Source organism: Novosphingobium sp. EMRT-2, from assembly GCF_005145025.1.
Taxonomy (GTDB): domain Bacteria; phylum Pseudomonadota; class Alphaproteobacteria; order Sphingomonadales; family Sphingomonadaceae; genus Novosphingobium.
Genome location: NZ_CP039697.1, coordinates 288,357 through 344,700, shown reverse-complemented (window position 1 = coordinate 344,700; position 56,344 = coordinate 288,357). Strand labels below are relative to the sequence as shown.

Genomic DNA, 56,344 nt, shown 5'->3' with positions numbered 1-56,344 from the left:
TGATGCGGTAGCTGGCTATTCGGCACGGCACGGGGATAGCCCGCAAGCGGCGGAGCCCCCCATCATGGCGGCACAGACCACGGTCCGGCCATGCCCGGACAGAACGAGGGAGCGCCATGTCGAAGACCGTCGAAATCAAGCGCAGCGGAGCCACTGCCAAGGACGATCCGAACTGCTTCAACCGCCTTCACTGGGCGCTGGAGCCCGTCGCCCGCGCCAATCCGGGGGACTATGTCGTCTATGAGACGCGTGACGCGTTCGACAGCCAGTTCGATTTCGACACCACGCCTGAACAGGTCGCCGCCTGCGATCTCAACCGTGTCCATCCGATGACCGGCCCGGTCCATATCGAGGGCGCGGAACGGGGCGATGCGCTGGCGGTCACGATCGTCGACATCGCGCCGTCGGACTATGGCTATACCGCGATCGTGCCGGGCTTCGGCTATCTGCGCGATGTCATCTCCGGCCCGTTCATCGCGAACTGGAAGCTGGACAGGCTCTGCGCCGTTTCCGAGCAGATCCCCGGCGTGCGCATTCCGATGTGCGCCTTCCCCGGTTCGATCGGTGTGCTGCCCGGCAAGCCCGAAGTCGCCGCCGCGCTGGAGCGTGAAGGCGCGCTGGCGGCGGCGGGCGGCTTCGTGCTGATGCCCGATCCGGGCCGCGCCGTGCCGGAAAAGCTGTTCGGCGAAGGCGCGCCCTATGCCGCCGAAGGCCTGCGCACCGTGGCCCCGCGCGAGAACGGCGGCAACATGGACATCAAGGCGATGCAGGTCGGCACCACGATCCTGTTCCCGGTTCTCGTCGACGGGGCGGGCCTGTGGACCGGCGACATCCACTTCGCGCAGGGCGATGGCGAGGTCTGCGGCACGGCCGTGGAAATGGCCGCGCGCGTGACGCTGAAATGCGAAGTCATCAAGGGTGGCGGCAAGGACATCGTGTTCCCGCACGTCACCGGCGGCAGCCAGCTTCGCAACACCGAACCCGGCCGCTTCCACGCCATCGTCGGGATGCCGGTCAAGAAGGCGGGCGAAGTGCCGCCGCACCTCGCCTATCTCGACAGCCCGAAGGTTGCCGCGCTGACCAACCTGTCCGAAGACCTCTCGCTCGCCGCGCGCGACGCGCTGCTGCGGATGATCGACTGGATCGCGACCAACAAGGGATACACCCGCGAACAGGCCTATGCGATCTGCGCCGCCGCCGTGGACCTGCGCATCGGCCAGCTTGTCGACGTTCCCAACGTCATCGTTTCGGCGGTCCTGCCGCTCGACATCTTCGTCGAGTGAGGCGGGACACGCGCATCCATTGGAGAGAATGGCCATGAACATCCAACATCGCTGGCTGGAAAAGTACCCCGAACTCGGCTCCGGTCCGATCCCGACCGAGCCTTACATCTCCCCCGCCTGGTACGAGCAGGAGAAGGAAAAGATTTTCAGCAAGGTCTGGCTCTGCGTCGGCCGCGCCAGCGAAATTCCCAAGGCCGGGGACTACAAGGTCAAGCGGATCGAGGCTGCCGGTACGTCGGCGATCATCATCCGGGGCAAGGACGGCGTGGTTCGCGCGTTTCACAACATGTGCGCGCATCGCGGCAATACGGTGGTGACCGAGATCGGCGAGGAAACCTACGGCAAGAGCAAGGCCGCCGTCGTTACCTGCCGTTTTCACGGCTGGGTCTATGGCGCGGACGGCGCGCTCAAGAGCGTGCCGAGCGAGGAACGGTTCTATTCGTGCTTCGACAAGGCGCACAACGGCCTCACCGAAATCGCGTTGGGGGTGTGGGAGGGGTTCCTCTTCATCAACGTCGCCCCGCAGCCCGAACAGACGCTGGAAGAATACCTGGGCGACTATGCCGAGCACTTCCGCGGCTATCCATTCGACGAGATGGACTTCGGCTTCACCTATCGCACTGAGCTGGCGTGCAACTGGAAGGTGGCGCACGATGCCTTTGCCGAAGCCTATCACGTCGATACGATCCACGCCGGCTCGTTCCCGAACGTGTTTTCCACCGGCCTGCAGAACGTGAAGCTGATGGGGCCGCACCGGACTTGCGCGGTGTGCCTGACGCTGGACGCCAAGCCGACGCCGGTTTCCGCCGTGGCCAACGCGATATCCGGTGCGAGCCTTGTTTCGCGCCGCGGCGAATCGATGCTGCCGAAGACGATCAATCCCGATCATCGCGGCGATTTCGCCTTCGAGCTGAGCGTCATTTTCCCGAACACGCTGCTGCATGTGTCGGAAGGGATATGGTTTACCCACCAGTTCTGGCCGACCGCGCACAACCGCACCGTGTGGGAAGGCCGCTATTACGTGCGTGCGCCCAGGACCAACGCGGAACGCTGGGCGATCGAGCATGCGATGACGCTCCAGCGCAACGCCTGGCTCGAAGACACCGCCACCATGGAAGATACCCAGCGGGCGATGGAGTCGCGGGCGAAGACGCAGCAGCACCTGCAGGACGATGAAATCCTCATCCGCCACAGCGCCGCCGTCGTCGACCAGTACGTCAACGCCTGAACAGGACGCAGATCATGACCCAGCTTTCGCTGCCCGCGGATTTCGCGGACCTTTCCCCCTGGCTCGAATGGGCATTGCCGACGGCCGACGAACGCCAGACGCGCCGCCGCACCGCGACGCCGCAGGCGCTCAAGGCGTTCTACGATGCGACCCTACCGCGTCTTGAAGCGATCCTTGCCGAAGTGGACAAGTATCCGCTCGGCGGCCTGCCCGAAGCGCTGCAGCCGCTCTACAACATCGCGCTGTCGCTGGCCGAAGTCGCGCCGCACCTGGAACTTTACGGCGGCGCGGTCGGCGTGCCCTATGCCTTCGAGGAAACGCGCTTCGTGGCGGTGCATGGCGCGCAGCCGACCTGGCAGGGCCTGCAGCCGATGGCACATCCCTGACATGGCGGAGCCCACGTCCGGCGAATACAGGCTGGCACGGCTGGAGGCGCGTGCGGAGATCGGGGATCTCGTGGCGCGTTACGCGTTGGGGGCGGACCGCAAGAACGATCCCGCGATTCTCGGTCCGCTCTTCGCCGCTAACGCGGTGTGGTCGGCCGAAGGGTTCGCCGATCTCGTCGGCCGCGATGCGATCGCGGCGGGCCTGGCCGGTCTTGCGGCCGACAGGGTGCTGTGGTCGATCCACTACATGGTCTCGCCGCTGATCGAACTTGCGGCGGACCTGCGTTCCGGGCGTTGCCACTGGTACTTGTGGGAGCTGTGCACGATGGCTCCCGCAGCCGGTGATCAGGGGCACGCCAGCCCGACCGACACCTGGTTTGGCGGCTGGTACGACAGCGATGTGGTGCTTACGCCTGAAGGATGGCGCTTTTCCAAAGTGAGGCTCGATGTCCGCCTTCAGGGCGAGGCCGTGCCTTCATGGCAATTCAAGAAACCGGTGAACTTGTGACGATCAAACTCTGCGCAACCCGTGACATACCCGCCGGCGAAGTCATCCGCGTCGATCTCGACGACGGACGCGCGCTGGCCGTCTACAACCTCGATGGCGAATTCTTCGCGACGGACGATCTGTGCACGCACGGCGATGCCTCGCTGGCCGAAGGCGAAGTGGACGGCGGCAAGATCCTCTGCCCGTTCCACATGGGCAGTTTCGACATCCGCACCGGGGAAGCGATCGGCGCGCCCTGTTCGATCGCGGTCAGAACCTATTGCGTCTCGGTGTCCGGCGACGACGTGGTGATCGACGCCTGACGGCGGCGCATTGCGCGAAAGGCAATCCACCCTTGCGACAGGGGAGCCCCCGGCTTCCCTGTCGTCTTTTGCCGATCGGGCCGGAGAGGAATTTTTGCAGAAGCCATCTGTTCAAATGAATGAGTTTCTCCTATATCATGCATATGAAAGGAGAAGGCATGGCGACCCGGTTTGACAGCCCGCCGCGCGGCGATGCGGAAATCCTGACCTCCGCGCTGGGGCGGATCGCCGATTTCTGGAATTTCAGCAACACCAAGCTGGGCACGGTGCTCGGTGTGTCGGCCGCCACGGTCTCGCGCCTGCGCAGCGGTCGGTCGGTGCTCGATCCGGCTTCCAAGTCCTATGAGGCGGGCCAGTTTCTGCTGCGGTTGTTCCGCAGCCTCGATGCGCTGCTCGGCAGCGACGATGCTGCCGCGCGGCGCTGGCTGGAAACCGCCAACCTCGATCTCAATGCCCGTCCGCTCGACCTGATCGACAGTTTCCGGGGCCTGATTTCCGTGTGCGATTATGTGGACGCCTACCGCGCTCGCGTCTGAAGCCCGGCCATGGCGGGGTGATGCCTGGCGGGTGGTGGAAGCCCAGCACCGCATCTCCACCAACCGTCTGGCCGACGGACTGGCGGACCAGGCGCGGCTCGAAATGCTGGCGGACGCGGTCAAGCCCGATCTGCCGCCGGAAACGCGCGGGCTGCACTACCTGCTTGCTTCGCCCTTCCGTTATGGCCATCGCAACGAAAGCCGCTTCCGCCGCGCGAACGAACGCCCCGGCATCTTCTACGCGGCCGAGCGCGAGGCCACGGCCATCGCTGAAACGGCTTATTGGCGCTTGCGTTTCTTCCAGCGGTCCCCCGGGTTTGTACCGCCTTCGACCACGAGCGAACACACCAGTTTCACCGCCGCGCTGGCGACGGCTTCGGCGCTCGACCTGACACTTCCGCCTTTCGACAACGAAGCGGCGCGCTGGATCGATCCGTTGGACTACACGGCCTGCCAGGATCTTGCCGCGCAGGCGCGCGAAGCCCGGATCGCGCTGATCCGCACCCGCTCCGCGCGCGATCCCGGTGGCGGGTGCAATCTGGTGCTGTTCGATCCGGCGGCCTTCGCGCGCCAGCAACCGGTGATCCGCCGGACATGGCACTTGCGCCATGAAGGCGGCCGGCTGCTCGCGCTGGCGGCCTTTCCGGCGGAGGAGCGCTTTGTCTTCACTGCCGCCCAGTTTGGGCTTGGCTGAGATGTGCTTTCGCGATCAGCGGCCGGACATGCGCTTCAGCGTCATCGACGGCCGCTCGCCGAACCGTTCGAGGTAATCGCGGGCGAATTTCGACAGGTGGGTGAAACCACAGGCCAGCGCGACTTCTGTGACAGAAACGCCGGTATCGGCGCCCTCGCGCAATTGCCGCCGTGCCAGATCGAGCCGGTGGTTCTTGAGATAGAGCATCGGCGTGGTGTTGCGGAAGCGCCGGAAGCCCGCATGGAGCGACCGCGCGCTGACACCGGAAACGACGATCATTTCTTCCAGCGTGATCGGCGCTTGCGCGTGTTCGTGGATGAACTCCTCGACCCGGCGCACGTAATAGGGGGCGGGGCACGAAGCCGGCGCGTCGAACAGGTCGGAATGGTTATGGGGCACGGCGGCCAGCAACAGCCGCTGGAGTGTCTCCTCCACCGCGCCGCTTGCGCGCGCATGGTTGAACCCGCTCAACCCGGTTTCGATGCCGGAATCGAGATTGTCGCACACGGTGCGAACAAGCTGCGCGAACGCGGCGGCCGCGCCTTCGAGCCGAACCGGTTGCGGCGAGAAATGAAGGTCACCCGGCCGAAACCCCAGTTCCTGCGCCAGAATGGCCTCCAGCCCGCTCTTGTCCATCTTGACGGTGAAGTGCTTGTAGCCGTCTCCGAACATCTGCCGGACCTTGGCGTCGGGGCCAAGCACGCACATCTGGCCGGGGTGCAGCTCAAAGGTCGCGTTGTCCTGCGTGATCTGCGCGACGCCGCGCAGCGAGAACTGGACAAGATAGAGCACGTCGGTCGGCGGGATGTTCACCACCACCCGGCCATAGGGGTTGCCGTAGTCGGTGGCGTTGAACGTGACCGACTTGAGCGAGGCCTGATGGTGCCGGAATGCAAGGGGCGGGTTGCCGCCTTCCACCCGCAGGTCGTGCGGGCAGAACATGCGGCTCATGTGATCATGGACCTCGTTGATATCGCGTGTCGCTAGGCGCGTCAGGCTGGGCAGCGGAAGATCGCTGCCATCCCAAGAGCGGACAGAAGTCATGGCTGGGATCATTATCGTTGGACCTCCGCTTGAGCTGGTCGATTCCGCTCCCGATTCACGCTGCTTCGAAGACGTTGTCGATGATCCTCTCGGGCGGCGCAAAGCCCTTTCTACTATGGGACAGGCCAAGGTCGATCAAAGTTTCGCACGCCTTGAATGCGACGAGGCCGGGATTGAGCACCGGCACGGGCAGGTGCGCGGCGAGATAGGCGTGCGACTGGTGCATGGTGGTCGATCCCAGCACCAGCACGTCCGCCCCGTCCTCCTCGATCGCGCGGCGCGCGGCGTCCATCAGCAGCGGGAAGACGCTGTCCTCCTTGCCCGCCAGCAGTTCGGCGGTATCGGGGCGCACGCCGATCGAGCGGATCGCGGCGAGGCGGTGGTGCAGTCCCTGTTCGGTCAGGACCTTGTCATAGAGCCAGCGCCAGTTATCCCACATCGACAGGATCGCGAATTTCTTGCCGAGCTGGCAGGCGAGATGATAGGTCGCCTGTGCCGTGCCGACCACGGGGATGGTCAACCGCGACCGCAGCGCTGCCACGCCGGAATCGCTCATCGAATTGATGCAGACCGCGCTGAAGCCCTCCTCCTCCGCGCGGCATCCCGCCTCCAGGCAGAAGGCATCGGCGATCGTGCCTTCATAGAGGGAATCGAGCGTCGCCCCGCCGCGCGCCGCGCAGGCGAACTCGATGGCGATGTCCGGCCGGACCAGCCCGGCGGGGATCTGGCCGGCGAATGCGGCAAGGGCTTGCTGCGGCACCGGCACGGGAACGATCATCTTGATGCGATGGGTCATGAACGGTTCTCCGGGTATCGCCTTGCGCCAGCGCTCCCTGCGGCGCCGGGTGGCAAAATTTCCCTGATTCCGGTGGAAGCGTGATCCCTGAGGTTTGCCGCGTCCAATACTGAATCTGCGCCACTTCATACCTAACAGGTATTATATCCCATCGAAGTGACGGGTTCGCACGGCCTGTCCGTTGCCGGCGCGGATCGTGTCGAAATTCCGCACTCAGCGGTCACCGGCTGCAGGGGCGGGATAGCGTTTCGGCGCGGCGTTCCCGCAGTCTCCTCATGCCGTGGCGCGACAGGGAGGGCTGTGTGGAACGCGAATTGCCTGAAGGGTTTGAAGATCTGCTGCCGTTCCTGGACTGGGCAAGACCCACCGAGGGGGAACGCAACGACAAGCGCTGGTCGTCCTCGCTCGAAGAGAGCCAGGTGTTCTACGATACCATGCTGGAGCGCAGCCCCGCCGCCTTTGAATATTTCGGACAGCGGCCCCTGTCGGAAATCGACGGGGCGGATCGCACTCTTCTCGACATGTGCCTAGCCCTCGCGGAATGTTCCGCCACGATCGAGATGTATGGCGATCCTGCGCCCAAATACGTCTTCCCGATCTCCCGTTTCGTCCCCACGCATGATGCCTGGCCGCTGGCCGGCAAGGGAGCCGCCGCATGAGCACCGCACCGTGCCGTTTCATGGATCGCTATCCCGAAGAGGGCCGCGGCCCGATCCCGGTCGAGCGCTATACCTCCCAGGAATACTTTGATCTGGAGCGCGAGCGGGTGTTCCGCCGCAAGTGGCTCAACGTCGGGCGCGTGGAACAGGCGCCCAATCCGGGCGATTATTTCGTCGCCGACCTCAAGATCCTCGACACTTCGCTGCTGGTGATCCGCGGCAAGGACGGAGAATATCGCGCGTTCCACAATATGTGTTCGCACCGTGGCGCACCGGTAGCGTGGGATGCGGAAGGGTCATGCCGCGGCTATCTGGCCTGCCGCTTCCACGGCTGGGTCTATGACACCACCGGCAAGCTGGTGCAGATCACCGATGCCGAGAACTTCCCCGGCGTAAATCCGGCGGAAAATGGCCTCACGCCCGTTCATTGCGCCATCTGGAAGGGTTTCATCTTCGTCAATCTGGCGGACCGGCCCGAACAGACGCTGCTCGAATACCTGGGACCGGTGGCGGACGAGATCGGCCGGTTCGACTTTAACGGCTATACGCCCGCATTTTCGTACCGCATCGACGAGCAGGTGAACTGGAAGACCTTGCAGGAAGCCCAGCTCGAAGGCTGGCACTTGCCCTACCTGCACGAAAAGACGCTGGCCCGCGCGGTCAAGATCGATGGCAACCAGTATCGCCACACCGCGATCGAACTGCATGGTTTGCACGGCGTGTTGGGTTCGCCGCCGCCCGATTCCTTCACGCCTCCGCCTACCGCGCTGCTTGCCAGCCGTTTCGGCACGGGGACGGTGCAGGCCTTCGGGACCAAGGTCGAAAACGCGGGCGAAGGCTATCGCTTCCGGGGCTCGTTCGATTTCTGGCACATCTTCCCGAACTTCTTCGTCGGGCTGCTCAATGGCCTGTTCTTCACGTTCAACATCTGGCCCGTCGCGGTCGACCGCAGCGTATGGGAGATCAAGGGATACTATCCGCCGGTGCGCACCGCCGGGGAACTCTTCGCCCGCGAATACTCCAAGATCGGCCTGCGCGATCCGATGATGGAAGACTGCTTCACGCACGAGCTAATCTGCGCGCAGCTCAAGTCTGGCGCCAAGAACCACATCTTCTTCCAGGATGAGGAGATGCTGGCCCGGCACCTCAGCAATGGCGTCGATCGTTGCGTGCGGGGCCTGGCCTGAAGGGCCAGTGTCCTAACCGGATTGCAGCGCAATAACGGGTTTACCGCTCCGATCGCGCCTTTGAAGACTGCGGAAGGCGTCCTTTGATGCGGCGAAATCGTGTTTGCAGACGGGCGGAGAGGCAAGTTCGCCGCGTGCGATCCGGTCCAGAAGGGTCTTGACCCGTTCGGCAAAGCGGTCCGGCTCGCTTTCGGCAAAATCGCGGATGTCCACGCCCAGCAGATCGGCATTCTTCAGCAGGGCCAGATTGACGGGCAACGCGGGAATCCCGCCAGCGGCAAAGCCGATGACGAGATGGCGTCCGCGCTTGGCCAGACTGCGGAAGGCCGGTTCGGTCAGCGGTCCACCCAAGGGATCGACTACCACGTCCGGCGCCTTGCCTTTCAGCACCGCCCGCAATTCATCCCGCCAGCCCGGCGCGGATAGATCGACCGTCGCCATCGCACCCCTTGCCATGGCGGCGTCCCGTCGATGGCCAGCAGAAACGCCGGCGACCGGGATCGCTCCGTTCGCCCGGGCGATTTGCATGGCCGCGCCGCCCACGCCGCCGTTCGCGCCGAGAACGAAAACCGTCTCGCCGGGCTGCAGGCGGCCGCGCACGTTCAGGGCGTAATCGGCTGTGGCGTAATCGAGCACTACTGCGGCGGCGGTCTCGAGGGGTACGCGATCGGGCACCGCAACAAGGGCGCCGGTCGGGACCGTGCAGTATTCGGCAAGGCCGCCACCCATCCGCCAGGCGACGACGCGCTGGCCCGCCGACCACCCGGTCACCCCTTCGCCGACGGCATCGATCGTACCGGCGATCTCGCCGCCGGGAACATAGGGCAGCGGCGGCTTCCACTGGTACTGGCCGGCTATCAGCAGTCCGTCGACGAAGCCCAGACCCACCGCGTTGACGCGCAGACGCACTTCCCCGCTTGCCGGCTGCGGCACGGGCGCTTCATCCAGCACGAGCGCATCGATACCATCGAGACGGTGGACAGCGACGCGCTTCATGCGGGCGCATCCCAAGTGCCCTTAAGCGACGTCAGGCCACGAAACAGGAAGTTTTCGCGTCAGTGGGCATTCGCGCTATCCACGCGCATGTGCGGCAACGTGCGCGCGAGGTGTTCGAAAGCGACCCGCGCCTCGATCCGGGCCAGTTCGGCGCCGACGCAGAAGTGGATGCCGCCGCCGAAGGTCAGGTGACCAGCATCCCCGCGCGCGATGTCGAAGGCATCGGGATCGGCGAACTTGCGCGGATCACGGTTGGCTGCGCCGATCAAGGTCAGCACCCGTTGCCCGGCGCGGACCGGGTGGTCGCCGATCGTGGTGTCGGCCAGCGCGGTGCGGTAGGTGGCGATGAGCGAGCTTTGGTGGCGCAGCGCTTCCTCGCACGCGCCCGATGCCATGCCGGCGGGGTCAGCAACCAGCCTGGCCCACTGTTCCGGATGGGCGTGCAGGGCGTGAAGGCCATTGCCGATGATGTTGGCGGTGGTTTCGAAGCCCGCCCCGAACAGGCCAATGGTAACAGTGATCGCCTCGTGCACCGAAAGCCCGTCCGGCTCCTGCCCGGTGCGGGCCAGCGCGGTCAACAGGTCATCGCGCGGGTTGGCAAGGCGGTCGGCGAATTGCGCCTCGAAGAAGGCTTCGAGTTCCAGGATGCGGCGGTTGGCGAGCGCCAGTTCGGCGGGACTCAGGATGCGCGCCTCGAACACCGTGAAGGCTTCCGGGATGGCCGCGATCAGATCGGCCATTTCGGGCGCTTCGTAATCGATACCCATCAGGTCGCAGATGACCATGACCGGGAACTTGTAGGCGAATTCGGTAATCAGGTCGGCGTGGCCGCGCGCCTGGAAACCATCCGTCAGCTCCCGCGCGATTTCACGGATGCGTGGCTCCATCGCGCGAACCCGCTTGGCGGTCAGCGAACCCACCACCAGATTGCGGATGCGCGTGTGCTGGGGCGGGTCCTGCATGATGAAGACTTCGGACAACCAGCGGTAGGCGGGATTGGCCAGCACGTCGAAGTCCGGTCCGTAGAACAGGCGCAAGTTTGCCGCGAAATCGCCGGTGCCGAAATCCTTGCGGTTCATCAGCACATCGCGCACGTGTTCGTGCCGGGAGACCACCCAGTAGCCATATTTGGACCAGTGAAACGGATCGCGTTCGCGCAAGGCGGTGAAAGTGGGCCAGGGATCGGGGATCAGCGCCGGGTCCGAAGTATCAAGCGGAGGGATGGCCGCTGCGGTATCGATGTCCATGCTGTTCTCTCTCCCCTTCCAACCCGGTTGTTTGACCCCGTCGCGCCTCAGGCGGCCTGTTCGGCCTTGTCCGTGGGCGTTCCGGTGAATCTCAGGTCTTCTGCCTTCGCCTCGCGCGTCATCCGCCAGAAGGCATCGTTGCGCCATGGCGTGATGGCGATCACCCGCCCGCGCGAATTGCGATACCAGTTGGTTGCACCGGGATGGGTCCACACCAGCTTTTCGTGCGCGGCGTCGATCCGGGCCTTGTAGTCGCCATAGACGTCCTCGCGCACCTCGACCGCGTCCGCGCCCGATCGGACCAGCGCCTCGATCACGCGCGTGGCGTAGTGCGCCTGGTTTTCGATGTTGCGGATCATGCTGCCGCCGTGGCCCGAACCGACGTTGGGGCCAAGGAGGATGAAGAAGTTGGGAAAGCCCGGAACCAGCGTGCCGAGATAGGCAGCGGCGTTGTCGCCCTCCCAGAAATCGCGCAGCACGCGCCCTTCTCGCCCGATCACGTCATAGGAGCCGAGCACGTTGGCCGCCTGGAAGCCCGTGGCCAGGATCAGCACGTCCGCCTCGAACGCCTCGCCATCCTGCGCGATCAGCGTGGAGCCGCGCACTTCCGCAAGGCGCTGGGGAACAAGCCGCACGTGCGGCTTGCGCAGCGTGCGATACCACCCATTGTCGAGCAGCATCCGCTTGGCGAACGGGGGATAGTCGGGAAGCACCAGCGGGAGAAGGTCCTGCCGTTCGCCCAGTTCCTCGCGCACGTAGCGGGTAAAGAACTCGCGGTGGCCGTCGTTGATCGCGTTGACGGCGCGCGCCGGTTCGGCCCAGTCGGGATCGCGGAACAGCGTGCCGTGCACGCGGTCGTTGAACGTCCACGACAGGCGTTGTTCCACCCACGCGCGGTACAGCGGCACCACCTGCATCAGATAGCGCACGCCGGTCGGCACGGGCTTGCGGAACTGCGGGAAAGGCGCGGCCCATTGTTTGGAGCGCGCGAACAGGGTTAGCTCGGCAACCTCGTCGGCAATCGCCGGCACCACCTGCATCGCCGAGGCGCCATTGCCGACGACAGCCACGCGCTTGCCCTTCAGGTCGATATCCTGCGGCCAGTCGCTGGTGTGCACGATCCGGCCCGCAAAGCCCGAAAGGCCCTTGATGTCGGGCACGACCGGCATGTTGAGAATGCCAACCGCGCTCATCACGATATCGGCGTGGTGGATTTCCTGCTGGCCGTCCCCGGTGCGGACGGTGACCTGCCACTGGTTCCGGTCCGCCAGCCATTCGGCCCGCTCCACCGTGGTGCCGAAGCGGACGCGATCATAGAGGCCCGTCTCGCGCGCGGTTTCGAGCAGGTAGTTCTCGATCTCGTCGCGCAGGGGGAAGAAGGCCGACCAGTCGTTGGGGCGGAACGAGAAGGTGTAGGTCAGGTTCGGCGTATCGACGCCGCAGCCGGGATAGCGGTTTTCCCACCAGGTGCCGCCAAATTCCGTATTCTTTTCGAAGATCGTGTGCGCGATGCCCATTTCGCGCAGGCGCACCGCGGCGACCATGCCCGAAATGCCCGCGCCGATGATGATCGCCGTGAGCGGCTTTGCCGGGCGTGCAGGTTCCGGCGCGGGATCGAGGTGCATCGTCGCGGCGACGATGTCGCCATATTCGGGCGGCACGGCCTCGGTCATGGCGACCGCCAGCATCGCGGCGAGATCGGCATTGGCGGGCCTTGGTAGCGCGGGTTCCTGCCCCTCGATCCATGCATCGATCGCTTGCCACGCGGCTTCGCGAATCTCGTTCTGGATGTCCTCGGGCAGACCGCCGCTATCGTTGTCGTCCAGCCCCTTCCCCCGGCGCGGCGCATAGGGCGGTTCGAGATAGCGCCGGTCGCCGGTCAGCTGGACCAGCACCATGAGCAGGGCGGGGATATTGGCCTCATCCACGCCCTGCCGCAGCAGCGCGCGGTCGATCGCGTCGGCGGCAAAGGGGCGGTCGGTGATCTTCGGAGCGGTCATGGCAATCCTCGTTGGCCGCGCGTTCGGGCAAGCTTCATACCTTAAATAAGAAATATCTACTCATGAGTATCAGGAGTCAATCGCGGACGCGTACTAGCCCGCGAAGCTCTCCCGCCGCACGCGCATTCCGGCCTTTTCCCGATCCCAGGTGTCGCCGGTGATGCCCTGCGCGCGCAGATCCCCTTTCAGCACCTTGGCCGAAGGCGTCTTGGGCAGCTCGTCCAGCACGCGGATGTAACGGGGCACCATGAAATAGGGCATCCGTTCGATCAGGAAGCGGGCGAGTTCGGGAACGTCGATCGTCTGCCCCGGCACCGGCGCAACGATGACCATGACCTCGTCCTCGGAGAATTCGCTGGGCACGGCGATCGCCGCCGCCTCGCGCACGGCGGGGTGGGCGCAGACTTCCACTTCGACCTCGAACGAGGAGATGTTCTCGCCGCGCCGACGGATCGCGTCCTTCACGCGGTCGACGAAGTAGAAGTAGCCGTCCTCGTCGCGGCGGAAGGCGTCGCCCGTGTGGAACCAGCCGTTGGCCCATGCCTTGGCGGTGGCTTCCGGGTTGCGGTTGTATCCGCTGTTCATGCCCCACGGACGGTCCGTGCGCACCAGCATCTCGCCGATTTCGCCCACCGGCACTTCGCAATCGTTGGCGTCGACCAGCCGCACTTCCACGCCCGGTCGCGCGCGGCCGCAGGTGCCGCGCTTCACCGGGTTGGCCTCGGACACGATCGGAGAGGAAATCTCGGTCATGTTGAAGATGGTGTAGATGTCGATGCCGAAGCGCTCGGTGAAGGCGGGCGCATCGTCGGTAAGTGGGACCATGAAGGCCTTGCGCACGGTGTGGTTGCGATCCTCGGGTGAGGGCGGGCGCTTCATCAGGAACGTGGCCATCACGCCCAGCAGGAAGACGACCGTGGCCCGCGTGCGTGCGGCGATTTCCCAGAAGCGGTCGGTCGAAAAGCTTTCGACCATGGCCACAGAGGCGCCGCGCGCCAGCATCACGAACGGCGGCCCCATGCCGCCGATATGGAATATCGGCGCCACGCACATGTAGCGGTCGTCCTCACCCACCATCGGCCAGGATTCGGGGCCGGCGTTGGAGAACATGTGCAGGTACGATGACAGCACGCCCTTCGATGGCCCTGTGGTGCCCGAGGTATAGATGATCGACTGGATGTCCCAGGGCTGGATCGGCCGTTCGAGCGCGGACACGGCATCGCCATCAAGATCATCGAAGCGCGTCACGTCCAGCCCGACGTCGGGCGCTTCGCCCTGCGTCGTCAGCACCAGCTGGCGCAGGGCGGCGCGGTCGATTTCGCCAAGCCGGCCCACGAGATCGGGATGGGCGATGATCAGATCCGCCCCGGAATTCGCGACGACGTGGGCGAGCAGGTTGCCGCGGTAGGCGGTGTTGAACGGCACGAACACCGCACCAAGGTAGTTGATCGCATAGAACGCCAGCAGCGCATCACGCCCGTTGGGCAGCCAGACCGCCACGAAATCGCCTTGCCGCACGCCCAGCCTTTCCAGGCCGGCGGCTTTTGCGATGGTGCGGCGGCGCACTTCGGCAAAGGTCCATTCCTCGCCGTCTTCCCAGACGACGTGGACCTTGTCCGCGCGTTCGCTGGCCCAGCGGTCGACGAGATAGCGCAGCACGCATTCGTCGCGGTTGGGGATGCGCGGGTCGGTGAAATCGCGCGCGGTCTTCGGGTTGGTATCGGTCATCGGTCCTCTCCGCGCCCGGCTGGCGGGCGTCTGAGGACAGCGGTCAATCGAGGCCGATCAGCCGCAGGCAGGCCTTCATGGCCTGATCCGCCACTGCATCGCCAGACCGACTGCTGCCCGGGCGGTAGCAATAGGTAATCCAGCTGAGCAGCCCGCCGATCCAGATCGACATCGCCGGCGCGTCGGGCACGGTGATGTACCCGTCGCGCACGCAATCCTCGATCATCTTGCCGATGCGCAGGTCGAATTCGTGGCGCAGGCGCAGGATGCGCTGTGCGTCCGTCCGGTCAAGGTTCATCATCTCGCGCTGGTACACAACGAGATATTCGTTGCGGTCGATGATGATCTTCGCCACTTCGCGCAGCGAGGCCTTGAGCAGGTCTATCGACGTCCGTTCCGTTTCCGCGATCCTGTCCAGGGCGGCGAGCGATTCGGTAACCCCGAGTTCGCAGATGGCGCACAGGATCGCGGCCTTGCCCTTGAAGTAGGTGTAGAGAAACGGCTTGGTCGCGCTCAGCCGGTCAGCGAGCATTTCCAGCGTTGCCGCCTCGTATCCCTTTTCGAAGAACAGCGCGGCGGCCTCTTCGAGAATACGGGCCTGCTTGAACGCGACCACACCGGTTCTGATCTCGCGCCCGGTGGGCGCGGCGGTGCTGCGTTGGCGCGGCTTGGCGGCAGTGCTGGACTTGGTCATGCGGCCTTTCTCAGAATTTCCAGGATATCGGCGGGCGAACGCACCGGCCGCGGATTGGTTCTCCCCCATATATCAAGCATGGTATATTCCGCTACCTGCTGGAAACGGTCTTCGCCCACGCCCACTTCCGCCAGGGTGCGCGGCATCCCCAGGCTGCGGATAAACGCATCCAGCGCTTCGGACGCCGTGCCATGGGTGTTGCCCAGGCACTGCAGGATGCGGCCCTGCCGGCTGGCATCGTGCTCGGCGTTCCAGGCCAGCACATAGGGCGACATCACGCAGGACGTGTAGCCGTGGGGAACGTCGCACGTCCCACCCAGAATATGGCCGATGGCATGGCTGGCTCCCATGGGCACGCCACCGATGATCGAGATCATCGATTGCCACGCGCCGATCTGGCATTTCAGCCGCGCTTCCATGTCCTGCGGGTTCGCCTTGGCGCGGCTCAGCCCCTCGACCAGCAGGCGCAGCGCACTATCGGCCAGCCCGTCGGCGAAATCGTTGGAAAGATGCGAGGCCAGCGTTTCGACCGCGTGGTCGACCGCGCGCACGCCGGTGGAGAGCCACAGCCATTCGGGGGTATAGACGGTCAGGGCCGGGTCAAGCACGACCATCACCGGCGCCATGTTGCGATGTTCGTAGCCCTGCTTGTGCTGGATCGCCTCGTCCGTGGCGCCGGAGAGCGCATTGAATTCGCCGCCGGACAGTGTCGTTGGCACGCAGATGACGCGCACGTCGGGACCGACGGTCAGGGGATTGATGACATTGCCACCATCGTCGACATAGACGTGCAGCGGCTCGAACGCTTCGACGCTGCGCACATCGTGCTTGAGCAGCAGCGCGATGATCTTGGCGCTGTCCGTGACGGAACCGCCGCCGACCGAAACGATCAGGTCCGCGCCGTCCGCCCGCGCCGCATCGGCGGCGCGCAACACGTCCGAACGCGGAGCATGCGGCGCGATGCCGCTGAACGTGGCGGCATGGCGATCGCCAAGCGCACGCTCGATCGCGGCAATCTCTTCCGTCTTCGTGCGCAGGGTCTCGGACGCCAGAATGAAGACGCGACGCGCGCCCATTTTCTCCGCCTGGTCGCGGATCGCCTCGCGGGCGGGGGTGCCCATCGTGATCCGTTCGGTTTCGGTAAACGTCATTTCACTGGCTCTGACGCTGCCCACGGCTTTCTCCTTTCTGCGCGCCTGTCCGCCCTTTGGCCGGCGCTTGCGCATAGAGTGCCACGGGAAGGCATTACCCGCTAGTATATTTTTCGACCTATGATAAGGATTGTGCAAAGATAGTGGCCTGACAAGGCGTAGGGCGTCCTTGCCGTGGCGCAACAGGGGAAGAAGAGCAGATGGATAATGCCGGCACCGTGCCCTTGAAAGACAACGCCGAGGGGACGGAGCGCAACGGTGTGTCACATGCCGGACCGCCACGGGGGCCGCTTGCCGGAATTCGCGTGCTGGAATTTGCCGGGCTGGGGCCGACGCCGTTCAGTGCGATGCTGCTTGCCGATTTCGGGGCGGACGTGTTGCGCGTGGAGCGGATCGGCCACGTGTCGGCCGCCGGCGGGGACGAGCGCCACAACTACCTCAACCGCAGCCGCCATACCATCGGGCTCGATCTCAAGAGCGCGCAAGGCCTGGCGCTGGCGCGCGACCTTGCTTCCCGGGCGGACGTGCTGATCGAAGGCTTCCGGCCCGGCGCGATGGAACGGCTCGGGCTCGGCCCTGACGCGCTCTGCGCGCTCAACCCGCGCCTGATCTATGCACGCATGACGGGGTGGGGGCAGACCGGACCGCTGGCGCACACGGCCGGGCACGATATCAACTATCTGGCGCTGACCGGCGGCCTTGAACTGATCGGGCCGCCGGATCGCCCCCCGCCGCCGCCGCTCAATTTCGCGGCGAACTTCGGCGGCGGCGGCATGGTGCTTGTCGCGGGCATCCTCGCCGCGCTGGTCGAGCGGTCGACCAGCGGCAAGGGGCAGGTGATCGATGCGGCGATGATCGATGGCGCGTCGCTGTTGATGACCCAGGTCTTCGCCTGGACCCGCATGGGCATCTGGCGTGAAGGGCGCGGTGGCAATCTGCTTGATGGAAGCGCCTATTTCTACCGTTGCTACGAGACTGCCGATGGACGCCACATGGCGGTCGGCGCGCTGGAGCCGCAGTTCCACGCCTTGTTCGTGCAGGCGCTCGGGCTCGATCCGGCCGAGTTCGCCGATCACCTGAATCCCGCCCACTGGGAAGCGCGCGCCGCGCGTATCGCGGCGATTTTTCGCACGCGCACGCAAGCGGAATGGACGCGCGTTTTCGAAGGCATCGATGCCTGCGTCACGCCCGTGCTTTCGCCGCAGGAAGCACTGACCCATCCGGCGAACCTTGCCCGCGGCGTGCATGTTGGCCCGCCCGATGCACGCCAGCCCGCGCCCGCCCCGCGCCTTTCGCGCACGCCGGGCGCCATGCGGTCCATGCCGGCGCTGGCGGGAGAAGGCGGAGTTGCGGCGCTCGAGCAGTGGAACTTCGACAACCACGCAATCCGCGCATTGACGGAAGCAGGCGTTCTCTCTGCTGTCTAAAGCGGGTTCAGGACGGGGCGGAAGCCGCTGCCTTCGCGCAGCACACGCGCCATGTGGCTGCCGCCGAAGTGCGCCGGAATCAGCAGCGCCTCACGCGATGCGGCAAGGTCCAGCACCTTGCGCCGCGTTTCGCGCGCCTGTTCCGGTTCCTCGCAGAAAATGCTGTTCCATTCGGGACGGTAGATCTGTGCGGGGTGATGGACCACATCGCCCACGAACATCGCGGTGTCTCCACCGCTGGCAACTTCCAGCATCATGCTGCCGGGCGTGTGCCCGGGGCAGGAGCGCAGGACGAGGCCTTGGTCCACCTCGAAGCCATCGTCGGCCCATTCGGCGCGCCCGGCCTCGATGATCGGGCGCACGCTGTCATCGAACATGCCGGCGTTGACCGCCGCGCCGATCCCGGCCGGGCCGGCGGCCTCGTCCTGCGGGTCCCAGTACGCGCGGTCGGCGAGTGGCAGGACATAGCGCGCGTTGCGGAAGGTCGGCTCCCAGCGCCCTTCGACCAGCCGGGTGTTCCAGCCGACATGGTCGACATGAATGTGCGAGCAGACCACCACGTCGATGTCCTCGGGCTGGAAACCGGCTGCCGCCAGATTGCCGAGGAAATCAGTTTGCAGGTTGCCGAAGATGGGCAGGTTCGGCCGGTCCTTGTCGTTGCCGGCGCCGGTATCGAACAGGATGCGCTGCCGGCCCGTATCGAGCACCCAGCTTTGCAGAAAGGCAAAGAGCTTGCCGCTTGCCGGATCGTAGTATTCCGGCGCGAACTCTTCGGCATGGGGCTCCCATCCATCGGATGTGAACCCCGCGAACAGGTCTGCCGGAGGCGAGAACGTACCTTGCCACTCCTCGATGCGATGAACCTTCACGGTTCCGATATCAAAGCGGTCCATCTCGCCTCCGGTCCGATTTCCGTCAGAAATTGAAAGCGGCGGTCACTCCGTAGGTGCGGGGCGGCATGACCGAACCGACGCGGACGTAGGCGAAGGTCGCCGCCGTGATGATGTTGTTCGAGATGACGAACTTGTTGGTCAGGTTCTTCACCCACGCGCCGATCGAATAGCGATCGTTCGGCGAATGCCAGGTCAGGCCCGCGTTCGCCATGGCATAGGCGCCCTGTTCGGCGTCGCGGTTGTTGAATTCGGTGAAGTACACTTTCGACTGCCACTTGATGTCGCCGTTCACCGCCAGACGGCTGTCGTTGCCAAGCGGAATGTCCCAGTTGAACCCGCCGCCGAACGTAAAGCGCGGCGCGTTCGGCAGGCGCTTGCCGCTCAGGTCGACAAGGCCCGGATCGGTTGGGCACGGCGCGTAGGAAATGCCGGGACGCGCGGGGAAGCCAGCCCCGTAATAGGCGTTGCAGAACTTGGTGAACTGGGCGTTGAGGTAGGACGCCGAAAGGTTGATCCGGAAATTGCGCGTAACCCGGCCTTCCAGCTCCAGCTCGCCGCCATAGTTGCGCGCGGTCGCCGCGTTGATCGTCTGCACGATCGAGTTGGCGTTGACGAAGCTGACCTGAAGATCCTTGTAATCGTAATAGAACACCGCGCCGCTCAGCAGCAGGCGGTTGTCCGCCAGCTTCTGCTTGAAGCCCGCTTCGTAGCTCCACACCGTTTCCGGGTTGATCGCCGCATCGGTGCTGCCGATGTTGATCACGCCCGACTTGAAGCCCTTGGTGACGCTGGCGTAGAGCAGCGAGGTGTCGCTCGGCTTGAATTCGAGCAGCACCTTGGGCGTCACGGACGACCAGCCCTTGGCCTTGTCGGTCGGAATGTTCACGCCCAGAGCGTCGAAGCGGAAATAGCCCACGCCGTTGCGGTGTTCGTAGTTGTAGCGCGCGCCGGCGGTCAGCTTCAGCGTGGGGCTGATGTCGACCGCGCCCTGCAGATAGACGCCCACGGCATCGATCTTGACGGTGCCGTTCTGTTCATAGGCGCCGTTGTCGAAGGTGTTGGCCGGAAGGCCGAACAGCACGCCCAGATTGACGGTCGGCACCAGCACTTGCCCGGTGAGCTTTTCGTGGAAATACATCGCGCCACCAAGCAGCGAGAAGCCGTTGCCCTGGTAATTCACCGTCACTTCCTGGCTGAAGGCGCGGCTCTTTTCGACGTAGTTATTCTGCCCGGCAAGATTGACGTCCGAGACGTCAAGATCGTCCCGCTGGAAGCGATCGAACGTGCGATAGGCGGTAATGGACTTTACCGTCGTCGCGCCCAGATCCCAGTCCAGCGTGCCGGTGATGCCATAGCCCTTGCGCTTGTTGATCGCTTCCTCGTCGGAATAGATATTACGCAGGTTGGGCTTCTGATTGCGGGCCGCGTAATAGTCGAAAATCGATTTCCCGCCGATCAGGTTGTGGAATACCGCGGCTTCGGGAATGACCGACGGCCCGAAGTAGTGGAACGCGTAATTGTTGTCGTCTTCGTGGAAATGATCGCCGACGATGGTTGCCTTGAAGTTATACGCGAGTTTGGCAACGATAGTGCCGCGCAGCGAATAGGCATCGCGATCGTCCACCGGCTTTCCGGTGAACAGATTGACGCCGTAGCCATCACGCTTTTCATACTTGCCGGCCAGGCGCACGAGCAGTTTGTCGCCCGAAAGCGGACCACCCACGGCGGCTTCGATCACCTTCGAGTCATAGTTGCCGTAGGTTGCGCGCAGGTAGCCGTCGAGCTTTTCGGTTGGCATCGCCGTCACGAGATTGATCGCGCCCGCGGTCGCGCCCCGGCCGTAGAGGATCGATTGCGGTCCGCGCAGAACCTCGATCTGGCCCAGGTCGAAAAACCCGCTCAACTGCTGTGCCGGGCGGGCGAGGATCGCGCCGTTCTGCAGGAAGGCGACGGCGCCTTCGCCGCCGACGTCGAAGTTGTTGAGGCCCACGCCGCGAATGAAGGTGCGGTTGACGCCGAACTGGTCGCCGATCGAGACGTTCGGCACGACAACCTGAAGGTCGCCGATGTTCTGCACGCCGCCGGGGCCAATGTCGGCCGCGGTAATGGCGCTGACTGCCGCCGCCACTCTGCCCAGGGTGGTATTCTGCTTGGTTGCGGTTACGATGATTTCCGCGGCGGACGGCGTGGCCGGCGAACCATCCTCGGCGGCCTGAGCCACGGCGGCTGCCGGAAACAGCAGCGCGATGCCCAGCGGTGCATGGCAAATTGCTCGCAACCCAAGCTTCATCGGAACTCCCCCAAATTGCCTCGCCGTTCTTACGGCGCTTTGTAGCTACCCGTGGGTATATATTGCATTCTCTTGGTAATCAAGAGTGCTCGAGGTGGTTTGAAACGCGTGGCTCGAGGCCGCTGCACCAGGTCATCGGAAAGCGAGCCGGCGGCGCCGGAACCGAGGGATTCCAGCGAGATGCGCCGTGTTTCCATCACTCCGGGCGCCTGGTGCCATGCGCGTAAGGGGAGGCTAGTCGCCGTGCATTCCGTGCACATCGCGGCTGATCGCGATCAGTTCCGCCAGTTCGGCGGACACGTCGCCCATGCGATGAATCATCATGATTGGCGACCGTGCGGTGCTGTCGGCGATGGGCAGATAGGCCACATCGTCGCGCCGGAAGCGCTGCACCGATTCCGGAACGATGGTGAAGCCGGCGTGGGCGGCAACCAGGCCGATCGCGGTCTGGAGTTCGCGTACTTCCTGCACGCCGCTTGGTTGCAGGCCGGCATCATGAAAAATGCTAAAGACCTGGTCCGCATAACTCGGGCGGGCCGGGCGCGGATAAGCGATCAAGGTATCGCCGATCAGGTCCGCCAGATGGACCGGGCGTTGCGCCAGAGCGAGGGGGTGGTCGGCCGCAACTGCCGCCAGCAGCGTCTCTTCGGACAGTACGATCCGGCGGATGGCCGGGTCCTCGAATCGCAGCCGGCCAAAGCCGGCGTCGATGCGCCCTTCCTTCAGCGCCGCGATCTGCTCGGTCGTGGTGCATTCGAGGACGGAGACCTCGACGTTGGTGGCGCGATCGCGGAACAGGCGGATCACTTCGGGCAGCGGGCCGAACAGGATGGAACCGACGAAACCGATCACGAACCGCCGCTGCCCGTGCCCGGTGAAGCGGCGCATCATGTCGCGCAGCTGGTCGACGCCCGCCAGCAGCGGCACGGCATGTTCGTAAAGCAGCCGTCCGGCCTCGGTCAGCCGCACGGGCCGGGAATCACGGTTGAACAGGTCGGCGCCGATTTCCTCCTCCAGCTGCCGGATCTGCCGGCTCAGCGGCGGCTGCGCCACGTTGAGCACTTCCGCCGCGCGCGTGAAGTTCTGTTCGTTGGCCACGGCAACGAAATAGCGAAGGTGCCTCAGTTCCATATCATATCCAAAAGGTATCGCTTCGGACCGAGACGATCTTTCACGAACGCGGGTGGAGTCAATACAAGAGCCGCAATATATATGGCGGTTGGGAAGGGAATCGGCCTTTGGCGACTATAGACGCAATCGATACCTGGATCGTCGATGTCCCGACGATCCGCCCCCACGTGCTGTCGATGACCTCGATCAGCCGCCAGTCGATGGTGCTCGTGCGCGTGCTCTGTTCCGATGGCGTGTCCGGGCTCGGCGAAGGGACGACGATCGGCGGGCTTGCCTATGGCGACGAAAGCCCGGAAAGCATCAAGCTCACCATCGATACCTATTTCGCGCCGCTGTTGGTCGGCGCGGATTCCGCGATGCCGGCCGCACTGATGACGCGGCTGCGGCAGAACGTCGTGGGCAACCACTTCGCCAAGAACGCGGTGGAGACGGCGCTGCTCGATTGCGTTGCGCGGCGTGCCGGCGTGCCGCTCTCTGATCTGTTGGGTGGTCGGCAGCACGATCGCCTGCCGGTATTGTGGACGCTGGCCAGCGGCGATACCGCGAAGGATATCGCCGAAGCCGAAGCGATGATCGCGGCGCGGCGGCACAACGTGTTCAAGCTCAAGATCGGCAAGCGCCCCCTGGCCGATGACGTCGCCCATGCCGGCGCGATCAAGCGGGCGCTGGGCGCCAGCGCCTCGGTGCGGGTGGACGTGAACCAGGCGTGGGACGAACAGACCGCACGCAAGGGCGCGCGGATGCTGGCGGATGCGGGGATCGATCTGATCGAACAGCCGTTGCCGCGGGCCGACCGGGCCGGCATGGCGCGCCTTGCCGCCAGCGCTCCCCTGGCGATCATGGCGGACGAGGCCTTGCGCGGCACGCACGACGCTTTCGATCTTGCCGCGATCCGCGCCGGCGATGCCTTCTCGATCAAGGCGGCGCAGGCCGGCGGGCTGATCGCGGCGGCAAAGGTCGCGGCGATCGCGGAGGCGGCGCATATCGGCCTCTACGGCGGCACGATGCTGGAAGGCAGCGTGGGCACGGCGGCGGCGGCGCACCTCTGTTCGACGTTCGCCACGCTGGCATGGGGCACCGAATTGTTCGGGCCGCTGCTGCAGACCGAGGAAATCCTCGCCACGCCGCTCGAATACGCCGATTTCGCGCTGACCGTGCCCACGGGGCCGGGGCTCGGGATCGAGCTTGACGAGGACAAGGTCAGCCGCTTCCGCCGCGATGCGCCGCAACGCACCGTGGTCATGCTCAACCAGGCCGCGAGGTAATCATGCTCTTTCAGGTAGAAATGCTCGTCAAGGTGCCGGCGCATCTCGATCCGGCCGAATTCGACCGACTCAAGGCCGAGGAAAAGGCGCGGGCCGAAGACCTGCAACGGGCTGGCACGTGGCGGCACCTGTGGCGGCACGTCGGCGCCTACGCCAACACCAGCATCTTCGACGTGGCCAGCAACGAGGAGCTTCATGCCATCCTCACCGGCCTGCCGCTGTTCCCGTTCATGGACATCACGGTGACGGCGCTGTGCCGCCACCCTTCGTCCATTCACAGTGACGACCGCTGAGGTCGCGCAAGCTCAAGGAGAGGTTTCATGGCATCACAACTCGTGCAGGAATCCGGCGTGCAGAGCTACCTCGACCGCATTGCCGGCGTGGACCAGGCCGGCGGTGACGCGCGCACCAAGGCGATCGTGCGGCGCATCGTGTCAGACCTGTTCACCACCATCGACGATTTCGACGTGACCGCCGAGGAATTCTGGCATGCGCTGCACTTCCTGCAGGAAGCCGCCCCGGAATTCGGGCTGATTGCGCCGGGTCTCGGCTTCGATCACTTCCTCGACATCCGCATGGACCGGGCCGACAAGGCCGCCGGCATCGCGGGCGGCACGCCGCGCACGATCGAGGGGCCGCTCTACGTGCCTGGCGCGCCGCTGGCCAAGAGCTTCGCGCGGCTGGACGATGGCACCGACACGGGCGAGACGCTGATCATGCATGGGCGCGTGTTCGATCTCGATGGCAAGCCGGTGGCCGGCGCGATCGTCGACGTGTGGCACGCCAATACCAAGGGCGGCTATTCGGTGTTCGACCCTTCGCAGACCGCATACAACAACCGCCGCCGCATCGAGACCGGGACCGACGGCAGCTACAAGTTCCGCAGCATCGTGCCGTCGGGCTATTCGGTGCCGCCGCAGGGCGGCACGGATCGCCTCCTGTCGGCGATCGGTCGCCACGGCAACCGTCCGGCGCATATCCACTTCTTCGTGTCCGCGCCCGGCTATCGCCATCTGACCACGCAGATCAACATCAACGGCGACCCCTATCTGCACGACGATTTCGCTTTCGCCACGCACGACGATCTCATCCCGGAGATCGTGCGTCGCGAGGAACCGGAAGCGATTCACGCCGAGAACCTCAACGGCCCGTTCAGCGAAATCGCGTTCGATTTCGTGCTGCACGCGGCGACCGACACCGCGGAAACTGAACTGATGGCGCGCCATCGCGCTCCTGCGGTTCCCGCATGATCGAATCGGGAAGGGCGATGGCGGGTGATGGCTGCGCCATCGCCTGGCGCATGGACGGCCCTAAAGACGGGCCGGAGCTAGGGGCTGCCGATGCGCCGGTCGTCATCCTGTCCAACTCGCTCGGCACCGCGCTGGAGATGTGGGCGCCGCAGGTGGCGGCACTGTCCGCCAGCTTCCGGGTGCTGCGCTATGACACGCGCGGCCATGGGCATTCCAGCGTACCGGCCGGCGCTTACGGGCTGGACCGGCTGGGCCGCGACGTGCTCGACCTGATGGATGCGCTGGGCATCGCGCGCGCGCACTTCTGCGGGCTGTCGCTCGGCGGGATGACCGGCCAGTGGCTCGGCGTTCATGCGCCCGATCGGTTCGACCGGCTCGTGCTGGCCAACACCGCCGCTTACATGGGGCCGCCTTCGGGGTGGCAGGCACGCATTGCCAGCGTGCTGGAGAACGGCATGGCGGTGATGACCTCGGCCCTTCTCGAACGCTGGTTCACGCCTGAGTTCCGCGCCGCCGCGCCTGACAGCATCGCGCCGGTGCGCGAGGGGCTGCTGGCGACATCGCCCGCGGGCTACGCTGGATGCTGCGCCGCGATCCGCGACATGGACATGCGCCCGGTGATCGGCCTGATCGACCTGCCGACGCTGGTGATCGCCGGCGCGAGCGACCCGGCCACGCCTCCCGCCGATGGCGAAGTCCTTGCCGCCCGCATCGCCGGATCGCAATTGGTCACGCTCGATGCCGCGCACCTGTCGAACATCGAACAATCTGCGGCGTTCAACGCCGCGCTGCTCGATTTCCTCAGTTGAGGTTGCGCAGCGTTTCCGAAGGCAGCTCGCCGAACATCTTGCGATACTGCGCGGAAAAGCGGCCGAACTGGTAAAAGCCCCATTTGCAGGCGACGGACGTGACCGATGTGCCCGGCTCTGCCTGGCGCAGATCGTCCCGCGCGCGCTCCAGCCGCACCGCTTTGAGGAAAGCCATTGGCGAGGTGCCGCGAAAGCGGCGGAAGCCGTCGAACAGCGCGCGGGCGCTGACGCCGCTAACATCGACCAACTGGTCCAGCGTCACCGGCTCGGCGGCGTGTGCGATAATGAACTGCTCCACGCGGCGGACGTGGTGCGGCGCGATCTTGCACGGTTGCGGGCGCAGATGCTCCGAATAGTTGTTGGGGTGGCTTTCCAGCAGTTTCAGGATCAGCAGCGTTTCGAGGCTTCCAAGCACCGCGCGGCTTTCGCTTCCCGATGCGGCGGAAAGTTCCATGCTGAGCAGCGACGCATAGTGCCACCAGTGCGCGTTGCCGGCATTGACCGGCATCTCCTGCGCGAATTCGAGTTCGCGGCTGAGCGGACGGCCGATCATCATCGTGGCGTGGTGATCGAGCGCCCGGTTGCTGATCTGGACCACGCGCTGCGTGCAGTCGGCGGACCAGTGCATCCGTTTGAGATCGCGCGTGTTGACGACCGAAGCGATCGCCGGAGTGCTCAGGACGGTCCCCCGGCGCGTGCCGACCTCGGCCGCCCCCGCGAGCGGCTGCATCAGCAGCAGCATATCCTCGTCCTCGATCCCCTCGATCGATACTTCCGCGCCATAGGTCATCGCGCCGATGCCGATGTCGTTCAGGCGCTTGTGGTTGAGCCAGGCGTCGAGCCGTTCGCCGCGTCGCGCCACCGAGAGGTGGTGCGGGCAATAGGTCCGCGCGATGTGCTCGCGCACTTCGCTGAGGCTGTTGGATGCAAAGACGGCAAAGCCCGGCAATGTCTCGCAGGCATTGCCGCCCGTCATCATGGCAATCTGGCCGCCAAGGCCTGGCATGGAACCGCTGCCCACTGTTCCCCCCGTGATTTTGCTCCCTGTTTTGACAGTCAGGATCATACGGGCACCCTGGAGAGTCAATGGGCAGGGATGGGGCGCGAACCCCTGAATCCTGCGCCCGGAGGCTGCTTTCCGCGTTGACATGTCACCGATAGGCCAGGCGCGGCACGGACCGGCGATTATGCTGTCATGAGCCGGGCGATCGGATCGTCGCGCTGTTCCGGCCCCAGCGCCAGATAACCGCCATCCACGGCCACTTCCGCGCCGTTCATGAAGCGCGCCGCGTCCGAGCAGAGGAAGACGACCACGTCCGCCACTTCCGCCGCGTCGGCGATCCGGCCGGGCATGTGGAACACCCCGCCTACTGCATCGGCTTTCGCCCGATCGTCCGCGCTCATGGCAAGGATGGCGTTGGACCACGTCCAGGCCGGCGTCACCGCATTGACGCGCACGCCACGGCGCGCGAAATCCAGCGCCTGGCTGCGCGTAAGCTGCGCCACGGCGGCCTTGATCGCCGGATAGACGAAGCGCCCCTTTTGCGCGCGATGGCCACTGACGCTGGAAAAGTTGACGATCGCGCCGCCGTGGGCGGCAAGGTGTTCCTGCGCCCGTTGCGCGAACATCGCGCCACCGACCAGGCCGATGTCGAGCGCCTTGAGCCAGGTCTCGCGCTTCGTCGCCAGCCCGTCGTCGAGGTAGGAGGTCGTCACGTTGACGAGGAAGTCCAGCCGCCCGAACCGGGCGATCGCGCTGGCGATACAGGCGTCGATCGCCGTATCGGACGTGACGTCGGTTTCGACGAACAGGGCCTCGGAACCGAGATCGGCTTCGGCGCGCTCGCCGCCTGTGCGGTCGATATCCGCGATGACCGCCCGCACACCTTGCGCGAGGAAGGCGCGGGCGACCGCCACCCCGATCAGGGTGGCGCCCCCGGCGATGATGGCGGTGCGGCCCGCCAGTTCTTCGTACCGCGCCATGGTCAGAACGACCACTTGAGGCCGGCCGACCATTCGCGCGGCCGTGCGTAAAGCTTTTCGTAGAGCCCGAACGATGCGCCATAGACCCCGGTCTGAAGGTACTGCTTGTCGGTCAGGTTGGTCACGCCCGCGAAGACCGAAACCTTTTCGCCGGGGAAAGTGTAGGTCACGTTGGCGTTGAACAGGCTGTAGCTCGGCTGGTAGAGTTCGGGCGAATTGAGCGCGTCCATGTAGGCGCCCGAACGGTACGACCAGTCGATCCGCGCACGGACGTTGCCGCCGTTTGCGAGTTCCACGCTCTTGGAGACGGCGCCGCTCAGGCTCCAGTTGGAAACGCGTTCGAACTTTGACGCCAGCGTGATTTCGGCGGCGGCGGGATCGATCGCGGTGAACCGGGGGTGCAGATAGCCAAGGCTGCCTTCCAGGAACCAGCCGGCCCCAGCGTCGAGGCGGCCCTCCAGTTCCAGCCCCTTGATTTCGGCCGAAGCCGCGTTCTTGGTGACCGGCGCGATGCCGGTGAAGACCTGCACCTGCAATTCATCGTACTTGGTCAGGAACAGCGCGCCGTTCAGCGTCAGGCGGCGGTTGAACAGCTTCGACTTGAAGCCGATTTCATAGGCTGTGGCCTTTTCTGCGCCGAACTGGGGAATGTTCGCCTGCGGCGGGAACACGCGCTGGACGAAGCCGCCGCTCTTGAACCCTTTGGAGAACGAGGCATAGGCCAGCACGTTGTCCGCCACATGGAACGCGATATTGGCGCTGGGCGTTACCGCATCCTCGTTGCGATAGGCGGTGACATAGGGCAGCACGCGCGTCTGCGGGGTGTTCGGGCTGGCCGCGATCAGCGCGCCGCCGGTCTTGTCCACCAGGATTTCCTGATCGGGAAGGAACGACTTCTTGTCCTTGGTGTAGCGCAAACCGAACGTCAGATCGATCAGCGGGATCGGTGTCCAGGTCGCCTGCCCAAACGCGGCATAGCTTTTCGTGGCGAACTTGCCGCCCGACCGGAAGGTCACCGGCGTAAAGTCCAGATTATTGATATTGTTGCCGTTCTCGTTGAAGTAATAGAGGCCTACCACGTATTTCAGCTTGTCGTCCGCGGTATTGCCCAGCACCTGCAGTTCCTGGCTGAACTGGTGCTGCTTGAGGATGTCCGCCAGGTGCAGGATCGTGAACGGCGAATGATCGCCGTCGCGGGCATAGTCGCCGCTGACGTGACGATAGGCGGTGATCGACTTCAGTTGCACCGGGCCGAGATCCCAATCGATCACGGCCTGCGCGCCCCACAGGTCGTTTCTCGCATATTGCGGGCCGGTGCCGGCATCGGCGCCGTCGCCCACGATGAAGCGGTTGCTGAAGCAGGCCGCGGCATTGCCTTGTGGGCTGTAGGGCGCGAACGCGAAGCACGGCTGCCCGCCCAGCAGCGTGGCGAAATAGTTGTGCAGCAGCGTGAAGTTGTCGGTGGGCGCATCGAACGGCGGATTCAGCACATAGGCGCCCGCCGTGGCGGGGCTGCCGGGTGGCAGCATCGGCAGGTTCTGCGGGTTGAAGATAGCGGACTTGTACGTGACGCCCGAAAGCACGAAGGCCGGGCCGTTGGTGCGATCGCGCGTGCCTTCCACCGCAAGATTGACCTCGAAGGTGCTGCTTGGCTTCCAGCGCAGGTCGAACCGGCCGGTCAGCGTGCCGACATCGCCCAGCTCGCGGCCATCGACGAGGTGCCTGACGTAGCCATCGCGGTTGAAGGTGGCGACGGTGACCTTGGAGAACAGCGTGTCCGAAAGCGGGATGTTGGCGCTCGCCTTCACGTCGATGCGGCTGAAGCGGCCGGTCGTGACTTGCAGGTTGCCCGATGGCGTTTCATCCGGCTTTTTCGTGGTGATGCTGATCGCTCCGCCGATGGTATTGCGGCCGAACAGCGTGCCTTGCGGCCCGCGCAGGATCTCGACACGTTCGACGTCGACCAGATCGAGCAGTGCACCGACCGAACGGGCGACATAGACGCCATCGACATAGACGCCCACGCCGGGTTCGGTGGTAGGCAGGAATTCCTTCTGCCCGATCCCGCGAATGTAGATCGCCGCCGACGATCCCGCACCGCCGAAGCTGGGGTTGTTCTGCAAGGTCATGTTCGGGGTGAAGCTGGCCAGGCCATCTATCTTCTGCACGCCGCGCGCCTCGATCGCCGCGCCCGAGAAGGCGGAGATGGCCAGCGGGACCGATTGCGCGCTTTCCTCGCGCTTGCGGGCCGTGACGACGATATCGCCGGCTAGCGGATCGGTCGATGACGCGCTTTCGGTGGCGGGTGCGGTCATCTGCGCCATGGCGATGCCGGGCAGGGCAACGGACGCGGAAAGCGATACGAGCAATCCCGCAAGGCGCGGGCCATTGGACAGAGCAGTCATTTTTCCCCCCAGAGATCATGGAAGATCGCTTGATCCGTTCGGTCGACGGAGTGGGGTGCATCTCGTCACGGGTTGGGGCGGGGGAATATTCAGGGGCCGCACGCAATGTGCGCCTAGTGCGACTTTGCATGCGTTTGCCGCTGGCGGCGCAGGCGCGCCGTGCAAATGCTGCCGCCCGCGCACAATCCACGCACTGGGCGCATAGGCCGCCCGCGCCTCGAAACCCTACCCGATGTCCTGTCGCATAGGGGATAGACAGGATGGCAGGAACAATCGCGATCGTGGGTGCGGGCATTGCCGGGCTATGCACCGCCAAGACGCTGGCCGCGCTTGGGTTCGAGGTGACGGTGTTCGAAAAGGAGCCGGATCTTGGCGGGGTGTGGTCGTCCTCGCGCCGCTATCCGGGCCTGACCACGCAGAACCCGCGCGAGACTTACGCCTTTTCCGACTGGCCGATGCCTGATGACTATCCGGAATGGCCGTCCGGCGCGCAGATGCAGGCCTATCTGGCGAGCTATGCCGATCATTTCGGAGTAACGCCGCGCATCCGCTTTTCACACACGGTCCTGGCGACGTGCGAACGCGCGGATGCGCCGGGCTGGACCCTGAAACTCGCCGGCCCCGGCGGCGAGACGGAACAGGCGTTCGACTGGCTGATCCTGTGCAACGGCATCTTTTCGATCCCTGCGGTGCCGCCGTTTCCGGGTACGGACGCGTTCGAGGCGGCCGGGGGGCGGGTGCTGCATACCAGCCAGTTCACCGATCCCGCGCAGGCCAGCGGCCGCCACGTGCTGGTGGTGGGCTACGGCAAGTCTTCGTGCGATGTCGCCAACGCCATCGCCCCGCGCAGCGCCAGCACCACGATGGTGGTGCGCCATCTGATCTGGAAGATACCCAAGCGCATCGGCAATGTCCTCAATTTCAAGCACCTGTTCCTAAATCGGCTGGGCGAGGGGCTTTTTCCGTGGATGGAGCTCAAGGGGTTCGAGGCGTTCCTGCACGGCTCCGGCCTGCTCGGGGCCGGAAAATTCATCCGCAATGCCTTGCTGGCCACGGTGCAGGGCGTGATCGGCCGCCAGCTTGGCCTCAAGCGGATCGGGCTGGACCCCGGAACGCCGCTGGAAACCATCGCGCGCAGCACGGTCAGCCTCGTCAGCGATGGCTTCTACGACAAGGTGGCCAGAGGCCAGCTCGGGTTCGAGCGCGATGCCGAGATCGTCCTTTTGGCGCCCGGCCGCGCGATGCTCTCCAACGGCCGCGACCTGCCCGCCGATCTGGTGATCTGCGGCACGGGCTGGCATCAGCGCGTCGATTTCCTGCCCGATGCGACGCGCGCCAGGGTGACCGACCGTCAGGGCAATTTCCGCCTGTACCGCTCGATGGTGCCCCTGGGCGTGCCGCGCCTGTTGTTCAACGGCTACAATTCGTCGTTCTTCTGCCAGCTCAACGCCGAAATGGGCGCGATCTGGATCGCCGCGCTGCTGACCGGCCGGCTCACCCTGCCCGATGATGCGGCGCAGGGTGCCGATATCGACCGCCGGCTGGCGTGGATGGATGCGCGCACCGGCGGACGCCATTGCAAGGGCACCAATATCGTGCCGTTCTCGATCCACCATGTCGACGAACTGCTGGTCGATCTTGGTCTGGAACTGCCACGCTCCGTCCGCCTTGCCCAATGGGTGCGGACGGTTCGCGCGTCCGACTTCGCGAGTGTCGGGCGGCGTTTCCGGGCAGGCGCCTAGGCCTGCCCGCGAGGCGCTCGTCCGGCCTGGCGCGTCCTATCCGCCGGTCGCGGGGGAGGATACCGGCACATCGGCACGACGATTCGTGTGGGCCACTCCCTTTTCATTATAGCGCTGAATATAAAGCATATTATGATACTTGAATATTCAAGTATCTAGGGTAAGCTCTTCGTCATAACGGGGAGAAACCGACGGACATGGCGGACGCCATCATCATTCAGGCGATGTCGCTTGGCGGCGACGGACTGCGGGTCGCGGTCAAGGATTCGCTTGACATCGCCGGCTATCCCACGCGGGGCGGCAGCGCCGCGCTGGCGGATGCCCCAGCCGCCGCGCGCCATGCCGATGTGGTGCAGGCCGTGCTCGATGCCGGTTGCCGGATCATCGGCAAGGCCAACATGCACGAGCTGGCCTATGGCGTGACCGGCGTAAACGGCTGGACCGGGACGCCCGCCAATCCTTTGTATCCCGGCCACGTCCCTGGCGGTTCCTCCAGCGGTTCGGCCGCGGCGGTCGCGGCCGGGCTGTGCGATTTCGCGCTGGGCACCGACACCGGCGGATCGATCCGCACGCCGGCCGCCTGCTGCGGCGTGTTCGGCCTCAAGCCCACGTTCGGACGGGTCAGCCGGCAGGGCGCGCACCCGGCGGTCTCCTCGCTTGATTGCGTCGGGCCGTTTGCCGGCAGCGTGGCGATGCTGGAGCGGGCGATGGCGATCATCGATCCCACGTTCCAGCCTGAGAAAACGCCGTCGGCCATCCGGCTGGGGCGCGTCTCCTGCGCCGCCGATCCGGCGGTCGCGCATGCTTTCGACGCGGCGATGGCCGGCACCGGCGCGCCCATTTCCGAGGTTGTGCTGCCGGGCATGGATGACGCGTTCGCCGCCAACATCGCCATCATTGGCGCGGAAACTTGGGCGGCGTTCGGTTCGCTTACGGTATCGCCAGACATGGGTGAGGACGTGCGCCAGCGCCTGCTCAACGCCAGCAAGGTGACGGCTGACGATCTGGCGAGGGCGGAGGACGTGCGCGCGCGGTTCCGGGCCGAAGTCGATGCCGCGCTGGAAGGTGTCGACGCGCTGGTGCTCCCGACCATGCCGGTATTCGTGCCGACGCTCGACGAAGCCGCCGACGCGGCCGCGATGCTCAAGCTGACCGCGCTGGTGCGGCAGTTCAACCTGTCCGGCCATCCCGCGCTGTCGATCCCCGTGGCGACGCTGGCCGGCCTTCCGATCGGCGTCCAGCTGGTTGGCCGCATCGGCGGGGATGCCGCGCTGTGTGCCGTGGCCCGCGCGCTGGCGCCGTCGCTGGACATTCCAACCTATCTGCAACGAGAGGAGCAGCCCTGATGAACGTGGCACTCGATGTCCGCAAGGACGTAAACGCGCTGGACCGCCTCTTGCTCGCGGTGCGCGAACAGCGCGAGACGTTTTCCGAAAACCAGCAGGTCAGCGCGGACGTGGTCCGCCTGATGCGCGAGGCCGGCCTCTATCGCGCCATGGTGGCAAAGCGCTTCGGCGGCGACGAGATGTCGCCCGCGAGCTTCCTGCGCCTGATCGAAACGATCAGCCAGGTCGATGGCTCGTCGGGCTGGGTCGCGAGCTTCGGCTTTTCGGCGGTCTATCTGTCGGCGCTGCCGCTGCCGACGCTCGAAAAGATGTATGCCAACGGGCCGGACGTGATCTTTGCCGGCGGTATCTATCCGCCGCAGCGCGCCGTGCCAGTCGATGGCGGGCTGGAAGTCTCCGGCCGCTGGTCGTGGGGCAGCGGCTCGACCGGGGCGGACCTGATCGGCGTGGGCATCAAGGTCGAAAACGGCGCGAACAGCGGCCCTTATGCGGGGCTTCCGCTGATCGCGGTGATGCCGGCGGACAAGGTCACGATCGAGCGCAACTGGGACGTCAACGGCCTCAAGGGCACCGGCAGCCATGACATGGTGGTCGACAAGGTGGTCGTGCCGGAGGAATGGACGTTCGTGCGCGGCGGCGCTTCGAGCCTCGATACGCCGCTCTACCGCTATCCCTCGATGCCGCTGGCGGCGCAGGTGCTGTCCGTGGTTGCGCTCGGCACCGCGCGCGGCGCGCTCGATTGCCTGATCGAGATGGCGGGCGGGCGCACCTCGATCACCGGGGCGCCCACGTTGGCGGACCGGGCCTATCTGCAGACCGACGTGGCCAAGGCCGAAGCCGCGCTGCGCTCCGCGCGGGCGTTCTTCTACGAGATCACCGAGGAAGCCTACGATACGCTGGTCGCCGGCGACGATCTCAGCATCGAAACACGCGCCCTGCTCCGCCTTGCCTCGACGCAGGCGGCGCGGGTGGGCGCCGACGTGGCGCAGGCGGTCTATCGCCTGAGCGGCACTACCGGCATCGCCACGAACCACCCCATCGCCCGCCACCTGCAGGACGCGATGGTCGTGCCCCAGCACGCGTTCCTCTCGGACGGCACCTGGCAGAATGCCGGCCGCGTGCTGCTGGGCCTCGACGCCCCCGCCGGTTTCCCGTGAGCACCTCCATTCCAGACCTTCAGCAAGGATCCCCGAAATGACCGATACCAAGCCCTCGCTTCGCGTCCTGTTCTGCGGCGCCGTGCTCCAGAACTTCTTCGATCTTCCCGCCGCCGAGATCGGCAAGGTCTGGCAGGCGACCGGCGAGATGCTGAAGGGCATCCGCGATCTGCCGGGCGTGACCGTGCTCGGCACGATCGACGACGATCAGACCATGGTCGGCACATCGCCCAACGGCTGGCCGTGGACGTTCTACATCCTCGCCGAAGTGCCCGATCGCGAGACGGTCGTCGCCGCCTGCAACCTGTTCCGCACGATCGAGGTCGGGGAACATCGCCTGTGGCGCTACATGCGCGTTGAAGCGCGGATCGGGCGCGAGCTGGTGATCCCGGCGTGACCTTTCGATCGATCCTTTGTTTCAGCCCGCAAGGAGGTCTGCATGACTGATCCAGCGAACACATTGGTGCGCGAAGACCGCGTGCACACCAGCCTCTATACCGATCCCGCGCTGTTCGATGCCGAGATGGACCGGATTTTCAAGAACAGCTGGGTCTGGGTGGCACACGCCAGCGAACTGCCCGGCCCAAATACGTTCAAGACCGCGCACGTCGGGGTGGAGCCGGTGATTGTCACGCGCGACAAGGCGGGCGAAGTCCACGTGCTGCTCAACCGCTGCCGCCACCGCGCGGCCAGCGTGTGCGAGAAGAAGAAGGGCAAGGCCTCGGTCTTCGTCTGTCCTTACCATGGCTGGAGCTATGCCCCCGACGGCGCCTTGCGCATGGTGCCGCACGTCAAGGGCTATCCCGCCGATTTCGACAAGGACGAGTTTCCGCTGCTGTCGCTGCGCACCGAAAGCTACAACGGCATGATCTACGCGACGTTCCGCGACGATATCATGCCGCTGGAAGAATGGCTCGGCCCGGCGCGCAAGTGGATCGACCTGTTCATGAAGCAGGGCGCGGGCTTCGGCGTGAAGGCGCTGGGCGAACATAAGTTCCGCTTCCCCGGCAACTGGAAGATCCAGCTCGAGAACACGACGGACGCCTATCACTTCCCGATCGTCCACAAGACCTTCCTCGACAGCCTGGACGAGGAAACCGAGGACGTGTTCGACGTGCTGGGGCAGGGCGGCTGGGTCGAGGACCTGGGCAATGGCCACTCGGTCATGGTCATGATCCCCGATCTCATCGATCTGGAAGACAACCTCGACGCGCCGATTCCCGAGCGCTTCGCCGCGCTGGCCGATGAATTGCGCGCCGACGGGCATGAAGAGGCGCTGGTGCGCAAGGTCGTGCGGGCCGTGGGTGGCACCGGATTCAACCTCAACATGTTCCCCAACATCGCCTGTTCGATGGCGTTCTTCCGCGTGTTGCGGCCGGTCAGCGTGGACGAGACCGAGATCCAGCACATCGCCATCGGCATGGACGGCGGCCCCGCGCCCGCCAACCGGATGCGCCTGCGGCTGCACGAGCATTTCCAGGGTCCGATGGGCTTCGGCACGCCCGACGATGCCGAAGGCTGGGAGCGCGTCCAGCGCGGCGCGCAGGCCGGGCAGGATGTGTGGATCATGGTCAATCGCGGCGTGGCCGCGCCCGATGGCGTGGCCGAGCCGGGCCATAACGCGGGCGACGTGTCTTCCGAAACGGGAATGCGCGCGGCCTACCGCATGTGGAAGAGGATGATGGAAGCATGAGCACTTCGGCAACCACCGCCACACTCACGGCGACTGCCGCGATCGGCCTTGACGAGGCCGCCGCCTTCATCTGGGCGGAAGGCGAACTGCTCGACCGGCTGGCCTACAAGGATTGGCTGCCGTTGTGGGCGTGCGGGCATTACGTGATCCCGATCGATCGCGACGCCAGCGATCCGGTCGATGCGCTGAACATCGCCTATGACGACGCGACGATGCGCGAGGCGCGGGTCAAGCGGCTGCTCTCGGGCTTCTCGATGTCGTCGGCCCCGCCGGCGCGGACGGTGCGTTCCGCCTCGCGCTTTGTGGTGGAAGACAGCGCGCCCGGCGCCCTGACCGTGCGCTGCGCGCAGATTCTTGTCGAATACAAGTATGGCCGCACCCGCACGCTGGCGGCGGACGTAACCTACCGGCTCGTCCGCACCGATGCGGGCCTCCGGATGGCGGGCAAGTCCATCCTCCTGCTCAATTCCGACGAGGATCTGTTTGGCATAGGATACCTGCTGTGAAGCGCGATACCGTACTGGTCACGGGCGGGGCGAGCGGCCTTGGCGCGGCGATCGCCCGGGAGTTCCACGCCGCCGGCTACAATGTCGGCATTGGCGATATCGACGCGGACGGCGCGGTGGCGCTGGCGCGCGATCTCGATGCCAGCGGCGAGACCGCGACGGGTATCGCGCTCGACGTGCGCGATCAGACCGCGTTCGAGGCGGCGCACGGCCTGCTCGCCGCGCGCTGGGGCAGCGTGGAAGCGCTGGTGAACAACGCCGCGCTGACCGTGGCCCGGCCCGTGCTCGACATCACGCCCGACGAATTCGATGCCGTGCTCGCGGTCAATCTGCGCGGCACCTTTGTCGGCAGCCAGGTGTTCGCGCGCGCGTTCAAGGCGGCGGGCTATGGCCGCATCGTCAATCTCGCCTCGCTGGCCGGGCAGAACGGCGGCACCGCCACCGGCGCGCATTATGCGGTGTCGAAAGGCGGGATCATCACGATGACCAAGGTGTTCGCGCGCGATCTCGCGCCGTTCGGGATCACGGTCAACGCGATCGCGCCCGGGCCGCTCGATACGCCCATGGTGCATCGCACGGTGCCGGCGGATCGCATGGCGCAGTTCCTGACCAACGTGCCCGTCGGCCAGATCGGCGATCCCGCTTTCATCGCGTCGATGGCGGTTCGCCTCTGCGCGCGCGATGCCACCTTCATCACCGGCGCCACCATCGACATCAACGGCGGCCTTTACATGCGGTGAGGATAGGCCGCCGGGGATTTCGTTCCGTGACGGTGCGAACGCCAACCTGCGGGTGACTCCGGTCCCCGGCATGGTTAACACACATGCCATGGTTACGACGGGGTTCCGATCTGCTGCGGCGCTGGCGCTGATCGCGCTTTCCTGCGCCGGCCCGTGTCTTGCCCAGACCATGCCGCAGACCCCATCGCTGCCCCCGCCGCCTTCCAGCGCTATCGTGGTTACCGCGCCGCCACCCGCGCCCGGCACGTATTGGCTGGACGAAGGGCCGTGGAGCGATCCGGTTCGCATCGTCGTCGGCCTGCGGCGGCAGACGCTGACGGTCTATGCCGGTGACCGGGTAATCGGCATGGCGTCCGTGTCCACGGGCAGGAAGGGACACAGCACGCCCGAAGGCGTGTACGCGATTCTGCAGAAGCAGAAATGGCACCGCTCCAACCTCTACAGCAACGCGCCCATGCCGTTCATGCAGCGGTTGACCTGGACCGGCATCGCCCTGCATGCCGGTCACAATCCGGGCCGGCCCGCCAGCCACGGGTGCATCCGCATGCCCTATGGTTTCGCCCGCGAACTGTACGACCTGACCCGGATCGGTTCGCAGGTGCGCGTCACGATGGACGATCTGGCGCCGGCACTGGCGGTCGATCCGGCCGCGTTCGATTTCGGCGTGGACGGCGAGGTCACCTTCCGCTTTGTCTCAGACACCGATGCCCCGCGCGCTCCGATGGAACGGATGGCCCCGGTCCTGGCCGTCGATCCCGGCATCTACAACCTCTATTGAGGCGGTCGTTGCAATCCGGCGCGCCGGGCGGCAAACGCGCGAGCATGACAGAGAGTTCGCCTGCTTCGCGCCCCGCGCATTTCGACCCGCGCGGCTGGCCGTTTTTCTGGATGACCCAGGCGGTGGGCCGCTACCTGCGCAAGCTGGAACAGCACCTGAAGCGCGAAGGGCTGGATGTCGCGCGCTGGCGCGTGCTGATGTCGGTCGGGAACCGCCAGCTTGGCGTGAGCGAGATCGCCGACCTCGCCATCGTGAAGCTGCCGACGATGCTCAAGCTGATCCAGCGCATGGAAGCGGATGGCCTGGTGCAATGCGCGCCGCGCGCGTCAGATGCGCGCTATACCGATGTTTCGCTGACGCCGGCGGGGCAGGAAGCGTGCGATCGGGCGTGGACCGTCGCCAACGCCATCTATCAGACCGTGTTTCACGACATTCCCGCTGAAGACGAGGCCCATCTCAACGATGTGTTGAAGCGGGTGTTCGAGCGGCTGGGATAGCCGGCCCAAACCCGGTCGCCCGATAAGAACTTGCCCGGAGCGGATTAAGCAGGCTTGATCCTCGCAGAGCTTGAGGGGGTATGGCGATGGGCGACGGCGAAGCGCGGCGGCTGGGGATGGATTTGCCCATCGCGCGCCGGGATTTCATGCAGGGCATGGCCGTGGCGACGGCGGTGGGTGCCATGCCGGCTGCCGCCTCCGGGCAGACGCTTGCGGTTGGCCTCGCGCCGGACGCAACATCCTATCCGCCTTTGCGCACCGGCCTGCGCGGACAGTATCCGGGCTCGTTCGAGGTCGCGCACCTGGCGCGCGATGGCGGTTTCACCGGCCCCATCGCGGCGGACGATACCGGCGAGCATTACGATCTGGTGGTGGTGGGCGGGGGCATATCGGGCCTTTCCGCCGCGTGGTTCTATCGCAAGGCGCTCGGGCCGGACGTGCGCGTGCTCGTGCTGGACAACCACGACGACTTCGGCGGCCATGCCAAGCGCAACGAGTTCCGGCACGAAGGACGCACGATCCTGGCCTATGGCGGCACGATGAGCATCGAGACGCCGTTTCCCTACAGCCATTCGTCCAAGGCGCTGCTGGGGGACCTCGGCGTGGTGCCATCGACGTATGTGCGCTACGACCGCTCGGCGCAGGTCTATGCCGGGCTGGGGCAGGGGGCGTTCTTCGACAAGGAGCATTTCGGCGCGGATCGTACCGTTGCAGGCATGAACCGCCGCCCGTGGCCGGAGTTCTTCGCCGCCGCGCCGCTGACGGCGGCGGTGCGCGCGGACCTGACCCGGCTCTATACCGACAAGGTCGATTACCTGCCCGCCCTCGCGCCCGAGGCGAAAGTCGCCGCACTCCAGCGCATGAGCTATGCCGATTTTCTGCTGAAGCACGCGCGGCTGCTGCCCGAAAGCCTGCCGTGGTTCGCCGGGATGGCTTTCCGCAACAACATGCGCGTCGATACCTGTCCCGCCTATACCGCCGCGCGCGGCGGCCGGTCGCCCGGTTTCGCGGGGATGGCGCTGCCGCATCCGATCGAGGCGGAGGCAGAGCATTTCCACTTTCCCGATGGCAACGCCTCGATCGCGCGCCTGCTGGTCAACCGCCTGGTTCCCGGTGTGTTCGGCCCCGCCGCGCTCGATCAGGAGACGATCGTGCGCGCGCCGGCCGACTATGCGGCGCTCGACCGGCCGGACAACAAGACGCGCGTGCGGCTGGGCAGCACGGCGATCCGCGTCGAGCATCTCGGCACGCCCACCGTGCTGACCGAGAAGGCGGTGCGGGTGGTCTATATGCAGGATGGCAAGCCCCGGTCGGTCACCGGCGCGAACGTGATCCTGGCCTGCTTCAACAACATCATCCCGCATATCGCGCCCGAATTGCCGGAGGAGCAGAAAGCGGCGCTGCGTTATCCGTCCAAGGTGCCAATGCAGTACACGAACGTCCTGCTGCGCGACTGGAAGGCGTGGAAGGCGCTGGGGGTGCGCTCGATCAGCGCGCCCAACGGCTATCACACCTCCGCCTCGCTCGACACGGCGATGGCGATCGGCGGCTATGCCAGCGCGACGGACCCGTCCGAACCGGTGGTGGTGCACATGGTGCGCAACCCCAACCAGCCGGGCCTGCCGCGCAAGGACCAGAACCGTGCCGGTCGCGCCGATATGCTGGCGACGCCGTTCGCGACGATCGAGCGGGAAATCCGCGCGCAGCTCCAGCGGATGCTGGGCGCGGGCGGGTTCGATGCCCGGCGCGACATCCTGGCGATCACGGTCAACCGCTGGCCGCATGGCTATGCCTACACCTACGACACGCTGGGCGATCCGGACATGCCCGATGCGCAGCGCCCGCATGTCATCGGTCGTCGCCCGCTGGGGCGCATCGCCATTGCCAATGCCGACGCCGGCGCGGCGGCGTTCACCAATGTCGCGATCGACGAGGCCGAGCGCGCGGTGCAGGAATGCCTGGTCAGTCGGGGGCTGACCTAGGCCGTACCCCGCAGGATGGTGACAAAGGCGGAAACCAGCGCGCTGCGGCTGCGGTTGCGCAGCAGGTGGATGGCGTCGCGCGTCTGTTCGCCCGCCGGCAGCGCCAGCGTGGCCAGTGTGCCGTCGGCGCAGGCGCGGGCGGCCAGCGATCGCGGCACGACGGTGATGGCCAGGCCGCTGCGCGCCATCTCGAGGCAGGCGACGGTGGAATCCAGTTCGTAATCGGGGAACAGCCCTGCGGCGAAGCGCGCGCGGAGGGCACGCGGGAAGTTGCTGCCCGGTGCGGGGCGGGGCAAGGCCCAGCGCCACGCCGCCGTATCGGGCCGTCCTTCAGTGGCCAGCAGGGGGTGATCCGCCCGGCAGACCACCACCAGGGGCTCGGACGGCAGGGGAATGCACAGCACCTCGTCGGCATGGCCCGATGTCGCGAACTTGGCGCGATCGCACACCACCAGATCGAGGCGCCGGTCCACCAGCGTTTCCAGCAGTTGCTCCGATGGCCCCCCGGTTACGGTGACGCGCACCGCCGGGTGATCGCGCGCGAAACGGATGATCGCATCGGTCAGCAGGGGTTGCAGGGGATAGGGGCCGGCGCCGATGCGTACGGTGCCGGTGGTCGGCTGCTTCAGGCCGCGCGCTTCCTGTTCGAGATTGGCGGCGGCGGCGATCACGTCGCGCGCGGAGCGGATCAGGCGTTCGGCGGCTCCGGTCGGCCGGACATAGTGCGTCGTGCGGTCGAACAGCGGGGCATCAAGCTCGCCTTCCAGCTTCTGGATCGATCGCGTCAGCGCCGACTGGGTCAGGCCAAGCTCGTCCGCCGCACGGGCGAAATTGCCGATGCGGTAGAGCGTTTCGAAATGGCGTAGCCGGCGCAGGTTCATCGATGGTCACCATATCATTCCTGTTTTGCATTACCAAGGCAGCAGACATTCGCATAGCGTACAGCGCATGAACGGCACCTCCCTTGACTCGCGGACGCGGCGCGCCACTTTCGAGCGGCTGGAAGCGGGCGTGTTCGATCTTGCGGTGATCGGCGGCGGCATCACCGGCGCGGGTATCGCCCGCGACGCGGCGATGCGCGGCCTTTCGGTGGCGCTGGTGGAAGCGCGCGATTACGCCAGCGGCACCAGCAGCCGCAGCTCCAAGATGATCCATGGCGGCTTGCGCTATCTGGCGCAGGGCGATGTGGCGCTGGTCAAGGAGGCGGCGTCGGAGCGGCAGATCCTGCGCCGCATCGCGCCGCATCTCGCACGACTGACGCCGTTCCTGATCCCCACCGTGTCGATGGCGATGGCGGCCAAGCTGCGCGCCGGGCTGTGGACGTTCGAAAAGCTGGGCGGCGTGCCCGAAGCCGAACGGCACGAGGCGATCGGCCTTGCGGAACTGCGCCGGCGCGAGCCGCTGATGCGCACCGACGGTCTCAATGGCGCGATCCTCTATCCCGAATTCCTGACCGATGACGCGCGGCTGGTGCTTGCCAATATCCGCGCCGCGCAGGCCGCAGGCGCGGTGGTCCTCAACTATGCGGCGGCGGCAGAGCTGACCGGCGACGGCGTCGTCGCGCGCTCCACGCTGGATGGCGAGGCGCTGGGCGCACGGGTCCGTGCGAAGCTGGTCGTGAACGCGGCGGGGGCATGGGTCGATCGCGTGCGGGCGCTGGAAGCGGGGGAGGGCGATACCCGCCTTTCGCTCAGCCGGGGCATCCATCTGGTGCTGCCCCGCGCGCGGGTTCCGGTCAACGCCACGCTGATCCTGCGCGCGCCGGACAAGCGGAGCATCTTTGCCGTGCCGCGCGGCGCGTTCACCTACATCGGCACGACCGACGTGTTTCACCACGGATCGGACTACTGGCCGGCGCCCGAACGGTCCGACATCGACTACCTGTTGCGCGCGACGGAGAAGGCGCTCGACATCGCGCCGATCGCGGATGGCGAGATCGAGGCGCTGTGGTCGGGCGTGCGGCCCTTGATCGCGCAGCCCGGCAAGAAGGCCAACGAGGTTTCGCGCAAGGACGAGATCTGGACGTCGCCCGGCGGGCTGGTCTCGATCGCGGGCGGCAAGCTCAGCGCCTATCGCGCGATGGCCGAGCGCGTGGTCGATCTGGTGGTCGAACGCACCGGAGCCGCCGCCCGCGCGTGCGCCACTGCGGACGTGCCGTTGCCCGGTGGCGAGGCGGCTCCCGATCTGGCGGGTATGGCGCCGGTCGCCGCCGAGCGGCTGACGGGGCTTTACGGCAGCGAGGCACAGGCGATCATCGTCGATGGCGCTGGCGTGGCGGCCGAGGCGCGCCGCGCGGTCACGCACGAAGGCGCGGCGACGCTGGAGGACTACTGGGTCCGCCGCAGCGCGCGCGCGTGGTTCGACCATGGCGCGGGGCTGGATGCGCTGGAGCCGGCAGCGGCGGCGATGGGCGCGCTGCTGGGATGGAGCGCGCAGGAACAGGCGGATCAGGTCGCCCGGTGCCGCGCGCTCGAACGGGACAGCCGGCGTCTGCTGGAAGCGGCGCCGGGAATGGAAATGCAAGCCTGACACGCATCGCGTGGCCAAGGTACAGGGAGAATGCAGGCAATGAAGGCGATCGGAGAAGCGCTGGTGAGCGCGCTGGGCAGCGACAAGGTGGCCAGCGATGGCGACGCGTTGAACGCGCGCCGTTACGATCAGTGGGCGGTCAAGCACTTGCGTGACTGGCGCGGGGAAGCGGTACCCGCGCCGGGCTGGATCGTGCGGCCCCGATCGGTCGAAGACGTGCAGAAGGTCGTGCGGCTGGCGAACGAGCATCGCGTGCCACTGATCCCCTATGGCCTGGGCAGCGGCGTCTGCGGCGGGATTGAACCGTCGCCGGATGCGATCCTGCTCGACATGGGCGCGATGAACAGGGTTCGCTTCATCGACAGCGACGATCTGCTGGCAAGCTTCGACGCCGGGCTGAACGGGATGGAGGCCGAGGAGGCGGTGGCGGCGCAGGGCCTCACCATCGGCCACTGGCCGCAGTCCATCGCCATCAGCAGCGTGGGCGGCTGGGTGTCGACGCGCGCTTCGGGCCAGTTCTCCACCGCCTATGGCAATATCGAGGACATTATCCATTCGATCGAGGCGGTGTTGCCCACGGGCGAGCTGGTCACGCTGGGCAAGGCGGTGCGCGCGGCGGCGGGGCCGGATCTCCGGCACCTGCTGATGGGCGCGGAAGGCACGATGGGCGTGGTTACCGGCGTCACGCTTTCGCTGCGTGCCAAGCCCGAACACCGCGGCTACAGTATCTTCTATGCCGATGACATGCAGGCCGGTTTCGAGGCGCAGCGCCGGATCATCCGCGCCGACTGGCGCCCGCCCGTCATGCGCCAGTACGATGGTCGCGAAGTCCGCCGCCTGTTCCGCGACTACGAACGCGGCGGCAAGGCCATGCTGCTGATGGTGCACGAAGGCCCGCAGGCGCGGATCGACGCTGAACTGGCGGCGATGCACGAGATCGCGGCCGCGTCCGGGCTGGAGGCGGGCGACCCCGCCGCCGCGCGGCAATGGATCGAACGGCGCAACCACGTGTCCAGCTGGCGCGAGATGTTCGAGCGCGGCTATATTGCCGACACGGTCGAGATTTCAGGCCGCTGGAGCGAAATCGGCGCGATCTATGATGATGCGATCGCCGCGCTGAACGCGCTTCCGGGGGTCGTGAACGCTTCGGCCCACAGCTCCCACGTCTATCGTTCGGGCATCAATCTCTATTTCAGCTTCGCCGCGACCTTCGACGATACGGCGCAGATGGAGCCGGCCTATTTCGCTGGCTGGCGCGCGATCATGGAAGCGACGGCACGGCATGGCGGCGGCGTTGCGCACCATCATGGTGCCGGGCGGTTGCGCAAGCCCTACCTGCACCACGATCTGGGGGATGAAGGCGTGGCGCTGTTGCGGCGCATCAAGGCGGCGCTCGATCCGCAGGGCATCATGAATCCCGGCAACCTGATCCCCGATGCCTGAACTGCTGCTGGCGCTCGATGCGGGAACCACCGGCGCCCGCGCCATGCTGGTCGATCCGGCCGGCGTGGTGCTGGGCATCGACAAGCGCCCGATCGCCAGCACCTATCCCGCCCCGGGTTTGGTCGAACAGGACGCGGCTGGTGTCTGGGACATATGTCGCGCGGTGATCGCGGGCGCGCTCGCGGCGGCGGGCCGCACGATCGCGGATGTCGCGGCCATCGGCGTCACCTCGCAGCGCGCCAGCGTGGTGGTGTGGGACCGGCACTCCGGCCGGCCCGCCGCGCCGATGCTGGTGTGGAGCGACCTGCGCGGCATGGATGCCTATCGCGACCTCCGCGCGGCGGGCTTCACCGCCTGGCCGCAAGTGCCTTCCGCCAAGCTTCCCGCCGCCATCGCGCTTTCCGGCAAGCCGGCGGCCGATCTCCAGTGGGGAACGCTCGATAGCTGGCTGGTCTATTGCCTGAGCGGCGGCGCGGCGCATGTGACCGACGTGTCCTGTGGCTGGATGACCGGCTATTTCGACTACGCCGGCGGCAGGCAGTGGAATACCGGCTTGCTGGACTATCAGCGGCTCCCCGAAAGCATGTTTCCGGCGCTGGTCGAAAGCTGGGGGCCGATTGCGCGGACCGCGCCGACCGTGCTGGGCGCGGCCGTGCCGGTCACCGCGCTCATCGCCGACCAGCAGGCGGGCATGGTGGCGCACGGCGCGCTCGAACGCGGGACGTGGAAGGTGACCTATGGCACGTCCGGCGTGCTGATGGCCAACACGGGCGATCAACCGATGGCGCCCCACTTCAGCATGCCGGCCGAAGCACTGGTTTTTGCCGGAGGCGAGCGGCTGTTCTGCATCGAGGGGATGGTCATCACGGCGGGATCGCTTGTCGAATGGATGTGCGGTGCGCTGGGGCTGTTCGCATCGCCCTCCGTCCTGGAGGCCGCCGCGGCCTCGGTCGCGGACAGTGGCGGCGTGATCGTGCGGCCTTCGCTGGCAGGCATGGGCGCACCCCACGGGCGCTTCGACGCGCGGGGGATGATCGCGGGGCTGAACCTTGGCAGCGGCCCGGCGCAAATCGCGCGTGCCGCGCTGCACGGAATCGCGCATCGCTTTCGCGATATTGCCGATGTGATCGAAAAGGCGCTGCCGGTGCCCGAAGCGCTGCCCGCCGATGGGGGACTTTCCGCCAGCGATACCTTGCTGCAGTTGCAGGCGGACACGCTCCAGCGCCGGGTGCGTCGCCATGCCGTGCCGGAGGGGACGGCCTATGGCGCGGCGCTGGCGGCCGGGCTGGGAGCGGGGCTGCTCGATGCGGCCGACCTGTCGGCCGTCGTGCGCTATGGCCGCGAATTCCACCCTGCGGTTACGCGGGATGAGGCCGACGCCGCTTACGCCGCATGGCGGGCGGCGGTCGACGTCGACGCGTGACGGATGGCCTTCGCCGCTGGATCAGGATGTGCCGTTGACCTCGCGCCAGAGCGTGCGCACCATGTCCTTCATCCGTTGCGCTTCGTCCCAGCGGTTGCCAAGCTCCGACCCGTCGGGCGCGGTGATCGCGTAGGGCGGCGGCCCCAGTTCGCACATGAAAGGGAGCGCTTCATCCGATCCGGCCTGTTCCAGCCACAGTTCGAAGCCCCGGCGCCACCAGGCGCAATGCTGGTCGCGCCAGGCGTGGTGCTGCGGCGCGTCGAAGGTGACCTGCACCTGATGCGTGGTGGAAATGCGGCCGTGGAAGTTGCGGCAATTGCGCAGGATGCGCTCGATCGCTGCCAGCTGGTCATCGCGCAGCGGCAGTTCCATTTCGCCCGCCACGGGATAGTGCGAAAGGTCGCCGGTCAACGGCAGGTCGGGCCGCGCTTCCAGCAGGCGCAGCGTGAACAGCAGGTCGTTGGTCAGCCGGCCCCGGTGCGTTTCGAACCACACCGGCAGCGGGGCGCTTTGCGCCAGCGGAACCAGGCTGTCGACCAGTGCGAGCGCATCGGACAGGTGGGCCACCGGCCCTGCAATCTGCACGTTGAGATGGTGCGCGCCCAGCCGGTGCGCTTCGGCGATGGCGGCGGCGAGCTGGTCCGCCGAATGCACCAGAACCTGCCCTTCCCAGGCCAGACCGCGCGGGTTCATCACCCGGACGACGCCGGCGGTCCGGGCCACGCGCACGATGTTTACGCCAACGCCATCGAACCCGGCGTCGATCACCCGTTCCAGCGCGCGGTCGAGCGCGTTTTCGATGTCGAAGCCCGGGCACTTGTCCAGCCCCCAGACAGACTGCAAGACCAGCAGGCGCGCCATGGTGTTCTCTCCCTGATAACGTTGTCATAAGACCGGCGGGGAGTGGCGTGTCAATCCATTGCGAGAGGATTCCATGACCGAACAGCCCGCGCCCCCTTCGCCCGCCCCGCCTGTCCCGGAGCGCTATCGGCGTTACGCCCTGTGCGTCCTGCTCGTGATCTATATCCTCAACTTCCTTGATCGGCAGATCGTCTCGATCCTGGCGGAGCCGATCAAGCACGATCTCCATCTCGCCGACTGGCAACTGGGGGTGATGAACGGGCTGGCGTTCGCGCTGTTTTATACGGTGCTGGGCATCCCGATCGCGCGGCTGGCGGAAACCGGCAACCGCCCGCGCATCATCGCGGCGGCGGCCGGGGTGTGGAGCCTGTTCACCATGGCCTGCGGTTTTGCGCAGAATTTCGTCCAGCTCGTGTTGTGCCGGGTTGGCGTGGGCGTGGGGGAGGCGGGCTGCACGCCGCCGGCCCATTCGCTGATCACCGATTACACTCCGCGCGAAAGGCGCGCTTCCGCGCTTGCGTTCTATGCGCTGGGCACGCCGCTGGGCGGTCTGTTCGGCATGGCGCTGGGCGGGATGGTGGCCGACGCGCACGGCTGGCGCGCGGCGTTCCTGCTGGCGGGCGTGCCGGGCCTGCTGATGGCGCTGGTGGCGCGTTTCACGTTGCTGGAGCCGCGCAGCCGGCTACGCGGCGACATGATCGCAACGGCGGTGACGCGCATTCCCTTCCGCGAGGCCATGGCCGAGATCAGGGGGAAGCGGACGTTCTGGCTGATCGCCTTCGCCGGCGCGATCAAGGCCTTCATCGGCTATGGCGCGGCGACGTTTCTGGCGCCGTTCTTCTTCCGCAACCACGCCGCCGAGCTGATCCCGCTTGCCGATGGCTTTGGCCTGGGGTTGACCGGCTTTCTGGGGGTGACGCTGGGGATCGTGCTGGGCCTCACCGGTGCGGCTGGAACATGGCTGGGTGGCTTCCTGGCAGACCGCTACGGTGCGCGCGACTTGCGCGCCTATGTGGCGATTCCGGCGGTCTCCACGCTGCTGGGTATTCCTTTCTATATCATCGGGCTGCTCACGGAATCGGCGGTGTTCGCCCTCGTCATGTTCGCGTTCCCGCCCGTGCTGAACACGCTGTGGTATGGTCCGAGCTATGCCGCCGTGCAGGGTCTGGTCCAGCCGCAGACACGGGCGACGGCCGCTGCCGTGCTGCTGTTCCTCGTCAACCTGATCGGGCTGGGCCTGGGGCCGCTGGGCGTCGGCGCGGTGAGCGATCTGATCGGCAATACGTTCGGGCTTGGGCCAGCGGAAGGCGTGCGCTGGTCGCTGCTCATCTTCGTGCTGTTCGGCGCGGTGGCGTCGGCGCTGTTCTGGATGGCGCGCGGCTCGATCCGCGAAGAGATGGTAAGCTGAGCCAACCCCTGCCTTGCCGTGCGCGCGGCGTCAGTGGGCAAGGACGGGGGACGCGCCCTCCTGTTCGCCGCCGATCGCGGTAAAGCGCGGCAGCAGCAGGTGGATGACGCCCAGCGCCGCCAGATAGGTGACGGCGCAGATCAGCAGCATCGGCAGATAGCCATGCCCCGCATCGAGCGACCAGCCGGTGAACTCGATCATCGCCATGCCCGAAAGGTTTCCGGCAAACGCTCCGATGCCGATCGCCGAGCCGACCACGCGCGCGGGAAACACATCGGTCGTGAGGCCGAACAGGCTCGTGGAAAAGCCCTGGTGGGCGAACAGCGCGACGCCGACGATGAATGCGGCAAGCCACGGGCTCTGCGCATGGATAAGCAGCGGCACGGGCAGCACCATCACGGCGTAGATCAGCATCGTGACCTTGCGCGCCGCGTTGACGCTCCAGCCGCGCCCCATCAGTGCGGCCGGCAGGAACCCGGCAGTGATGCCGCCGACAGCGGCCATGGCATAGACCAGCGCCACGGGCAGCCCCAGCGCGCTCTGGTCCAGCCCGAACACGCGGTGGAACAGGTCGGGCAGGAAGAACAGCAGGAACCACCAGACCTGATCGGTCAGCGCCTTGCCAAGGATGATGGCCCACTGGCGGCGGTCGGTGAGCAGCGCGCTCCACGCCATCGTCGGCGCTTCGGCATCGGATTGCGGCTGTTCGGGCAGGCGCACCGCCAGCCAGACCACGACCCACACCAGACCCAGGCCGCCGGCGATCAGGAAGGTCGCCTTCCAGCCCATCATCAGCGCCATCAGCGGGATGAGCAGCGGCGTGAGGATCGCGCCGACGTTGGGCGCGATCCCCCCAAGCCCCAGCGCGATCGAACGTTCGCGCGGCTCGAAATAGGTGGCCGCCGTCTTTACCGCGGCCGGCGTGCCGATCGATTCCGCCACGCCCAGCACGGCGCGTACGCCCACGAACCCGCCGACGGAGGAGACAAAGGCATGGGCCATGCCGGCCAGGCTCCACACGCCGACGCCCAGCGCGAAACCGGGTCGCAGCCCGACCTTGTCGATGAACCAGCCGGTGCCGAGAAAGGCGATCGCGGCAGCGAACTGGAAAGCCGAGGCCATGTGGCTGTAATCGCGGTCCGACCAGTGGAACTCTGCCTGGAGCGTGGGCTTCAGCAGCGCGAGAATCTGGCGGTCGACGTAATTGAGCACGATGGCGACAAAAACGAGTCCCACGACAAGCCATCGGCGTCGATCGCTGACCTGCGACATCCTGCATTCTCCCCAACGTCACTCTTTATCGCGTATAGGATAACGTTGTCATACGCAGAAAGACAAGGATAATCGTCCCCGGAAGCAATTACCCTTCGCCGGGCGCTGAGGTCGATCCGCGCACGATGAGTTCGTGCGCCAGGAGCCGGCGCTCGATCCGGTCGGCGGCGCCGATCAGGAGGTCCGCCGCCGCATAGCCGAGAGCTTGGACGGGCTGGCGGATGGTGGTGAGCGGCGGCCAGACGACTTGCGCCAGATCGTTGTCGTCGAAGCCCGCCACGGAAAGATCGCGCGGCACGGCGATGCCCTTGCGGTGCGCGGCGGCAAGCACGCCGGCCGCGATCTCGTCGCTGCTGGCGAAGATTGCGGTGGGCGGATGGTCCATTGCGAGCAGCGCTTCCGCCGCTTCCACGCCCGACTGGAAGTCAAACCGGCCAGGAGAAACCAGCGCCGCGTCATAGCCAAGGCCGGCGCGCAGCAGCGCCTGCCGGTAACCGGTCAAGCGCTGGGTGCTGGCGGCATACCCCGCGTGGCCGCTGACGAAGCCGATGCGGCGATGACCGAGCGAAATGAGGTACGAGGTCATGTCATCGGCGGCCTGCACGTTATCGATGCTGGCCGCGGAGGTGGCGGTCAGGTCCGTGCCGGGCTGCACGCGCACGATCGGGATGCGCCGCCTTTCGAGTTCCGCGAGGACCTCCACGGAATCGCTTACCGGCGGTGTCACGATGATGCCGTCCAGCTGCACCTGATCGACCAGTGCGCCGATATCGCCCAGCAGGCCCGGCGCGGCGATGTCGCAAGGCTGCACGATCATGCGATAGCCGGATTCGCGGCAGCGCTGCCCGACCCCTGCCTGCATGTTGTAGATGTAGAACGGACTGGGATTGTCGTGGATCAGGCCGATCTGGAACGACCGGTGCCCGGCCAGCGTGCGCGCCGCCAGATTGGGATGATAGTTGAGCTGCGCGACGGCTTCCTCGACGCGGATGCGCGTTTCCTCGCTGACGTAGCGTTCCTTGTTGAGAACGCGGGAAACCGTCTTGATCGAGACACGGGCGGCTTTGGAGACATCCTTGATGGTGACGCGGCTCATGCGTGTGCGGCGCTTCTCTTGTGCTTGCATCCCCCGGCCCCGAACGTCGCAACCGGATCGGATCGTTGTCGGGAAGCTCCGTCTGGCACAGATGCGCGCCCGCTGGCAATGCCGACGCCTTGCGCAGGTTCTCGTCAGAGAAGTTGTGCCCCGACCCAGCGGATCGTTCGGGCGGGCGCCGTTATGAGCACCACCATCGCGGGTAACAACGCGGACTTTGCCTTAGCCAGGAGCGTATCGATGGCTTGCGCCGGGTCACGAATGATCACGAGATCGCAACGCATTGCCCACTCGTGCCCCCGGCGGCGCGGTTACCCCGCGCGGCCGGCCGATACGGCCCATCGCTGGCCGCCATTCAACCGCTGAACCAGACCGGCCACCTCGCCGGAAGGGACTGGCCGGCTCACCAGATAGCCCTGGATAAGATCGCAGCCTTCATGGCGCAGGGCTTCCATCGTCGATTCCAGCTCCACCCCTTCCGCAAGCGTTTCTATGCCAAGCGCGGCGGCGAGCGTGGTGATCGCGCGGATGATGGCGGCGGCGCTGGCGTCGCTGCCAAGATCCCGCACGAAGCTCTGGTCGATCTTGAGCTTGTCGAAGGGGAAGCTGCGCAAGTAGCTCAGCGAGGAATAGCCGGTGCCGAAATCATCGAGCGCGATGCGTACGCCCAGCCCGCGCAGACTGTGGAGCGTGGCGAGCGTGCGCTCGACGTTGCCGATAAAGATGCTTTCGGTGATTTCGAGTTCGAGCCGGCCGGGGGGAAGCCCCGCGGCGGCGAGGGCCTGCACGATCGTCTGCGCGAGGACGGGGCTGGCGAACTGGCGCGGCGAGATGTTGACCGCGACCGAGAGGTTTTCGGGCCAGGCGGCGGCGCGCGCGCAGGCATCGCGGATGACCCATTCGCCGATGGGCACGATGAGGCCGGTTTCCTCGGCAAGCGGGATGAATTCCATCGGGCTGACGAGTCCGCGTTGCGGGTGGTTCCAGCGGATCAGCGCTTCGAAGCCTTTCAGACGCTGTTCGGCCATCGAATAGAGCGGCTGGAAGTGCAGTTCGAAGCCACCTTCGCGCACGGCGCGGCGCAGATCGAGTTCAAGCTGGCGGCGACGGCGCGCTTCCTCGTCGAGCGCGGCTTCGAAGAAGTGATAGGTGCCCTTTCCTTCGCTCTTTGCGCGGTATAGCGCCAGATCGGCGTTTTTGAGAAGTTCGTCGCTACTGGCGCCATCGGATGGGCCGACCGCGACGCCGAAGCTGGCGCTCAGCTGAACAGCGCGGCCGTTGATCTCGATCTCATCGTTGAGCGCGGCATGGATCGTGCGGGCTAGCGAGGCAGGGTCGGCATTTTCGGCAAGACCGGTGACGAGAAGGCCGAACTCGTCGCCGCCGAAGCGGGCGATCATCTGATCGGGGAATCGTTCCTGCAGACGCTGACCGGCCTGGCGCAGCAGGGCATCGCCCGCCGGATGGCCGAGCGTATCGTTGATGATCTTGAAATTGTCGAGATCGACGAAGACGACCATTGAGCGGCTGGCTGGCGTCTGGCGCGCCACGGCACGGTCGAGTTTTTCGATGAAGAATCGCCGGTTGGGCAGGCTGGTCAGCCCATCGTGCAGCGCGCTGTGGATGATCTGGCGTTCGCGCTCCTCGATCGCATCGACCATCGCGTTGAAGCTCTGGGCAAGGTCGGCGACTTCCGCGTCGCCGGTCACGGGAACCTTGGCGACGGTGCCACCGGCATAGCGCTGGGCGGCTTCGGCAAGCTGGCTGAGCGGTCGGCTGATGCTGCGGGCGATGCGCAGGGCGAGCCACAGGCCGGCGAGTGTCCCCGCCAGCGCGATCGCCACGAGCACGGCGTTGAGCGCGCGGTACGCCTGCATCGCCTGCGCGAGCGAATGGCTGAGGATGAGGCGCGGTTCGATCCCGCGCTGAAGGCTGGGGAGCGCCGAGAGGCGGACGAACTGCTGGCCTCGCGGCGATGGCAATTCGCCGATCATGCCCAGGCCGAGCGCGCGCTGTGCCGGATCGAGCGTGCTGGCGGGCGCGACCGAAGCCTTGATCGGAACGGCCGATAGGCGGCCCAGCGCATCGAGATCGCGCGTGCCAAGCGGCTGGGCTAGGATCAGCCAGCCGGCGAGATCGGGAATCTCGATCGGGGCGGCAACGGCCAGACCAAGATGGCCGTTGAGAGCGATCACGCCGCTGGAGCGCCCCGCATCGAGCGCGGGAAGCAGAGCCTTGCCATCTATTGCGGGAGCGCCGGGGCTCGCCACCACGGTGCCATCGGGCATGACGACCGCGGCGACTTCGGCCCCGCTGCGTTCGCCGAGGCTGGCAAGTGCGGAGCCCAAGGTGGCTTGGTCATGGAGGGCGAAGGCCTCGCGGAAGCCGAAGTCGCGCGCAACGACCATCGCGGCATCGCGCAGCTGCCCCGCGCGGCCGGCGATCAGCTGCTCGAACACGCGGGCATTCGCGGCCATATCCCGCTCTGCGACCGCGTGGGCGAAAAGGCTGACGCCGCTGCCGGCCACGCCGACGGTGACCGCCATCACCCCGGCGAGCAGCGCCATGAACAGCGTGGCGATGCGCGCGCGCAGGGTGCGCGGACGGAGCGCGGCAAGGTGGCGGAGCAGCGGGTGCGGCACGGGTTCAGCGCAGTTCTATCGTGAGCCGCGCGGGCGCGCCGGGCGAGACGGCGATGGTCTGAACCGTCTCGTTGCCGTTGCCGCGCAGGCGCGGATGCCACACGGTAACGCGGTAGGTGCCGCGCGGCAGTCCTTCGATCTGGCCACGCCCGTTGAGATCGGTAGCGGCAGCATAAGGCGTGCTGGTGACGCGGATGTAGCCCCGCATCTTGTCGTGGATGTTGCAGCCCAACGCCACAGTGCCGGTGATCGGGAAGCGCTGGCTGCGCGTCTGGTCGCGGCCATAGAGATCGATCTGGAAGCGCGCGGGCCTGGAAAAGCTGTAGATGCTGTGGCGCACGGTATCGAGATTGGGGAAGGCGACGGTGGCCCCCTGCGGCACGATCAGCGTGCCGGGAACGAAGTTCAGGTTGCGCTGCGCCATGGCGCTGCGCCAGGGGAAAGCGAGCGGACGGGTGCTGCCTGCGGGGGGCGGCACTTCGATCACCGCGCCTTCGACGGGGAGGCCGCGCTGGTCGAACACCTGGACCACGGCGGACTGCGGGCCGGTTGCCGACACCCCGATCAGGCACACGAGTACGAGGGGCAACCGAGTCACGAAGCGCGTTATCATGGGTATTTCTTCGCAGGGTTTTCCTAAGAACTGGTCAATCATCGGGCGCGCAGCCTTTACCATTCCGCAAGCCGGGCGTGGTTATGGAGCGCCGATGCGAAAGAGCTGTCTTCCCGCCCTTGCCTGCGCTGCCGGCCTGTTTGCCTTCAGCGCGCCGGCGGCGGCGCGCGATCTCGTCAGTTTTGACAGCGGCAAGCTGATCCTGACCAACGGCGTGACCACGATCGAGGGCAGCGGCGGCGGCGGCCTTGCCACCTGGGCCACGATTTCGGGCATGGGGACGGACCGTGCCGTGGGCGTTTCGGCGCATGTCACCGGGGTGGAATTGCCCGATTTCCGGCTCGACACGCACGGGATCGCGATCGGCATCCGCGACCGGGTGGAGCTTGCCTATGCCCGGCAGAACTTCAACACCCGCGATGTCGGCGCGGCATTGGGGCTGGGCCGGGGCTTCCAGTTCAACCAGGACATTTTCTCGGCCAAAGTCCGGTTGGCCGGCGATCTTGTCTATGGTCCCGGCTGGCTGCCTCAAGTCAGCGTCGGCGTGGAGCACAAGCGCAGCCTCGATGCGGGAATTGTCCGCGCTGTGGGGGCCAGGGCGTCCGCCGGCACCGATTTTACCGTGAGCGCGACCAAGTTGATCCTGGGCGCGAGCGTGCTCGCCAATGCCACCGTGCGGCTGACCAACGCCAACCAGTTCGGCCTGCTCGGCTTCGGCGGCGACAAGCACGCGGGACGCAGCGTGCAGTTCGAGGGCTCGCTCGGCTGGCTGGTGACCTCGCGCCTTGCCGTGGGCGCCGAATGGCGCACGCGACCCGACAACCTTGGCATCGCGCGCGAGGATGATGCCAAGGACGTGTTCGCAGCCTGGGCGGTGACCCGCCATGTAACGCTGACCGCAGCCTACGTCGACGTGGGTTCGGTGGCGACAAGGGGCGGCCAGCGTGGCGGGCTGCTTTCGCTGCAGCTCGCGTATTGAGAGGGTTTGCCATGCCGTTTCTTTTCCCCCTGTTGCTGGCCGCTGCGCCGCTGGCCGAACCGCCTCAGGAAGCCTTGCCGCCGGCACAAACCGAAGCGCCGGTCGACTGGGACAAGGAATTCGGCGTCGTGCGCAAGCAGCGTGATCCCGTGACGGGGGAGCTTCCGGTCGATCCCTACCCGCAGAGCGATGCCAACGCCGGGGCGAAGCCATTTTCCGGCGAAGGCATGGCGCGGGCCTTTGGCGGGCAGGACGGCATCCGCCGCATCACCGCGCGTTTCGTCGAACTCAACGTGGCCGATCCCCGGATCAAGGCGATCTTCGCCGAGCACGACCTCGTGCGGCTGCAGCGCACGCTGTTCGAACAGTTCTGCTATCTCCTGAACGCGGGGTGCCCTTATTCGGGCCGCGACATGAAGACCGCGCACAAGGGGCTGGGGACGACGCGCGCCGATCTCAACGCGCTGGTCGAAAACCTGCAACGCGCAATGCGCGAAGCGCATGTTTCCTTCGTCGCGCAGAACCGGTTGCTCGCCAAGCTGGCGCCGATGGACCGCGATGTGACCGAGCGTTGAATGCAGCCAGGAGGCCAGGGTCGGACATCAGCCGTATTGAAGGCGGCGAACTCCCCTGAGCGAGACGAGTGCCAGCCGGCCCTTAAACGGTGCGGATCGTTCCGCCGTCTATGACGAACTCGGCGCCATGGATTGCGGCGGCACGGTCTGAAGCGAGATAGGCGATGAGGTCGGCCACCTCTTCGGGCGCGGCTCCCCGCCCGATCGAGATGCCACCCAGGGCATCGAGCACGGACTGACGCGCATCCTCGATCGTGCCGCCACTGGCGGCCCGCAGTGTTTCGAGAAAGTCGTCAGCGCCCTCCGTCATGATCCAGCCGGGCGAGACGGAGTTGACCCTCACGCCCTTGGGGCCGAGCTCCTTCGAGATCGACTTGCTGTAAGTTCTCAACGCAGCTTTGGCGGCAGCATAGCCTGTCGTGGATTCGGGCAGCGGTAGGACGGACTGGATCGAGGTGACGTGCACCACAACGCCGCCGTGCCGCTCCAGCATCTGCGGGATCAGCAGGCGATCGAGCCGGACCGTCGCCAGCAGGTTGAGATTCAGCTCGGCGAGCCAGTGGTCGTCGGTCAGCGCGGCGAAGCCACCCGCTGGCGAAGCCGAGCCACCGATGACATGGGCGAGAATGTCGATGCCACCCAGCCGCTCGAGCGCCGCCTTGGCGAAGGCTTCGCCGCCCTCCGCGGTCGTCAGGTCGGCCTGCACATATTCGACGCCTTCTATGGAATCCGTGATCGAGCGGGCGGCGGTGACCACACGGGCTCCGCCGGCCAGAAAGCGTTCGACGGTGGCGCGGCCCAAGCCTTTGGTGCCACCGCTGACGAGAACGCGCTTGCCGGCGAACTCGGTGGGATCGGTCTTGATGTTCATACCGTGGTCTCCAGCGTCCTGATGGCGCCGCGCTCCAGCGTGAAGCGGTAGGTGAAGCGGAGCGGGCTGCCCGGGAAGTCACCATGGGCGGGGCCTTCGACGACCACGTCGCCGCCGTCTTCCCGAACGGTATCGGGCGTGAAGATTGCCTTCACCGGCATCACTTCTTCCTCGAACAGCTGGCGGATCGCGGCCTCGCCCTCGAAGTGCTTACCGTTATCGAAAAACACGGCGTTGCTGAGGAAGGGCTTCAACATGCCATCGATGTCGAGACGGGCGTTTGCCTCGACATAGGCGGC

52 protein-coding genes (1 of these 52 running past the window's edge) are annotated in these 56,344 nt (G+C 66.2%); 30 read left to right on the top strand and 22 right to left on the bottom strand.

Annotation, left to right across the window (positions count from 1 at the left end):
- The first annotated feature begins 116 nt into the window (after window positions 1-116).
- From FA702_RS19675 to FA702_RS19645, 7 genes are all read left to right on the top strand, one after another.
- On the top strand, window positions 117-1,283 hold the full coding sequence (locus tag FA702_RS19675) for an acetamidase/formamidase family protein (RefSeq protein ID WP_124808535.1): 1,167 nt from the start codon (window positions 117-119) through the stop codon (window positions 1,281-1,283).
- Window positions 1,284-1,317: 34 nt separating this feature from the next.
- Entirely contained in the window at window positions 1,318-2,511 is a 1,194-nt protein-coding gene (locus FA702_RS19670; RefSeq protein WP_124808536.1) for an aromatic ring-hydroxylating dioxygenase subunit alpha, read from the top strand.
- A 14-nt stretch (window positions 2,512-2,525) separates the two neighbouring features.
- Window positions 2,526-2,897: a hypothetical protein gene (locus tag FA702_RS19665; protein ID WP_125953313.1), complete on the top strand. Its 372-nt coding sequence runs from the start codon at window positions 2,526-2,528 to the stop codon at window positions 2,895-2,897.
- Between the two features lies 1 nt (window position 2,898).
- Complete coding sequence (locus tag FA702_RS19660) at window positions 2,899-3,405, top strand: nuclear transport factor 2 family protein (protein ID WP_168196154.1); 507 nt, start codon at window positions 2,899-2,901, stop codon at window positions 3,403-3,405.
- Window positions 3,402-3,707, top strand: coding sequence for a non-heme iron oxygenase ferredoxin subunit (locus FA702_RS19655; protein ID WP_136957790.1), 306 nt, complete (start codon window positions 3,402-3,404; stop codon window positions 3,705-3,707). Before FA702_RS19660 ends, FA702_RS19655 begins: the two co-directional genes overlap by 4 nt.
- A gap of 158 nt (window positions 3,708-3,865) precedes the next feature.
- Window positions 3,866-4,243 carry an antitoxin Xre/MbcA/ParS toxin-binding domain-containing protein gene (locus tag FA702_RS19650; RefSeq protein WP_136957789.1) on the top strand — a complete coding sequence of 126 codons (378 nt, stop codon included), beginning with the start codon at window positions 3,866-3,868 and terminating at the stop codon, window positions 4,241-4,243.
- Window positions 4,215-4,937 (top strand): RES family NAD+ phosphorylase, encoded by a 723-nt coding sequence (locus FA702_RS19645; RefSeq protein ID WP_125953317.1) that lies wholly within the window; start codon window positions 4,215-4,217, stop codon window positions 4,935-4,937. Before FA702_RS19650 ends, FA702_RS19645 begins: the two co-directional genes overlap by 29 nt.
- A gap of 15 nt (window positions 4,938-4,952) precedes the next feature.
- On the opposite strand, the gene FA702_RS19640 is transcribed toward FA702_RS19645, so the two are convergent.
- Both FA702_RS19640 and FA702_RS19635 read right to left on the bottom strand, forming a co-directional pair.
- Window positions 4,953-5,981, bottom strand: a complete 1,029-nt coding sequence (locus FA702_RS19640) for an AraC family transcriptional regulator (RefSeq protein ID WP_233497287.1) — start codon at window positions 5,979-5,981, stop codon at window positions 4,953-4,955.
- Between the two features lie 55 nt (window positions 5,982-6,036).
- Complete coding sequence (locus FA702_RS19635) at window positions 6,037-6,777, bottom strand: aspartate/glutamate racemase family protein (RefSeq protein ID WP_136957788.1); 741 nt, start codon at window positions 6,775-6,777, stop codon at window positions 6,037-6,039.
- A 302-nt stretch (window positions 6,778-7,079) separates the two neighbouring features.
- Between FA702_RS19635 and FA702_RS19630 the strand changes: the two genes are divergently transcribed.
- Together FA702_RS19630 and FA702_RS19625 are read left to right on the top strand one after the other, a co-directional pair.
- A complete protein-coding gene (locus FA702_RS19630) occupies window positions 7,080-7,436 on the top strand; it encodes a hypothetical protein (RefSeq protein ID WP_136957787.1) in 357 nt (118 codons plus the stop codon).
- Window positions 7,433-8,623 carry an SRPBCC family protein gene (locus FA702_RS19625; RefSeq protein WP_136957786.1) on the top strand — a complete coding sequence of 397 codons (1,191 nt, stop codon included), beginning with the start codon at window positions 7,433-7,435 and terminating at the stop codon, window positions 8,621-8,623. The genes FA702_RS19630 and FA702_RS19625 overlap by 4 nt, the downstream gene beginning before the upstream one ends.
- 12 nt (window positions 8,624-8,635) lie before the next feature.
- Here the strand turns inward: FA702_RS19625 and FA702_RS19620 are convergent, their stop codons facing one another.
- From FA702_RS19620 to FA702_RS19595, 6 genes are all read right to left on the bottom strand, one after another.
- Window positions 8,636-9,619: an NADPH:quinone oxidoreductase family protein gene (locus FA702_RS19620; protein ID WP_136957785.1), complete on the bottom strand. Its 984-nt coding sequence runs from the start codon at window positions 9,617-9,619 to the stop codon at window positions 8,636-8,638.
- 59 nt (window positions 9,620-9,678) lie between these two features.
- Window positions 9,679-10,866 carry a cytochrome P450 gene (locus tag FA702_RS19615; RefSeq protein ID WP_255504905.1) on the bottom strand — a complete coding sequence of 396 codons (1,188 nt, stop codon included), beginning with the start codon at window positions 10,864-10,866 and terminating at the stop codon, window positions 9,679-9,681.
- Window positions 10,867-10,913: 47 nt separating this feature from the next.
- On the bottom strand, window positions 10,914-12,866 hold the full coding sequence (locus FA702_RS19610; RefSeq protein WP_136957784.1) for an NAD(P)/FAD-dependent oxidoreductase: 1,953 nt from the start codon (window positions 12,864-12,866) through the stop codon (window positions 10,914-10,916).
- A 93-nt stretch (window positions 12,867-12,959) separates the two neighbouring features.
- Window positions 12,960-14,594, bottom strand: coding sequence for an AMP-binding protein (locus tag FA702_RS19605; RefSeq protein ID WP_136957783.1), 1,635 nt, complete (start codon window positions 14,592-14,594; stop codon window positions 12,960-12,962).
- A 43-nt stretch (window positions 14,595-14,637) separates the two neighbouring features.
- A complete protein-coding gene (locus tag FA702_RS19600; protein WP_125953324.1) occupies window positions 14,638-15,288 on the bottom strand; it encodes a TetR/AcrR family transcriptional regulator in 651 nt (216 codons plus the stop codon).
- Window positions 15,285-16,439 carry an iron-containing alcohol dehydrogenase gene (locus FA702_RS19595; protein ID WP_255504904.1) on the bottom strand — a complete coding sequence of 385 codons (1,155 nt, stop codon included), beginning with the start codon at window positions 16,437-16,439 and terminating at the stop codon, window positions 15,285-15,287. The genes FA702_RS19600 and FA702_RS19595 overlap by 4 nt, the downstream gene beginning before the upstream one ends.
- A gap of 200 nt (window positions 16,440-16,639) precedes the next feature.
- Here FA702_RS19595 and FA702_RS19590 point away from each other — a divergent pair, with 200 nt between their 5' ends.
- Window positions 16,640-17,866, top strand: a complete 1,227-nt coding sequence (locus tag FA702_RS19590) for a CaiB/BaiF CoA-transferase family protein (RefSeq protein ID WP_136957781.1) — start codon at window positions 16,640-16,642, stop codon at window positions 17,864-17,866.
- Here FA702_RS19590 and FA702_RS19585 read toward each other — a convergent pair.
- The 3 genes from FA702_RS19585 to FA702_RS19575 form a co-directional block, all read right to left on the bottom strand.
- On the bottom strand, window positions 17,863-18,759 hold the full coding sequence (locus FA702_RS19585; RefSeq protein ID WP_136957780.1) for an MBL fold metallo-hydrolase: 897 nt from the start codon (window positions 18,757-18,759) through the stop codon (window positions 17,863-17,865). The genes FA702_RS19590 and FA702_RS19585 overlap by 4 nt on opposite strands.
- 22 nt (window positions 18,760-18,781) lie before the next feature.
- Complete coding sequence (locus FA702_RS19580; RefSeq protein ID WP_136957779.1) at window positions 18,782-21,049, bottom strand: TonB-dependent receptor; 2,268 nt, start codon at window positions 21,047-21,049, stop codon at window positions 18,782-18,784.
- A 234-nt stretch (window positions 21,050-21,283) separates the two neighbouring features.
- Complete coding sequence (locus FA702_RS19575; protein WP_136957778.1) at window positions 21,284-22,180, bottom strand: LysR family transcriptional regulator; 897 nt, start codon at window positions 22,178-22,180, stop codon at window positions 21,284-21,286.
- 107 nt (window positions 22,181-22,287) lie between these two features.
- On the opposite strand from FA702_RS19575, the gene FA702_RS19570 reads away from it, so the two are divergent.
- From FA702_RS19570 to pcaD, 4 genes are read left to right on the top strand one after another with little or no spacing between them, the layout of a single operon-like run.
- The gene (locus FA702_RS19570) at window positions 22,288-23,445 is read left to right on the top strand and encodes a muconate/chloromuconate family cycloisomerase (RefSeq protein WP_136957777.1); all 1,158 of its coding nucleotides are present in this window, start codon (window positions 22,288-22,290) and stop codon (window positions 23,443-23,445) included.
- Window positions 23,446-23,447: 2 nt separating this feature from the next.
- A complete protein-coding gene (gene catC / locus FA702_RS19565; protein WP_124808560.1) occupies window positions 23,448-23,738 on the top strand; it encodes a muconolactone Delta-isomerase in 291 nt (96 codons plus the stop codon).
- A 27-nt stretch (window positions 23,739-23,765) separates the two neighbouring features.
- Entirely contained in the window at window positions 23,766-24,695 is a 930-nt protein-coding gene (gene catA / locus FA702_RS19560) for a catechol 1,2-dioxygenase (protein WP_136957776.1), read from the top strand.
- Window positions 24,692-25,504 carry a 3-oxoadipate enol-lactonase gene (pcaD, locus tag FA702_RS19555; RefSeq protein ID WP_136957775.1) on the top strand — a complete coding sequence of 271 codons (813 nt, stop codon included), beginning with the start codon at window positions 24,692-24,694 and terminating at the stop codon, window positions 25,502-25,504. The genes catA and pcaD overlap by 4 nt, the downstream gene beginning before the upstream one ends.
- Here pcaD and FA702_RS19550 read toward each other — a convergent pair.
- The 3 genes from FA702_RS19550 to FA702_RS19540 form a co-directional block, all read right to left on the bottom strand.
- The gene (locus FA702_RS19550; protein ID WP_255504903.1) at window positions 25,497-26,510 is read right to left on the bottom strand and encodes an AraC family transcriptional regulator; all 1,014 of its coding nucleotides are present in this window, start codon (window positions 26,508-26,510) and stop codon (window positions 25,497-25,499) included. The genes pcaD and FA702_RS19550 overlap by 8 nt on opposite strands.
- A gap of 179 nt (window positions 26,511-26,689) precedes the next feature.
- Window positions 26,690-27,487, bottom strand: a complete 798-nt coding sequence (locus FA702_RS19545; protein ID WP_136957774.1) for an SDR family oxidoreductase — start codon at window positions 27,485-27,487, stop codon at window positions 26,690-26,692.
- A 2-nt stretch (window positions 27,488-27,489) separates the two neighbouring features.
- Entirely contained in the window at window positions 27,490-29,892 is a 2,403-nt protein-coding gene (locus tag FA702_RS19540; RefSeq protein ID WP_136957773.1) for a TonB-dependent receptor, read from the bottom strand.
- A 260-nt stretch (window positions 29,893-30,152) separates the two neighbouring features.
- Between FA702_RS19540 and FA702_RS19535 the strand changes: the two genes are divergently transcribed.
- The 10 genes from FA702_RS19535 (at window position 30,153) to FA702_RS19490 (ending at window position 40,333) form a co-directional block, all read left to right on the top strand.
- Entirely contained in the window at window positions 30,153-31,634 is a 1,482-nt protein-coding gene (locus tag FA702_RS19535; RefSeq protein WP_136957772.1) for an NAD(P)/FAD-dependent oxidoreductase, read from the top strand.
- Between the two features lie 197 nt (window positions 31,635-31,831).
- Complete coding sequence (locus tag FA702_RS19530) at window positions 31,832-32,980, top strand: amidase (RefSeq protein WP_136957771.1); 1,149 nt, start codon at window positions 31,832-31,834, stop codon at window positions 32,978-32,980.
- Window positions 32,980-34,137 carry an acyl-CoA dehydrogenase family protein gene (locus tag FA702_RS19525; protein ID WP_136957770.1) on the top strand — a complete coding sequence of 386 codons (1,158 nt, stop codon included), beginning with the start codon at window positions 32,980-32,982 and terminating at the stop codon, window positions 34,135-34,137. Before FA702_RS19530 ends, FA702_RS19525 begins: the two co-directional genes overlap by 1 nt.
- A gap of 37 nt (window positions 34,138-34,174) precedes the next feature.
- Window positions 34,175-34,534: a hypothetical protein gene (locus FA702_RS19520; RefSeq protein WP_136957769.1), complete on the top strand. Its 360-nt coding sequence runs from the start codon at window positions 34,175-34,177 to the stop codon at window positions 34,532-34,534.
- A gap of 42 nt (window positions 34,535-34,576) precedes the next feature.
- Complete coding sequence (locus FA702_RS19515; protein WP_136957768.1) at window positions 34,577-35,830, top strand: Rieske 2Fe-2S domain-containing protein; 1,254 nt, start codon at window positions 34,577-34,579, stop codon at window positions 35,828-35,830.
- Window positions 35,827-36,336: an aromatic-ring-hydroxylating dioxygenase subunit beta gene (locus FA702_RS19510; protein WP_136957767.1), complete on the top strand. Its 510-nt coding sequence runs from the start codon at window positions 35,827-35,829 to the stop codon at window positions 36,334-36,336. The genes FA702_RS19515 and FA702_RS19510 overlap by 4 nt, the downstream gene beginning before the upstream one ends.
- Window positions 36,333-37,076 carry an SDR family NAD(P)-dependent oxidoreductase gene (locus FA702_RS19505; protein ID WP_255504902.1) on the top strand — a complete coding sequence of 248 codons (744 nt, stop codon included), beginning with the start codon at window positions 36,333-36,335 and terminating at the stop codon, window positions 37,074-37,076. The genes FA702_RS19510 and FA702_RS19505 overlap by 4 nt, the downstream gene beginning before the upstream one ends.
- A gap of 88 nt (window positions 37,077-37,164) precedes the next feature.
- Window positions 37,165-37,854, top strand: coding sequence for a L,D-transpeptidase family protein (locus FA702_RS19500; RefSeq protein WP_136957766.1), 690 nt, complete (start codon window positions 37,165-37,167; stop codon window positions 37,852-37,854).
- Between the two features lie 44 nt (window positions 37,855-37,898).
- The gene (locus FA702_RS19495; protein ID WP_124808571.1) at window positions 37,899-38,351 is read left to right on the top strand and encodes a MarR family winged helix-turn-helix transcriptional regulator; all 453 of its coding nucleotides are present in this window, start codon (window positions 37,899-37,901) and stop codon (window positions 38,349-38,351) included.
- 86 nt (window positions 38,352-38,437) lie between these two features.
- Entirely contained in the window at window positions 38,438-40,333 is a 1,896-nt protein-coding gene (locus FA702_RS19490; protein WP_255504901.1) for an NAD(P)/FAD-dependent oxidoreductase, read from the top strand.
- Here the strand turns inward: FA702_RS19490 and FA702_RS19485 are convergent.
- Window positions 40,330-41,214 (bottom strand): LysR family transcriptional regulator, encoded by an 885-nt coding sequence (locus tag FA702_RS19485; protein WP_136957765.1) that lies wholly within the window; start codon window positions 41,212-41,214, stop codon window positions 40,330-40,332. The genes FA702_RS19490 and FA702_RS19485 overlap by 4 nt on opposite strands.
- Before the next feature lie 67 nt (window positions 41,215-41,281).
- On the opposite strand from FA702_RS19485, the gene FA702_RS19480 reads away from it, so the two are divergent.
- From FA702_RS19480 to FA702_RS19470, 3 genes are read left to right on the top strand one after another with little or no spacing between them, the layout of a single operon-like run.
- On the top strand, window positions 41,282-42,862 hold the full coding sequence (locus FA702_RS19480) for a glycerol-3-phosphate dehydrogenase/oxidase (protein ID WP_136957764.1): 1,581 nt from the start codon (window positions 41,282-41,284) through the stop codon (window positions 42,860-42,862).
- A 39-nt stretch (window positions 42,863-42,901) separates the two neighbouring features.
- Window positions 42,902-44,305, top strand: coding sequence for an FAD-binding oxidoreductase (locus tag FA702_RS19475; protein WP_168196153.1), 1,404 nt, complete (start codon window positions 42,902-42,904; stop codon window positions 44,303-44,305).
- Entirely contained in the window at window positions 44,298-45,728 is a 1,431-nt protein-coding gene (locus FA702_RS19470) for an FGGY family carbohydrate kinase (RefSeq protein WP_136957762.1), read from the top strand. Before FA702_RS19475 ends, FA702_RS19470 begins: the two co-directional genes overlap by 8 nt.
- A gap of 21 nt (window positions 45,729-45,749) precedes the next feature.
- Here the strand turns inward: FA702_RS19470 and FA702_RS19465 are convergent, their stop codons facing one another.
- Window positions 45,750-46,589, bottom strand: coding sequence for a sugar phosphate isomerase/epimerase (locus FA702_RS19465; RefSeq protein WP_136957761.1), 840 nt, complete (start codon window positions 46,587-46,589; stop codon window positions 45,750-45,752).
- A 73-nt stretch (window positions 46,590-46,662) separates the two neighbouring features.
- Between FA702_RS19465 and FA702_RS19460 the strand changes: the two genes are divergently transcribed.
- Entirely contained in the window at window positions 46,663-47,997 is a 1,335-nt protein-coding gene (locus FA702_RS19460) for an MFS transporter (RefSeq protein ID WP_136957760.1), read from the top strand.
- Between the two features lie 30 nt (window positions 47,998-48,027).
- Here FA702_RS19460 and FA702_RS19455 read toward each other — a convergent pair whose 3' ends face one another.
- The 4 genes from FA702_RS19455 to FA702_RS19440 form a co-directional block, all read right to left on the bottom strand.
- Window positions 48,028-49,269 carry an MFS transporter gene (locus FA702_RS19455; RefSeq protein ID WP_124808578.1) on the bottom strand — a complete coding sequence of 414 codons (1,242 nt, stop codon included), beginning with the start codon at window positions 49,267-49,269 and terminating at the stop codon, window positions 48,028-48,030.
- A gap of 88 nt (window positions 49,270-49,357) precedes the next feature.
- On the bottom strand, window positions 49,358-50,365 hold the full coding sequence (locus FA702_RS19450; protein ID WP_124808579.1) for a LacI family DNA-binding transcriptional regulator: 1,008 nt from the start codon (window positions 50,363-50,365) through the stop codon (window positions 49,358-49,360).
- A 311-nt stretch (window positions 50,366-50,676) separates the two neighbouring features.
- Window positions 50,677-53,007, bottom strand: a complete 2,331-nt coding sequence (locus FA702_RS19445) for a bifunctional diguanylate cyclase/phosphodiesterase (RefSeq protein ID WP_136957759.1) — start codon at window positions 53,005-53,007, stop codon at window positions 50,677-50,679.
- A 4-nt stretch (window positions 53,008-53,011) separates the two neighbouring features.
- Window positions 53,012-53,620, bottom strand: a complete 609-nt coding sequence (locus FA702_RS19440; RefSeq protein WP_136957758.1) for a carboxypeptidase regulatory-like domain-containing protein — start codon at window positions 53,618-53,620, stop codon at window positions 53,012-53,014.
- Window positions 53,621-53,714: 94 nt separating this feature from the next.
- Here FA702_RS19440 and FA702_RS19435 point away from each other — a divergent pair, with 94 nt between their 5' ends.
- Window positions 53,715-54,599, top strand: a complete 885-nt coding sequence (locus tag FA702_RS19435; RefSeq protein ID WP_136957757.1) for a DUF3034 family protein — start codon at window positions 53,715-53,717, stop codon at window positions 54,597-54,599.
- Window positions 54,600-54,610: 11 nt separating this feature from the next.
- A complete protein-coding gene (locus FA702_RS19430; protein WP_136957756.1) occupies window positions 54,611-55,174 on the top strand; it encodes a group 1 truncated hemoglobin in 564 nt (187 codons plus the stop codon).
- A gap of 82 nt (window positions 55,175-55,256) precedes the next feature.
- On the opposite strand, the gene FA702_RS19425 is transcribed toward FA702_RS19430, so the two are convergent.
- Window positions 55,257-56,045, bottom strand: a complete 789-nt coding sequence (locus FA702_RS19425; RefSeq protein ID WP_124808582.1) for an SDR family oxidoreductase — start codon at window positions 56,043-56,045, stop codon at window positions 55,257-55,259.
- Window positions 56,042-56,344: the 3' portion of a nuclear transport factor 2 family protein gene (locus FA702_RS19420; RefSeq protein ID WP_168196152.1), read on the bottom strand. 27 nt of this gene lie beyond the right edge of the window; the window shows 303 of its 330 coding nt (coding positions 28-330); the start codon falls outside the window, past its right edge; the stop codon is at window positions 56,042-56,044. Before FA702_RS19420 ends, FA702_RS19425 begins: the two co-directional genes overlap by 4 nt.

Coding starts and splice junctions, on each gene's coding strand:
- FA702_RS19495 (WP_124808571.1), top strand. CDS start 37,899: ATGACAGAGAGTTCGCCTGCTTCGCGCCCCGCGCATTTCGACCCGCGC.
- FA702_RS19440 (WP_136957758.1), bottom strand. CDS start 53,620: ATGATAACGCGCTTCGTGACTCGGTTGCCCCTCGTACTCGTGTGCCTG.
- FA702_RS19580 (WP_136957779.1), bottom strand. CDS start 21,049: ATGAAGCTTGGGTTGCGAGCAATTTGCCATGCACCGCTGGGCATCGCG.
- FA702_RS19455 (WP_124808578.1), bottom strand. CDS start 49,269: ATGTCGCAGGTCAGCGATCGACGCCGATGGCTTGTCGTGGGACTCGTT.
- FA702_RS19465 (WP_136957761.1), bottom strand. CDS start 46,589: ATGGCGCGCCTGCTGGTCTTGCAGTCTGTCTGGGGGCTGGACAAGTGC.
- FA702_RS19605 (WP_136957783.1), bottom strand. CDS start 14,594: ATGACCGATACCAACCCGAAGACCGCGCGCGATTTCACCGACCCGCGC.
- FA702_RS19650 (WP_136957789.1), top strand. CDS start 3,866: ATGGCGACCCGGTTTGACAGCCCGCCGCGCGGCGATGCGGAAATCCTG.
- FA702_RS19625 (WP_136957786.1), top strand. CDS start 7,433: ATGAGCACCGCACCGTGCCGTTTCATGGATCGCTATCCCGAAGAGGGC.
- catA (WP_136957776.1), top strand. CDS start 23,766: ATGGCATCACAACTCGTGCAGGAATCCGGCGTGCAGAGCTACCTCGAC.
- FA702_RS19660 (WP_168196154.1), top strand. CDS start 2,899: ATGGCGGAGCCCACGTCCGGCGAATACAGGCTGGCACGGCTGGAGGCG.
- FA702_RS19585 (WP_136957780.1), bottom strand. CDS start 18,759: ATGGACCGCTTTGATATCGGAACCGTGAAGGTTCATCGCATCGAGGAG.
- FA702_RS19600 (WP_125953324.1), bottom strand. CDS start 15,288: ATGACCAAGTCCAGCACTGCCGCCAAGCCGCGCCAACGCAGCACCGCC.
- FA702_RS19540 (WP_136957773.1), bottom strand. CDS start 29,892: ATGACTGCTCTGTCCAATGGCCCGCGCCTTGCGGGATTGCTCGTATCG.
- FA702_RS19520 (WP_136957769.1), top strand. CDS start 34,175: ATGACCGATACCAAGCCCTCGCTTCGCGTCCTGTTCTGCGGCGCCGTG.
- FA702_RS19545 (WP_136957774.1), bottom strand. CDS start 27,487: ATGGCGCGGTACGAAGAACTGGCGGGCCGCACCGCCATCATCGCCGGG.
- FA702_RS19575 (WP_136957778.1), bottom strand. CDS start 22,180: ATGGAACTGAGGCACCTTCGCTATTTCGTTGCCGTGGCCAACGAACAG.
- FA702_RS19425 (WP_124808582.1), bottom strand. CDS start 56,045: ATGAACATCAAGACCGATCCCACCGAGTTCGCCGGCAAGCGCGTTCTC.
- FA702_RS19640 (WP_233497287.1), bottom strand. CDS start 5,981: ATGACTTCTGTCCGCTCTTGGGATGGCAGCGATCTTCCGCTGCCCAGC.
- FA702_RS19550 (WP_255504903.1), bottom strand. CDS start 26,510: ATGCCAGGCCTTGGCGGCCAGATTGCCATGATGACGGGCGGCAATGCC.
- FA702_RS19525 (WP_136957770.1), top strand. CDS start 32,980: ATGAACGTGGCACTCGATGTCCGCAAGGACGTAAACGCGCTGGACCGC.
- FA702_RS19615 (WP_255504905.1), bottom strand. CDS start 10,866: ATGGACATCGATACCGCAGCGGCCATCCCTCCGCTTGATACTTCGGAC.
- FA702_RS19485 (WP_136957765.1), bottom strand. CDS start 41,214: ATGAACCTGCGCCGGCTACGCCATTTCGAAACGCTCTACCGCATCGGC.
- FA702_RS19675 (WP_124808535.1), top strand. CDS start 117: ATGTCGAAGACCGTCGAAATCAAGCGCAGCGGAGCCACTGCCAAGGAC.
- FA702_RS19665 (WP_125953313.1), top strand. CDS start 2,526: ATGACCCAGCTTTCGCTGCCCGCGGATTTCGCGGACCTTTCCCCCTGG.
- FA702_RS19595 (WP_255504904.1), bottom strand. CDS start 16,439: ATGACGTTTACCGAAACCGAACGGATCACGATGGGCACCCCCGCCCGC.
- FA702_RS19590 (WP_136957781.1), top strand. CDS start 16,640: ATGGATAATGCCGGCACCGTGCCCTTGAAAGACAACGCCGAGGGGACG.
- FA702_RS19450 (WP_124808579.1), bottom strand. CDS start 50,365: ATGAGCCGCGTCACCATCAAGGATGTCTCCAAAGCCGCCCGTGTCTCG.
- FA702_RS19470 (WP_136957762.1), top strand. CDS start 44,298: ATGCCTGAACTGCTGCTGGCGCTCGATGCGGGAACCACCGGCGCCCGC.
- FA702_RS19480 (WP_136957764.1), top strand. CDS start 41,282: ATGAACGGCACCTCCCTTGACTCGCGGACGCGGCGCGCCACTTTCGAG.
- FA702_RS19430 (WP_136957756.1), top strand. CDS start 54,611: ATGCCGTTTCTTTTCCCCCTGTTGCTGGCCGCTGCGCCGCTGGCCGAA.
- FA702_RS19535 (WP_136957772.1), top strand. CDS start 30,153: ATGGCAGGAACAATCGCGATCGTGGGTGCGGGCATTGCCGGGCTATGC.
- FA702_RS19460 (WP_136957760.1), top strand. CDS start 46,663: ATGACCGAACAGCCCGCGCCCCCTTCGCCCGCCCCGCCTGTCCCGGAG.
- FA702_RS19620 (WP_136957785.1), bottom strand. CDS start 9,619: ATGAAGCGCGTCGCTGTCCACCGTCTCGATGGTATCGATGCGCTCGTG.
- FA702_RS19515 (WP_136957768.1), top strand. CDS start 34,577: ATGACTGATCCAGCGAACACATTGGTGCGCGAAGACCGCGTGCACACC.
- FA702_RS19475 (WP_168196153.1), top strand. CDS start 42,902: ATGAAGGCGATCGGAGAAGCGCTGGTGAGCGCGCTGGGCAGCGACAAG.
- FA702_RS19610 (WP_136957784.1), bottom strand. CDS start 12,866: ATGACCGCTCCGAAGATCACCGACCGCCCCTTTGCCGCCGACGCGATC.
- FA702_RS19510 (WP_136957767.1), top strand. CDS start 35,827: ATGAGCACTTCGGCAACCACCGCCACACTCACGGCGACTGCCGCGATC.
- pcaD (WP_136957775.1), top strand. CDS start 24,692: ATGATCGAATCGGGAAGGGCGATGGCGGGTGATGGCTGCGCCATCGCC.
- FA702_RS19645 (WP_125953317.1), top strand. CDS start 4,215: ATGTGGACGCCTACCGCGCTCGCGTCTGAAGCCCGGCCATGGCGGGGT.
- FA702_RS19635 (WP_136957788.1), bottom strand. CDS start 6,777: ATGACCCATCGCATCAAGATGATCGTTCCCGTGCCGGTGCCGCAGCAA.
- catC (WP_124808560.1), top strand. CDS start 23,448: ATGCTCTTTCAGGTAGAAATGCTCGTCAAGGTGCCGGCGCATCTCGAT.
- FA702_RS19500 (WP_136957766.1), top strand. CDS start 37,165: ATGGTTACGACGGGGTTCCGATCTGCTGCGGCGCTGGCGCTGATCGCG.
- FA702_RS19435 (WP_136957757.1), top strand. CDS start 53,715: ATGCGAAAGAGCTGTCTTCCCGCCCTTGCCTGCGCTGCCGGCCTGTTT.
- FA702_RS19490 (WP_255504901.1), top strand. CDS start 38,438: ATGGGCGACGGCGAAGCGCGGCGGCTGGGGATGGATTTGCCCATCGCG.
- FA702_RS19670 (WP_124808536.1), top strand. CDS start 1,318: ATGAACATCCAACATCGCTGGCTGGAAAAGTACCCCGAACTCGGCTCC.
- FA702_RS19530 (WP_136957771.1), top strand. CDS start 31,832: ATGGCGGACGCCATCATCATTCAGGCGATGTCGCTTGGCGGCGACGGA.